This window comes from Bariatricus sp. SGI.161, from assembly GCF_050313695.1.
Classification (GTDB): Bacteria; Bacillota; Clostridia; order Lachnospirales; family Lachnospiraceae; genus JAFBIX01.
The window spans coordinates 1-57,671 of the sequence record NZ_JBNPLX010000004.1; the positions used below are offsets into that span (position 1 = coordinate 1).

At 41.4% G+C, this 57,671-nt stretch carries 56 protein-coding genes and 7 tRNA genes (1 of these 63 running past the window's edge); 52 read left to right on the forward strand and 11 right to left on the reverse strand.

Going from position 1 to position 57,671, the window contains the following annotated elements:
- The first annotated feature begins 101 nt into the window (after positions 1-101).
- The 9 genes from ACQRBH_RS03360 (at position 102) to ACQRBH_RS03400 (ending at position 4,795) form a co-directional block, all read left to right on the forward strand.
- Positions 102-175 (forward strand) — tRNA-Asp (locus ACQRBH_RS03360).
- 35 nt (positions 176-210) lie between these two features.
- Positions 211-283: transfer RNA gene (locus ACQRBH_RS03365), tRNA-Val, on the forward strand.
- A 13-nt stretch (positions 284-296) separates the two neighbouring features.
- A tRNA-Tyr gene (locus ACQRBH_RS03370) sits at positions 297-378 on the forward strand.
- A 100-nt stretch (positions 379-478) separates the two neighbouring features.
- Positions 479-551: transfer RNA gene (locus tag ACQRBH_RS03375), tRNA-Thr, on the forward strand.
- A 29-nt stretch (positions 552-580) separates the two neighbouring features.
- A tRNA-Met gene (locus ACQRBH_RS03380) sits at positions 581-654 on the forward strand.
- Positions 655-675: 21 nt separating this feature from the next.
- A tRNA-Phe gene (locus ACQRBH_RS03385) sits at positions 676-748 on the forward strand.
- Between the two features lie 22 nt (positions 749-770).
- A tRNA-Lys gene (locus ACQRBH_RS03390) sits at positions 771-843 on the forward strand.
- A gap of 247 nt (positions 844-1,090) precedes the next feature.
- Complete coding sequence (locus ACQRBH_RS03395) at positions 1,091-3,622, forward strand: cation-translocating P-type ATPase (RefSeq protein WP_427760957.1); 2,532 nt, start codon at positions 1,091-1,093, stop codon at positions 3,620-3,622.
- 12 nt (positions 3,623-3,634) lie between these two features.
- Positions 3,635-4,795 (forward strand): AI-2E family transporter, encoded by a 1,161-nt coding sequence (locus ACQRBH_RS03400; RefSeq protein ID WP_427760890.1) that lies wholly within the window; start codon positions 3,635-3,637, stop codon positions 4,793-4,795.
- A gap of 55 nt (positions 4,796-4,850) precedes the next feature.
- On the opposite strand, the gene rbr is transcribed toward ACQRBH_RS03400, so the two are convergent.
- The 3 genes from rbr to ACQRBH_RS03415 form a co-directional block, all read right to left on the reverse strand.
- Complete coding sequence (gene rbr / locus ACQRBH_RS03405; protein WP_235234223.1) at positions 4,851-5,387, reverse strand: rubrerythrin; 537 nt, start codon at positions 5,385-5,387, stop codon at positions 4,851-4,853.
- A gap of 120 nt (positions 5,388-5,507) precedes the next feature.
- Positions 5,508-6,050: an NADH peroxidase gene (locus tag ACQRBH_RS03410; RefSeq protein WP_427760891.1), complete on the reverse strand. Its 543-nt coding sequence runs from the start codon at positions 6,048-6,050 to the stop codon at positions 5,508-5,510.
- 97 nt (positions 6,051-6,147) lie between these two features.
- Positions 6,148-6,561, reverse strand: a complete 414-nt coding sequence (locus ACQRBH_RS03415) for a Fur family transcriptional regulator (RefSeq protein WP_235234225.1) — start codon at positions 6,559-6,561, stop codon at positions 6,148-6,150.
- Positions 6,562-6,832: 271 nt separating this feature from the next.
- Between ACQRBH_RS03415 and ACQRBH_RS03420 the strand changes: the two genes are divergently transcribed.
- Together ACQRBH_RS03420 and ACQRBH_RS03425 are read left to right on the forward strand one after the other, a co-directional pair.
- Positions 6,833-7,735, forward strand: a complete 903-nt coding sequence (locus tag ACQRBH_RS03420) for an NlpC/P60 family protein (RefSeq protein WP_427744768.1) — start codon at positions 6,833-6,835, stop codon at positions 7,733-7,735.
- A 422-nt stretch (positions 7,736-8,157) separates the two neighbouring features.
- Entirely contained in the window at positions 8,158-8,373 is a 216-nt protein-coding gene (locus tag ACQRBH_RS03425; RefSeq protein WP_427744769.1) for a DUF1858 domain-containing protein, read from the forward strand.
- A 55-nt stretch (positions 8,374-8,428) separates the two neighbouring features.
- Here the strand turns inward: ACQRBH_RS03425 and ACQRBH_RS03430 are convergent, their stop codons facing one another.
- Positions 8,429-9,175 (reverse strand): adaptor protein MecA, encoded by a 747-nt coding sequence (locus tag ACQRBH_RS03430; RefSeq protein ID WP_427760892.1) that lies wholly within the window; start codon positions 9,173-9,175, stop codon positions 8,429-8,431.
- Between the two features lie 424 nt (positions 9,176-9,599).
- On the opposite strand from ACQRBH_RS03430, the gene ACQRBH_RS03435 reads away from it, so the two are divergent.
- From ACQRBH_RS03435 to ACQRBH_RS03460, 6 genes are all read left to right on the forward strand, one after another.
- Positions 9,600-9,812 carry a hypothetical protein gene (locus ACQRBH_RS03435; RefSeq protein ID WP_235233592.1) on the forward strand — a complete coding sequence of 71 codons (213 nt, stop codon included), beginning with the start codon at positions 9,600-9,602 and terminating at the stop codon, positions 9,810-9,812.
- 101 nt (positions 9,813-9,913) lie between these two features.
- On the forward strand, positions 9,914-11,830 hold the full coding sequence (locus ACQRBH_RS03440; RefSeq protein ID WP_427760893.1) for a glycosyl hydrolase family 18 protein: 1,917 nt from the start codon (positions 9,914-9,916) through the stop codon (positions 11,828-11,830).
- A gap of 63 nt (positions 11,831-11,893) precedes the next feature.
- The gene (locus tag ACQRBH_RS03445) at positions 11,894-12,574 is read left to right on the forward strand and encodes an N-acetylmuramoyl-L-alanine amidase family protein (protein WP_427760894.1); all 681 of its coding nucleotides are present in this window, start codon (positions 11,894-11,896) and stop codon (positions 12,572-12,574) included.
- A 61-nt stretch (positions 12,575-12,635) separates the two neighbouring features.
- Positions 12,636-13,697 (forward strand): L-threonylcarbamoyladenylate synthase, encoded by a 1,062-nt coding sequence (locus tag ACQRBH_RS03450; protein WP_427760895.1) that lies wholly within the window; start codon positions 12,636-12,638, stop codon positions 13,695-13,697.
- A gap of 29 nt (positions 13,698-13,726) precedes the next feature.
- A complete protein-coding gene (upp, locus tag ACQRBH_RS03455) occupies positions 13,727-14,356 on the forward strand; it encodes a uracil phosphoribosyltransferase (RefSeq protein WP_427760896.1) in 630 nt (209 codons plus the stop codon).
- A gap of 22 nt (positions 14,357-14,378) precedes the next feature.
- A complete protein-coding gene (locus ACQRBH_RS03460; protein ID WP_427760897.1) occupies positions 14,379-14,867 on the forward strand; it encodes a deoxycytidylate deaminase in 489 nt (162 codons plus the stop codon).
- Between the two features lie 104 nt (positions 14,868-14,971).
- Here the strand turns inward: ACQRBH_RS03460 and ACQRBH_RS03465 are convergent, their stop codons facing one another.
- Positions 14,972-15,208 carry a YaaL family protein gene (locus tag ACQRBH_RS03465; RefSeq protein ID WP_235233600.1) on the reverse strand — a complete coding sequence of 79 codons (237 nt, stop codon included), beginning with the start codon at positions 15,206-15,208 and terminating at the stop codon, positions 14,972-14,974.
- 117 nt (positions 15,209-15,325) lie between these two features.
- On the opposite strand from ACQRBH_RS03465, the gene ACQRBH_RS03470 reads away from it, so the two are divergent.
- The 12 genes from ACQRBH_RS03470 (at position 15,326) to ACQRBH_RS03525 (ending at position 24,623) form a co-directional block, all read left to right on the forward strand.
- Positions 15,326-15,535, forward strand: coding sequence for a pro-sigmaK processing inhibitor BofA family protein (locus ACQRBH_RS03470; RefSeq protein WP_427760898.1), 210 nt, complete (start codon positions 15,326-15,328; stop codon positions 15,533-15,535).
- Between the two features lie 207 nt (positions 15,536-15,742).
- On the forward strand, positions 15,743-16,666 hold the full coding sequence (locus ACQRBH_RS03475; RefSeq protein WP_427760899.1) for a hypothetical protein: 924 nt from the start codon (positions 15,743-15,745) through the stop codon (positions 16,664-16,666).
- Complete coding sequence (locus ACQRBH_RS03480) at positions 16,667-17,899, forward strand: CpaF family protein (protein WP_427760900.1); 1,233 nt, start codon at positions 16,667-16,669, stop codon at positions 17,897-17,899.
- A complete protein-coding gene (locus ACQRBH_RS03485) occupies positions 17,826-18,581 on the forward strand; it encodes a type II secretion system F family protein (protein WP_427760901.1) in 756 nt (251 codons plus the stop codon). The genes ACQRBH_RS03480 and ACQRBH_RS03485 overlap by 74 nt, the downstream gene beginning before the upstream one ends.
- Complete coding sequence (locus ACQRBH_RS03490; RefSeq protein ID WP_427742713.1) at positions 18,518-19,786, forward strand: type II secretion system F family protein; 1,269 nt, start codon at positions 18,518-18,520, stop codon at positions 19,784-19,786. Before ACQRBH_RS03485 ends, ACQRBH_RS03490 begins: the two co-directional genes overlap by 64 nt.
- Positions 19,787-19,812: 26 nt before the next feature.
- Positions 19,813-19,989 (forward strand): Flp1 family type IVb pilin, encoded by a 177-nt coding sequence (locus ACQRBH_RS03495; protein ID WP_235233607.1) that lies wholly within the window; start codon positions 19,813-19,815, stop codon positions 19,987-19,989.
- 104 nt (positions 19,990-20,093) lie between these two features.
- Entirely contained in the window at positions 20,094-21,386 is a 1,293-nt protein-coding gene (locus ACQRBH_RS03500) for a DUF5702 domain-containing protein (RefSeq protein ID WP_427742809.1), read from the forward strand.
- A 90-nt stretch (positions 21,387-21,476) separates the two neighbouring features.
- The gene (locus ACQRBH_RS03505; protein ID WP_427742715.1) at positions 21,477-22,295 is read left to right on the forward strand and encodes a pilus assembly protein; all 819 of its coding nucleotides are present in this window, start codon (positions 21,477-21,479) and stop codon (positions 22,293-22,295) included.
- Positions 22,283-22,720, forward strand: coding sequence for a prepilin peptidase (locus ACQRBH_RS03510; protein ID WP_427742716.1), 438 nt, complete (start codon positions 22,283-22,285; stop codon positions 22,718-22,720). Before ACQRBH_RS03505 ends, ACQRBH_RS03510 begins: the two co-directional genes overlap by 13 nt.
- Positions 22,717-23,118: a TadE family protein gene (locus ACQRBH_RS03515; protein WP_427742717.1), complete on the forward strand. Its 402-nt coding sequence runs from the start codon at positions 22,717-22,719 to the stop codon at positions 23,116-23,118. The genes ACQRBH_RS03510 and ACQRBH_RS03515 overlap by 4 nt, the downstream gene beginning before the upstream one ends.
- 11 nt (positions 23,119-23,129) lie before the next feature.
- On the forward strand, positions 23,130-23,849 hold the full coding sequence (locus ACQRBH_RS03520) for a DUF6382 domain-containing protein (RefSeq protein WP_427742718.1): 720 nt from the start codon (positions 23,130-23,132) through the stop codon (positions 23,847-23,849).
- Between the two features lie 159 nt (positions 23,850-24,008).
- A complete protein-coding gene (locus tag ACQRBH_RS03525) occupies positions 24,009-24,623 on the forward strand; it encodes a rhomboid family intramembrane serine protease (RefSeq protein WP_427760902.1) in 615 nt (204 codons plus the stop codon).
- On the opposite strand, the gene ACQRBH_RS03530 is transcribed toward ACQRBH_RS03525, so the two are convergent.
- A complete protein-coding gene (locus ACQRBH_RS03530) occupies positions 24,552-25,316 on the reverse strand; it encodes a sensor histidine kinase (RefSeq protein ID WP_427760903.1) in 765 nt (254 codons plus the stop codon). The genes ACQRBH_RS03525 and ACQRBH_RS03530 overlap by 72 nt on opposite strands.
- Positions 25,317-25,402: 86 nt before the next feature.
- Here ACQRBH_RS03530 and ACQRBH_RS03535 point away from each other — a divergent pair, with 86 nt between their 5' ends.
- Together ACQRBH_RS03535 and ACQRBH_RS03540 are read left to right on the forward strand one after the other, a co-directional pair.
- On the forward strand, positions 25,403-25,810 hold the full coding sequence (locus ACQRBH_RS03535) for an HIT family protein (RefSeq protein WP_427742722.1): 408 nt from the start codon (positions 25,403-25,405) through the stop codon (positions 25,808-25,810).
- A gap of 23 nt (positions 25,811-25,833) precedes the next feature.
- Positions 25,834-26,394 carry an RNA polymerase sigma factor gene (locus tag ACQRBH_RS03540; protein ID WP_427760904.1) on the forward strand — a complete coding sequence of 187 codons (561 nt, stop codon included), beginning with the start codon at positions 25,834-25,836 and terminating at the stop codon, positions 26,392-26,394.
- A gap of 53 nt (positions 26,395-26,447) precedes the next feature.
- Here ACQRBH_RS03540 and ACQRBH_RS03545 read toward each other — a convergent pair whose 3' ends face one another.
- Positions 26,448-27,515: an undecaprenyldiphospho-muramoylpentapeptide beta-N-acetylglucosaminyltransferase gene (locus ACQRBH_RS03545; protein WP_427760905.1), complete on the reverse strand. Its 1,068-nt coding sequence runs from the start codon at positions 27,513-27,515 to the stop codon at positions 26,448-26,450.
- A gap of 210 nt (positions 27,516-27,725) precedes the next feature.
- Between ACQRBH_RS03545 and ACQRBH_RS03550 the strand changes: the two genes are divergently transcribed.
- A complete protein-coding gene (locus ACQRBH_RS03550; protein WP_427760906.1) occupies positions 27,726-28,586 on the forward strand; it encodes a DUF4367 domain-containing protein in 861 nt (286 codons plus the stop codon).
- 67 nt (positions 28,587-28,653) lie between these two features.
- Positions 28,654-29,136: a hypothetical protein gene (locus ACQRBH_RS03555; RefSeq protein WP_427760907.1), complete on the forward strand. Its 483-nt coding sequence runs from the start codon at positions 28,654-28,656 to the stop codon at positions 29,134-29,136.
- 358 nt (positions 29,137-29,494) lie between these two features.
- Here ACQRBH_RS03555 and ACQRBH_RS03560 read toward each other — a convergent pair whose 3' ends face one another.
- Entirely contained in the window at positions 29,495-29,743 is a 249-nt protein-coding gene (locus ACQRBH_RS03560) for a TIGR03905 family TSCPD domain-containing protein (RefSeq protein WP_427742728.1), read from the reverse strand.
- A gap of 236 nt (positions 29,744-29,979) precedes the next feature.
- Between ACQRBH_RS03560 and ACQRBH_RS03565 the strand changes: the two genes are divergently transcribed.
- The 15 genes from ACQRBH_RS03565 to glgB all read left to right on the forward strand — a co-directional run bounded on the left by ACQRBH_RS03565 (position 29,980) and on the right by glgB (position 50,687).
- The gene (locus ACQRBH_RS03565) at positions 29,980-30,672 is read left to right on the forward strand and encodes a 5'-methylthioadenosine/adenosylhomocysteine nucleosidase (RefSeq protein WP_427760908.1); all 693 of its coding nucleotides are present in this window, start codon (positions 29,980-29,982) and stop codon (positions 30,670-30,672) included.
- A gap of 129 nt (positions 30,673-30,801) precedes the next feature.
- On the forward strand, positions 30,802-31,689 hold the full coding sequence (locus ACQRBH_RS03570; RefSeq protein ID WP_427760909.1) for a hypothetical protein: 888 nt from the start codon (positions 30,802-30,804) through the stop codon (positions 31,687-31,689).
- 113 nt (positions 31,690-31,802) lie between these two features.
- Positions 31,803-33,233, forward strand: a complete 1,431-nt coding sequence (locus tag ACQRBH_RS03575; protein WP_427760910.1) for an aminotransferase class I/II-fold pyridoxal phosphate-dependent enzyme — start codon at positions 31,803-31,805, stop codon at positions 33,231-33,233.
- Positions 33,226-33,813: a guanylate kinase gene (locus ACQRBH_RS03580; protein WP_235233627.1), complete on the forward strand. Its 588-nt coding sequence runs from the start codon at positions 33,226-33,228 to the stop codon at positions 33,811-33,813. The genes ACQRBH_RS03575 and ACQRBH_RS03580 overlap by 8 nt, the downstream gene beginning before the upstream one ends.
- The gene (gene holB / locus ACQRBH_RS03585; protein ID WP_427742733.1) at positions 33,800-34,789 is read left to right on the forward strand and encodes a DNA polymerase III subunit delta'; all 990 of its coding nucleotides are present in this window, start codon (positions 33,800-33,802) and stop codon (positions 34,787-34,789) included. The genes ACQRBH_RS03580 and holB overlap by 14 nt, the downstream gene beginning before the upstream one ends.
- 4 nt (positions 34,790-34,793) lie before the next feature.
- Positions 34,794-35,705 carry a PSP1 domain-containing protein gene (locus ACQRBH_RS03590; protein ID WP_427760911.1) on the forward strand — a complete coding sequence of 304 codons (912 nt, stop codon included), beginning with the start codon at positions 34,794-34,796 and terminating at the stop codon, positions 35,703-35,705.
- A complete protein-coding gene (locus ACQRBH_RS03595; RefSeq protein WP_235233632.1) occupies positions 35,695-36,435 on the forward strand; it encodes a tRNA1(Val) (adenine(37)-N6)-methyltransferase in 741 nt (246 codons plus the stop codon). Before ACQRBH_RS03590 ends, ACQRBH_RS03595 begins: the two co-directional genes overlap by 11 nt.
- 2 nt (positions 36,436-36,437) lie before the next feature.
- Positions 36,438-37,274, forward strand: coding sequence for a 16S rRNA (cytidine(1402)-2'-O)-methyltransferase (gene rsmI, locus ACQRBH_RS03600; RefSeq protein ID WP_427760912.1), 837 nt, complete (start codon positions 36,438-36,440; stop codon positions 37,272-37,274).
- Positions 37,275-37,457: 183 nt separating this feature from the next.
- Positions 37,458-38,570: an ABC transporter ATP-binding protein gene (locus ACQRBH_RS03605; protein WP_235233636.1), complete on the forward strand. Its 1,113-nt coding sequence runs from the start codon at positions 37,458-37,460 to the stop codon at positions 38,568-38,570.
- A 131-nt stretch (positions 38,571-38,701) separates the two neighbouring features.
- Positions 38,702-39,787, forward strand: a complete 1,086-nt coding sequence (locus ACQRBH_RS03610) for a PucR family transcriptional regulator (RefSeq protein WP_235233638.1) — start codon at positions 38,702-38,704, stop codon at positions 39,785-39,787.
- A gap of 13 nt (positions 39,788-39,800) precedes the next feature.
- The gene (locus ACQRBH_RS03615; protein WP_347376166.1) at positions 39,801-42,080 is read left to right on the forward strand and encodes a hydratase; all 2,280 of its coding nucleotides are present in this window, start codon (positions 39,801-39,803) and stop codon (positions 42,078-42,080) included.
- A gap of 114 nt (positions 42,081-42,194) precedes the next feature.
- On the forward strand, positions 42,195-42,674 hold the full coding sequence (locus ACQRBH_RS03620) for an RNA polymerase sigma factor (protein ID WP_235233647.1): 480 nt from the start codon (positions 42,195-42,197) through the stop codon (positions 42,672-42,674).
- Positions 42,675-42,692: 18 nt separating this feature from the next.
- Positions 42,693-44,573: a beta-propeller domain-containing protein gene (locus tag ACQRBH_RS03625; protein ID WP_427760913.1), complete on the forward strand. Its 1,881-nt coding sequence runs from the start codon at positions 42,693-42,695 to the stop codon at positions 44,571-44,573.
- A 1,079-nt stretch (positions 44,574-45,652) separates the two neighbouring features.
- On the forward strand, positions 45,653-48,664 hold the full coding sequence (locus ACQRBH_RS03630; RefSeq protein WP_427760958.1) for a hypothetical protein: 3,012 nt from the start codon (positions 45,653-45,655) through the stop codon (positions 48,662-48,664).
- A gap of 112 nt (positions 48,665-48,776) precedes the next feature.
- Entirely contained in the window at positions 48,777-50,687 is a 1,911-nt protein-coding gene (gene glgB, locus ACQRBH_RS03635; RefSeq protein ID WP_235232012.1) for a 1,4-alpha-glucan branching protein GlgB, read from the forward strand.
- Between the two features lie 692 nt (positions 50,688-51,379).
- Here glgB and ACQRBH_RS03640 read toward each other — a convergent pair.
- The 3 genes from ACQRBH_RS03640 to trmB all read right to left on the reverse strand — a co-directional run bounded on the left by ACQRBH_RS03640 (position 51,380) and on the right by trmB (position 53,967).
- Positions 51,380-52,684 carry a DUF1002 domain-containing protein gene (locus ACQRBH_RS03640; protein ID WP_427760914.1) on the reverse strand — a complete coding sequence of 435 codons (1,305 nt, stop codon included), beginning with the start codon at positions 52,682-52,684 and terminating at the stop codon, positions 51,380-51,382.
- 64 nt (positions 52,685-52,748) lie between these two features.
- Positions 52,749-53,072: a thioredoxin family protein gene (locus tag ACQRBH_RS03645; protein ID WP_427760915.1), complete on the reverse strand. Its 324-nt coding sequence runs from the start codon at positions 53,070-53,072 to the stop codon at positions 52,749-52,751.
- 238 nt (positions 53,073-53,310) lie between these two features.
- Positions 53,311-53,967, reverse strand: coding sequence for a tRNA (guanosine(46)-N7)-methyltransferase TrmB (gene trmB / locus ACQRBH_RS03650; protein ID WP_427760916.1), 657 nt, complete (start codon positions 53,965-53,967; stop codon positions 53,311-53,313).
- A gap of 195 nt (positions 53,968-54,162) precedes the next feature.
- Here trmB and ACQRBH_RS03655 point away from each other — a divergent pair, with 195 nt between their 5' ends.
- The 4 genes in view from ACQRBH_RS03655 to ACQRBH_RS03670 are tightly spaced (at most 28 nt apart) and all read left to right on the forward strand, a layout consistent with a single transcriptional unit that may run on beyond the window.
- On the forward strand, positions 54,163-54,474 hold the full coding sequence (locus ACQRBH_RS03655) for a hypothetical protein (protein ID WP_235232008.1): 312 nt from the start codon (positions 54,163-54,165) through the stop codon (positions 54,472-54,474).
- 3 nt (positions 54,475-54,477) lie between these two features.
- Positions 54,478-55,524 carry a V0D/AC39 family V-type ATPase subunit gene (locus tag ACQRBH_RS03660; RefSeq protein WP_235232007.1) on the forward strand — a complete coding sequence of 349 codons (1,047 nt, stop codon included), beginning with the start codon at positions 54,478-54,480 and terminating at the stop codon, positions 55,522-55,524.
- Entirely contained in the window at positions 55,521-57,461 is a 1,941-nt protein-coding gene (locus ACQRBH_RS03665; RefSeq protein ID WP_427760917.1) for a V-type ATP synthase subunit I, read from the forward strand. The genes ACQRBH_RS03660 and ACQRBH_RS03665 overlap by 4 nt, the downstream gene beginning before the upstream one ends.
- A gap of 28 nt (positions 57,462-57,489) precedes the next feature.
- Positions 57,490-57,671 carry the 5' end (the start) of an ATP synthase subunit C gene (locus ACQRBH_RS03670; RefSeq protein WP_427760918.1) on the forward strand. The gene runs 253 nt beyond the window's last position, so only the first 182 of its 435 coding nucleotides appear in the window; it begins with the start codon at positions 57,490-57,492; its stop codon lies off the right edge, out of view.

The window sequence follows — 57,671 nt, forward strand, 5'->3', positions numbered from 1 at the left end:
CCTTTTGCGTCGACTTGTAAGTTCGTGAGAAACCTCACTAACTGCGTCGACATGCATCGCACGTAAGCGACCATGATATAGTCGCTAAGTGCTCATAGCGAGGCCCAGTGGCTCAGTTGGTTAGAGCGCCGCCCTGTCACGGCGGAGGTCGAGAGTTCGAGTCTCTTCTGGGTCGTCCGTATCGAATGATACGACATTAGAATTTAATATGGGATCATAGCTCAGCTGGGAGAGCATCTGCCTTACAAGCAGAGGGTCATAGGTTCGAGCCCTATTGGTCCCACTTAAACTAATTTGGATGGATTCCCGAGTGGCCAAAGGGGGCAGACTGTAAATCTGTTGGCGACGCCTTCGAAGGTTCGAATCCTTCTCCATCCACTAGATGTTGAAAGAATCAACTGTTTGCTGAAACCAAAACGGTTCGAATCCTTCTCCATCCATTAGGTGATAATTTTTCATCTATAGCCATCAGGCTTGTGCCGATGTGGCTCAATTGGCAGAGCAGCTGATTTGTAATCAGCAGGTTATCGGTTCGAGTCCGATCATCGGCTTAGTCTTGAAAAAGACATTAATTTCATATCGCGGGGTGGAGCAGTCTGGAAGCTCGTCGGGCTCATAACCCGAAGGTCGTAGGTTCAAATCCTGCCCCCGCAACTCGCACAGCAATGTGCATTCGCCCAGATAGCTCAGTCGGTAGAGCAGAGGACTGAAAATCCTCGTGTCGCTGGTTCGATTCCGGCTCTGGGCATTTTATTTACTAAATATTATAAGGGCGTGTAGCTCAGGTGGTAGAGCACTTGACTTTTAATCAAGTTGTCCGGGGTTCGAATCCCCGCACGCTCAGTTAAACTCTTTAAGGAATGTATCTTTAAAGAGTTTTTTTTACTTGACAATTAGTATATTTTCAAGTATATTGATTCATAATAAAAGGGAGTAACTGGCGTTGATTAATATGTCGGCGTTTGCGATGTCGTCAATACGATGAATAATCATCCGTATCGTAATGAAATGGTGAGACTTTTATTGCATAAGTATTAATTTATGCAATAGGAGTCTTTTTTCTTCTATTGCGAGAAAGTGAGGTTGAATGATGTTAACAAATGAACAGGCAAGACAGAATCAAAAGAAATATGGATTTAATGAATTGGTGGAAGGGAAGAAAAAGAGTGTTTTTCAAATCTTTCTGGAGCAATTCAAAGATTTTCTGGTAATTATTTTAATTATAGCAGCAATTGTGTCAGGATTCCTGGGAGATGCAGAAAGTGCAATCGTTATTTTTGTTGTAATCACAATGAATGCCATTCTTGGAACCGTGCAGACAGTAAAAGCAGAGCAATCTTTAAATAGTCTTAAAAAGCTGTCAGCACCGGAAGCAAAAGTTATCAGAGATGGTGTGTTGATACAGATTCCATCCAGAGAAGTTACTGTGGGGGATGAAGTAATTATTGAAGCCGGAGATTGTATTCCGGCAGATGGGAAGCTTTTAGAATGCGCAAGTCTGAAAGTTGATGAGAGCGCATTGACAGGGGAGAGTCTTTCGGTTGAAAAGTCATTGGATGAAGTTCCAGAAGGAGCAGCACTTGGAGACCAGACGAATAAAGTTTTCTCCGGAAGTTTTGCTACTTATGGAAGAGCGACCTATGTAGTTACAGAGATTGGCATGGAGACGGAAGTAGGTAAGATTGCACGTTTATTAAAAACGACTTCAGAGAAGAGAACGCCACTTCAGATAAATCTGGATGATTTCGGAAGAAAATTATCTATTATTATTCTGGTATTTTGTGCAATATTATTTGGGCTAAATGTCATGAGAGGCGGATCTGTAGTTGACGCATTTCTATTTGCAGTGGCACTTGCGGTAGCAGCGATTCCAGAAGCCTTGAGTTCTATTGTAACGATCGTATTATCTTTTGGAACACAAAAGATGGCAAAAGAGCATGCTATAATCAGAAAACTACAGGCTGTAGAAGGGCTTGGGAGTGTCTCTGTTATTTGTTCAGATAAGACGGGTACTTTGACTCAGAATAAAATGACAGTTGAAGATTATTATATAGATGAAAAGAGAATCTCTGCAGATAAGATTGATTTGAATCATGAGAATCAGGATATGCTTCTTCAATATAGCATTTTATGTAATGATTCTACTAATACAGATGGTCAGGAGATTGGAGATCCAACAGAGACAGCTCTGATTAATCTTGGAAATAATTTGGGAATAGATGCCCTAAAAGTGAGAGAAAGCTATCCGCGTATAGCTGAGATTCCATTTGACAGTGATAGAAAGTTAATGTCTACAGAGCATAGATTTGCTGATAAGCCAGTTATGATTGTAAAAGGTGCGGTGGATGTTTTAGTTGACCGTATGAACCATATTAGAATTGGCGATACTGTAAGAGATATATCTGAAGAAGATAGAATGCGAATTGAATTACAGAATCTGGAGTTTTCCAGAGATGGATTGAGAGTCCTTGCATTTGCCTATAAAGAACTAGATATGGAACAGGAATTGACATTAGAAAGTGAAAATGAGCTGACATTTCTGGGATTAATAGCGATGATGGATCCTCCGAGAGAAGAATCAAAAGCAGCTGTTGAAGAATGTATAAAAGCGGGAATCAAGCCGATTATGATTACTGGTGATCATAAGATCACGGCAGCGGCAATTGCGAAAAGAATCGGAATATTAAAGGATGATGCAGAAGCATGTGAGGGAGCAGTTATCGAAGATATGTCAGATGAGGAGCTTCAGGATTTTGTGGAAGGAATTTCTGTGTATGCCAGAGTATCACCAGAACATAAAATCCGAATTGTTCGGGCATGGCAGGAAAAGGGAAATATTGTTGCCATGACAGGAGATGGCGTAAATGATGCACCGGCATTAAAGCAGGCTAATATTGGTGTTGCAATGGGAATTACAGGAAGTGAAGTTTCAAAAGATGCTGCAGCTATGATATTAACAGATGATAATTTTGCTACGATTGTGAAAGCTGTTGAGAACGGTCGAAATATATATCAGAATATCAAGAATTCCATTCAATTTTTATTGTCTGGAAACTTTGCGGGTATTTTGACAGTATTATATGCATCACTGGCTGGACTTCCAGTGCCATTTGAACCTGTGCATCTTTTGTTCATTAATCTTCTTACAGATAGTTTACCGGCGATCGCATTGGGATTAGAGCCTCATACAGAAGAAGTGATGAAGCAAAAACCAAGACCAATGAACGAATCCATTTTGACAAAAAATTATCTTACCAGTATAGGAACGGAAGGTCTATGTATAGGAATCATGACTATCATTGGATTTTTAATAGGATATAGAACCAGTACCGCGTTAGCATGCACAATGGCATTTGGAACTCTGTGTACCAGTCGGTTAGTGCATGGATTTAACTGTAAGTCAGGAAGACCTGTTATCTTCACAAAACGATTTTTCAATAATATTTATCTGATAGGAGCATTTTTAATTGGGCTGATATTAATTACTGGGGTATTGACGATACCTGGATTACAAGGATTATTCAAAGTGGCAAGTCTGGATATTTATCAACTTCTGATAGTATATGGTTTGGCATTGTTGAATCTTCCTGTTATTCAGTTGTTAAAATGGATTCGAAGATAAAAAGGAGAAAGTATGAATATAAGTGATGAAGCAGTTAAGAAGATCAGAGGGTTGATTATATTTGCGGCAATTATTATGGCATGTTTTTGGAAATATGATGTCGTCATAAGTGTTTTGGCATTTATTTTTCATGTGATTTTTCCATTTGTTCTTGGTGGAGCAATTGCATTTGTACTTAATGTTCCGATGAATTTTATACAAAGGCATCTCTTTCCAGAGGATAAGATTGAAAAGAGAAAGGTTATAAAGAAGCTTGCACGTCCGTTAAGTATGCTGATTGTATTATTTTGTGTGATTGGAATTATTGTGTTGGTTATGTTTGTATTGATTCCTCAATTGGGAAATACTTTTGCCAGTCTGGGAAACAGTATACAGGCGTTTATTCCGAAAATTCAAAAATGGGCAGAGACTTTATTCCATGATAATAAGGAAATTATGAATTGGGTAAATCATCTGGAATTTGATTGGAATAAGATTATGAATGCAGGAATCAATTTTTTGAAAAATGGAGCTGGCAGTGTCCTGGATTCTACGATTATGGCGGCAAAAAGTATAGTAAGCGGAATAGCAACATTCTTTATTGCCTTTGTTTTTGCAATCTATATTTTATTACAGAAGGAAAAATTAAGCATTCAGGCTAAGAAAGTGTTATTTGCCTTTGTGAGAAAAGGAAGAGCAGAAGCAACTTTAGAAGTGCTGTCATTGACTTATAATACATTTTCCAGCTTTCTGACGGGACAATGTGTGGAAGCAATTATTTTGGGATGTATGTTTGTGATTACGATGTCAATCTTACGGTTGCCATATGCTCTGCTTGTAGGAATTGTGATTGCCTTTACTGCATTAATCCCTATTTTTGGAGCGTTTATAGGGTGTATTGTAGGTGCATTTCTTATATTTATGGTAGATCCAATTAAAGCGCTCATATTCATTGTATTGTTTTTGATATTGCAGCAGATCGAAGGTAATCTGATCTATCCTCATGTGGTTGGAAGTTCTGTTGGTCTTCCTTCCATCTGGGTGTTGGCGGCAGTCAGTATTGGCGGCAGTTTTATGGGGGTAGTAGGAATGCTCATATTCATTCCTATTGTTTCAGTTGTATATGCATTATTCCGGGAAGTTGTATACTTAAAACTAAAACAACGCAAGATAAATCCGGCAGATATTATTTAAAATGACAATAAAAAAGGAGATAGCGGAAATGATTTTCCACTATCTCCAGTTTATTTTAGTAATTTTCTACTTTTCTTTCAAAATAAGCCTTTGGATGAGCACATACAGGGCATACTTCCGGAGCTTCTTCTCCAATGTAAATATATCCGCAGTTTCCACATTTCCATCCAAGAGGAGCATCACCTTTGAAGGTTGTGCCTGATTTGTAGCTTTCAAGAAGCTTGTTGTAACGTTTCTCATGTGCAGCTTCTACTTCTGCAACAAGTTCGAATTTGGCAGCCAGTGCATCGAATCCTTCTTCTCTTGCCTCTGCAGCCATACGTTTATACATATCAGTCCATTCATAATTTTCTCCTGCAGCAGCGTCTGCGAGGTTCTCAGCTACATCACCAATTCCATGGAATTCTTTGAACCACATTTTGGCATGTTCTTTTTCCTGATTTGCAGTTTCTTCAAAGATATTTGCCATCTGAACGAATCCAGCTTTCTTAGCAGCAGAAGCATAGAATGTATATTTGTTACGTGCTTCTGATTCACCGGCAAATGCATCCATAAGATTTTTCTCTGTTTTAGTTCCAGCGTACTTAGACATATGATAATCTCCTTTATGTATTAATTATTTTTGGAAAAAGACCCTACGCATAACCGAGTAGACTCTTCGAAGCGTAGGGTTTATTCATTTATAATGAGTTTCTGTAGTAAATGTTATATCTTAGCCAAAGTATCTCTTTAACAGACCTTCGAATGCTTTGCCGTGACGAGCTTCGTCTCTAGCCATCTCGTGTACTGTATCATGGATAGCGTCAAGGTTAGCAGCTTTTGCTCTCTTAGCAAGATCAAATTTACCAGCTGTTGCACCATTCTCAGCGTCAACTCTCATTTCAAGGTTCTTCTTTGTGCTGTCAGTTACAACTTCACCAAGCAACTCTGCGAATTTAGCAGCATGCTCAGCTTCTTCGTAAGCAGCTTTTTCCCAGTAAAGACCGATCTCTGGATATCCTTCTCTGTGAGCAACTCTAGCCATTGCAAGATACATACCAACTTCAGAGCATTCTCCTTCAAAGTTAGCTCTTAAATCAGCAAGGATATCTTCGCTTACGCCTTTAGCTACACCAACAATGTGCTCTGCAGCCCATTCTCTTTCGCCTGTCTGCTCTTTGAACTTCTCAGCTGGAACGCCACATACTGGACATTTCTCTGGAGCTGCTTCTCCTTCGTAAACATAACCACATACTGTACATACAAATTTTTTCATGATAATTATCTCCCTTTCTTATTTAAATTTTATTGTTTTTAATATTAGTAATTATTACTGATATTAATTTACCATAGTTATTGATAAATGTCAATCGTTATTTTAAGTTTTTTTCCTTTTTTCGTTTCTCACATTCCCCGCAAATTCCGTAGAACAGCATTGTATGTGAATCGATTGTGCCAGCAAAATGTTGGTTGGCAAGTTCATTAATGGAATGAATATGTGCTTCATCTAATTCTAGATCAAAAACGTTGCCACAAGATTGGCATACAACATGATAATGAGGTTCGGTCCGCCCATCGAATCGATCGCCTCCGTCAGGAGTGGGGATCTTAATGGCTTCGCCCATATCAGCTAACAGATTTAAATTGCGGTATACAGTGCCAAGGCTAATATTGGGAAATTCTTCCTTTACATGCATGTATACAGTATCAGCAGTTGGATGTTCCATGGTATGTGACAAATATTCTTTGATAGATGCCCGCTGCCGGCTGTATTTTAAGTTTGCCATTTTTACGCTCCTTTCAATAATGATAATTGTTATTATAATCAGTATATATGAATGTATTTCATTTGTCAACGAATAAATTTAAAATGTAACAATTTGTAATAAAATAATTGGTAAAAAATGTATTTTATTAAGAAATCATCGTATAATATGACGAAGAAAATATTGATAAATAGCCTTGACATAACTTTTGTGGATGATATAATTATTGCGTAACATATGTAACAATTCTGTAATATTTACAAAAGATAAGAAAACATAAAGGAGGGAGTTTATGGATTCTATTCTTAAAAAAGGATTGTTCTTAGTTACAATAACGGGAGCTATTACAGCATTTCCTGCTACGGTGCATGCTGAAGATACAGCAACTGATAACGTATTACCGCAAGTGGGAATTGAAGAAGTGCTAAGTAATTGCTATCTGGCAGATAAAGAAATCGAAGTAGATGATTATCTTGTGCCGACAGAGAAGGGTGAGTATTTAGATATGGCGTTTGCCAATGTCCAGTCGTTTCTATATATAAGAAGTGAACCGACAACGGACAGTGAGTGGGTCGGCAAGTTATATCCTGATTATGCAGCTAAGATTATCGGACCGGTCGGAGAGTGGACGAAGGTTCAATCAGGTACGGTAACAGGCTATGTATATTCTGACTACATTATTATAGGAAATAATGCAGAACAAAAGGCTCAGGATATGATACAGAATTCCGGGACAGAGAATCCTGAGGACGTATTTACTTATGCGGAATCCAGAGAAGAGGAGGAAGCAAGACTTGCAAAAGAAGCAGAAGAAGCTGCTGCGAGAGCTCAGGAAGAGGCTGCCGCGAAGGCGGGAATGGGACAGGCAATTGTTGATTATGCATGTCAGTTTATTGGAAATCCTTATGTGTGGGGTGGTACAAGCCTGACGAATGGTGCGGATTGTTCTGGATTTGTCCAGTCAGTATTTGCACATTTTGGAATCAGTCTGCCTCGTACAACATGGGATATGGAACATGTGGGAACTGCTGTCAGTTATGATCAGGCAATTCCCGGCGATATTATATTGTATGACGGACATGTAGGAATCTATATGGGTAACGGTCAGATTGTGAATGCAATCAACAGTGCAAAAGGAATCGGAATTCTGCCGGCCACTTACACAAATATTGTAACAGTCAGAAGATTAATTTAGAATATACAGAATATTAAGAAAAAGCAAAAAATCCTGGGATTATTCCTGGGATTTTTATATATGTAAAATGTTTGTCATGACAGTGTACAAAATAGACAAAAATGTAAAAAAATGTAAAAAAATGGAAAACGGACTTATCCAAGTTTTCCACATCGAAATAGCCAAAAAAGGTGGAAAAAACGATGTTTCTTAAAAATTATCCACATTATCCACATAAAAAGCAAAGAATTTTGGGGATTACTCAGGGTAAATAAAAGAACGGATGTTTTGTGTACTTATAATAAAAATGATGTTTTGTCGAAAAAAAACGAAAAAAATATTGACATCCAAGAAGTCAAATATTAGAAAGAAATTCGTTGAAAATGTTTACACAATGATAAAAACCGACTATAATGGAAACACTGAAGAGAAAAGGAGGTGTCATGATGGCACAGGTTACAAAGGATATGACATTTGCCGAGCTGCTTGAGCAGTACTATGAGAAATGCCCAAAGATCGTTGACGTTCTTGTAGAAGCAGGAATGGGATGTATCGGATGTCCACATTCACAGATGGAATCCATCGAGATGGGTGCTATGGGACATGGAATTGATCCTGATTTATTAGTTGAGAAACTCAACGCAACAATTAATGCATAATATAGTATATGAAAAAAGAAGCTTAGGGATATTCCAAAGCTTCTTTTTATCATGATCAGATTTTTGATAGTTCCTGTATTGCATTGGCAGATACAAGAATCTCGCAATGTTCTTCCAGAAATGCCAAAGTAGCACCGGAGGAAACTTCCAAAGTTCCATATTCTGAAAGCATATTGCAGATGCGGTTGAAATCTCTGGTCGTGTGTTCTGACTGTGACAGGGCAAGAATATATATATTCTCGCCTGGATCTTTATACAGAGTGTTAGAACCAGAGTACATGGTGTCAAGCAGATGAGCTGCTTTCAGGACACCTTCCATTGTTGCAAATGAAAATAACCGCAATTCAGATGTGTGTGTGTCTGCAGTTTCTGACGGTGCCGTACTTTCATCTGTATCTGACGCAGTGGCGCTGCCGAACTTTTCCTTCATTTTACCGAGTAAATCTAACAGGGTATCTGCACCTTCCAGTTTATTTGAAATATCTTTTTTCTTTGCATCCCATTCGCTGATGGATGAAGGTGCAAATTTTGAAAAACGGGTATCGAGTTCTTCAGGATCCTCGACTTTAGTAATTATCAGCACGATAGAATCAGAAGAAGCAGGAATAGCCTCGATCATAAGAGGAATATCATCTGCTTCAAAACCAAATTCATAGGCTGCTTGTTGCATCATATCGCGGAAAAGTGATTTAGCTTTTTCGGTTCCATAGGCCAGTTCGCTTAACTGAAGATGGCGGGCAGCGAGATCGGCACGCGTCAAAGTGCAGCGGATCTGATTGTCGTTGAGTTTTTCAATCTTCATATTATCACTTCCTTTTAATGTAGTATAGCATAGAAAATGTCAGATGTTCAATAAAATAAGTATAAAATCAAAAAGTGCTTGCGTTTAAAAATTGAATCGGATATAATGACGATACTAGAAGATAGTTTTCCCGGATGACTACGTTCTTAGAACAAAGGTGGGAGAATTTCCAAATTTTATTTCTAATTCATTTCTAAACATATGAATCATTGAATCTATAAACATCAGAAATCAATCAGTATCAATCATAAAGCAGCCGTTTCGGCAAATTACCATGGAACAATGAGATATAGACCTATGACCAGAGCTATCTTCTATGTTAAATAGCTGTGACATGTAAAAGAATTGTATCACGGCATCTCCTTTTATATTATATGCAGTCGCAGCCGTAGTTATCATCTGGTATAAAGAAGGAGGGTAGAAATTGGGGGATGAAGTTGACTTACAACGAATGTTTAAAGAATTAACCGGTTATGAAAAAAGGAAAGTCGATCTTAGAATGAATGGGATACCGGCAAGTCCTATGCAGATTGTACAGGCACATATGATACGGGAAGATATTGCTTATATGCGAGATTATGTGCTGAACGATAAAGGCGATATTAAGGAATTGTGGTTCGACAGTATTGAAAAATAATTAATCATGTAAAATGCGAATACCCCGCAAAATAATTGTCGAAATAAATAATGACGTGGGTCACTGATTTTGCTATAATAGAGGCTAATAGGAGGTACAGTATGGAAGATAAAGAAAGAAGAAGCCGTGTAGCATCAGGAGGCCAGGAGCCCAGAAGACGGCAGCCTCAAAGAGACAATGTCAGAAGACGGCGGGTTCAGGAATCCAGAAGACCCCAGTCAGGCAGACCAGGAATTAAAAAATCACCGGCCAGAAGAAAACAGTCAAAGCGGAGAAGAAGAAGGAATCTTATCATCAAGATGTCTTTAGTAATCATATTAGCAGTATTGGCAGTTATAGCAGCATTTGTATGGAAAAGATACAGCCCGACGAAGGAAAAATATGATTTGAATAAATATTATGGGATAGAACAGGAAGGGCAAGTAGCGATTACTGTTGATAATCAGGTGGTAGAACCTCATGGTATGGTATCAGACGGAAAAGTTTATGTCCAGTATGATGTTGTAAGAAATTATATCAACAGCCGGTTTTACTGGGATCCTAATGAAAATGTTCTCTTGTATACACTTCCGAACGATATGGTCACCGTGGAAGTAGGCAGCAAGGATTATAGCGTTTCCAAAGAAAAGAAAAGTGAAGACTACGTCATTCTGAAAACTGAAGGAAGCACAGCTTATATCGCATTAGATTTTGTACAACAATATACGAATATTGAGTATGAGATATATGATGATCCAAGCCGGGTAATGATAATCAGTGACTGGGGAGAGACGACAGTGGCAACTGTGAAACGAGACACCCAGGTCCGTTATCAAGGTGGTGTAAAGAGCCCGGTATTGACAGAACTCAATAAAAAGGATGAAGTTACCATCATTGAAAGTGAAGAGAACTGGAAGAAAGTCCGTACCAAAGATGGATTTATCGGATATGTGAAGAATAATGCCCTGAAGAAAGAGGAGACGAAAACGATTTCCCGAGATTTTGAAGAGCAGGAGTTCAGTAGCATAACCAAGGATTATACGATAAACATGGCATGGCACAACGTGACCAACAGTGATGCGAACAGCACCGTGCTGCAGCGAATTGCAGAGAGTAAGGGTCTGACGACAATTGCGCCGACATGGTTCCATGTATCGGATACGGACGGTAATCTTGATTCCATTGCATCCGCAGATTATGTTAATTATGCACATCAATCCAACATAGAAGTGTGGGCAGCGGTGCGTGATTTTGATGGAGGAATCAGCTCTTATGAAGAGTCGTATGAAGTCCTGAGTTATACTTCTAAGCGTGAGAATCTGATCAATCAGTTAATATCTGAAGCGTTGCGAGTGGGAATTGATGGAATTAATGTGGATTTTGAGAAGATTTCAGAAGAATGCGGAGAACATTATATTCAGTTTATCCGTGAACTATCTGTAAGATGTAGGCAGAATGGAATCGTATTGTCTGTGGATAATTATGTTCCAAAAGGCTATAATATGCAGTATGACCGTAAAGAGCAGGGAATTGTAGCAGATTATGTTGTAATCATGGGTTATGATGAACATTTTTCTGGCTCACCGGAGGCTGGATCTGTATCCTCATATAATTTTGTAAAAGAAGGAATAGAAGAGACATTAAAAGAAGTTCCGGCAGAAAAGATTATCAGTGGAATTCCATTCTTTACAAGATTGTGGGAAGAAACTCCGAAGACAGACGAAGAGTTGAAAGAACAGGAAGGAACAGATCAGGCTGAATATACGATGAATGTCACCAGTCAGGCTCTGGATATGGCCAGCGCTCAGGCAAAGGTAGCAGAAGCTGGTGCAGAGATTACCTGGGACGAAGAGACACAGCAGAATTATGCAACCTGGACAGTAGAAAACACAACTTATGAGATCTGGCTAGAGGATGAACAGTCTATTGAACCAAAATTGAAACTCATGAAAGATAATAAGCTTGCAGGAACAGCTGCATGGGCTTTGGGACAGGAAAGTTCAGAAGTCTGGAATCTGATCTTGAAATATGTCAATTAAATAAGATTAAAATACCTCTTGAAGTCATATAGTTAGATATAGAGACTGTCGGGAGGTATTTTTTTGTATAGAAAAGTTGAATTTGTCTTATTACTGTTGTTGTTGGTTGGATTGATTGCCGCCAGTAGAAGATTGGAGCAATATGTATCCAGTGAAAAGGTTGAACAGCAAGAAGATATTGTGGTAATTGATTCAGGGCATGGCGGAAATGACCCCGGTAAAATTGGCGTAAACGGAGCGAAAGAGAAAGAGATTAATCTTCAGATTGCGAAAAAAGTGAAAACATTACTGGAGGAAAAGAAGATCAAAGTAGTCATGACCAGAGAAGATGATTCCACATTGGCAGAAGCAGGTGCAACAAATCAAAAAGTGCAGGATATGAAAGCGAGGGTTCAGCTGATCAACGATACAGCGCCACGACTCACTGTCAGTATCCATCAGAACAGTTATCAGGACGAGAGTATCCATGGGGCACAAGTATTCTATTATACGCATTCTCAGGAAGGAGAGGAAGCAGCGAAAGTAATGCAGAAAGCATTATTGGAAGTAGATGAAGAGAATCACAGACAGGCAAAGGCTGATTCCACTTATTATCTGTTAAAAAGAACGGAGGTACCGACCATTATTGTGGAATGCGGTTTCCTGAGCAATCCTGAAGAAGCAGAAAAACTTGTAAATGAAGAGTATCAACAACAGCTTGCACAGGCAATTGTACAGGGAATCGAAACTTGTCTTACCGACTAGAGTGTAGTATACTGTTCAGGAAAGCAATAGAAGTATACAGACATAGAAAACGAGGAATATCGTGAAGACAATTATAAAGAAGATTGATAAAACTCAAAAGGATACAGATATTATAGCAGAAGCCGGCCGCATCTTAAAAGAAGGCGGTCTGGTGGCATTTCCAACGGAGACGGTATATGGGCTGGGAGCAGATGCATTGAATGAGGATGCGGCGAAAAAGATCTATGCAGCGAAAGGGCGGCCATCTGATAATCCTTTGATCGTGCATATTGCAAATATGGAAGCTTTGGATAAGATTACGACATCAATTCCGGCTGCGGCGAAAGTGGTTGCGGATGCATATTGGCCGGGACCGTTAACGATGATATTTGATAAAAGTGAGGTGGTTCCTCTTGGAACAACCGGAGGTCTGGATACGGTAGCAGTGCGCATGCCGAGTCATGAGATTGCAAGAGAAGTCATTGAGGCCGGAGGAGGTTATATTGCAGCCCCGAGCGCCAATACTTCCGGGCGGCCAAGTCCTACAACTGCGCAGCATGTGGAAGAGGACATGAACGGAAAGATTGATATGATTGTAGACGGAGGAATGGTAGATATTGGTGTTGAATCTACGATTTTGGATATGACTGTCACACCTCCAATGATTCTTCGTCCAGGAGCGATTACCAGAGAGATGCTGGAAGAATTAATTGGCGAAGTATCTGTGGACAAGACTCTGATCAATCCAGACAGTAAGAAGGCTCCAAAGGCTCCGGGGATGAAGTATCGACATTATGCACCGAAGGCAGAGCTTACCATTGTAGAAGGAGCAATTCAGGAAGTCGTAGAGGAGATTAACCGTCTGACAAAAGAGAAGATGGAAGCCGGATGCAAAGTAGGTATTATTGGCACCGAAGAGACGATAGGACAATATGTGGCCGGAGATGTGAAAAGTATTGGCACCAGAGAGAACGAAGCAACGATTGCCAGTCATTTATATGGAATATTAAGAGAATTTGACAATGACGGAGTAGATTATATCTATAGTGAAGCATTTGCCACAGCAGGAATCGGAAGTGCGATTATGAATCGCCTCCTGAAGGCAGCAGGACATCATGTCATTCACATGGAAAGTGACACGTAACATATAAATCATATGAGGAGGAAAAGAAAATGTCTAAGGTACAGATTATGGATCATCCATTGATTCAGCACAAAATCAGTTACATCCGCAGAGAAGAAGTTGGTTCCAAGGAATTCCGTGAAATCGTAGGGGAGATTGCATCTTTAATGTGTTATGAAGCTACGAGGGATCTGAAATTACAGGATGTAAAGATTAAGACGCCGATCTGTGAGACGGTTGGAAAGGAATTAAGTGGAAAGAAGCTGGCAGTAGTACCAATCTTAAGAGCTGGGCTTGGAATGGTAGATGGCATGCTGAGTATGATACCGGCAGCAAAAGTAGGACACATTGGACTGTATCGTGATCCTGAGACATTTGAACCAGTGGAATACTATTGTAAATTGCCATCAGATTGCGATGAAAGAGAAGTATTTGTAGTAGATCCGATGCTGGCAACAGGTGGTTCCAGTGTTGCGGCGATTCAGATGTTGAAGGATAAGGGTGTAAAATATATCCGCTTTATGTGCATTATCGCAGCACCGGAAGGTGTAAAGAGAATGCAGGAGGAACATCCGGATGTAGATATATATATTGGAGCATTGGATGATCATCTGAACGATCACAAATACATTGTCCCGGGACTTGGAGATGCAGGAGACCGGATTTTCGGAACAAAATAAGATGGCGCAGGAGGAATGTGCTATGGGGAATAAAAGAAAAGATTATATTAGTTGGGACGAATATTTTATGGGGGTTGCCATGCTCTCAGGTATGCGCTCCAAAGATCCCAATACGCAGGTAGGATGTTGTATTGTAAGTCAGGATAATAAGATTCTGTCCATGGGATATAATGGATTGCCAAAGGGATGTTCAGATGATGTATTTCCGTGGGATCGTGAAGGGGAAGATCCTTTGGATACGAAATATGTATATACCGTTCACAGTGAGCTGAATGCGATTCTGAATTATCGCGGAGGAAGCCTGGAAGGAGCCAAGTTATATGTATCGCTGTTCCCATGTAATGAATGTGCGAAAGCGATTATTCAGAGCGGAATCAAGGAAGTTATCTACGACAGCAATAAATATGAGAATTCGACGGCAGTACAGGCATCTATGAGAATGTTCGACGCAGCGGGAGTCAATTATCATCAGTATCACAGAAGTGACAGAGAGATTACGATTCGATTGTAATATTTATCAAAAAAAGGAGTGGAAAATGGAGAAAGGTACCATTTTCCACTCTTTTTGTATACATTGAGAAGAAGATGCTGCCAGATAGAGCTATAGATTAGATGTTAGATGATCTTGGCCTGCCGCAGCAGAAAACGATAGCGCATCCACGCAGCATTTCCGCTATAAATGTAAGCATCGATGAGATCGGGATCGGAAGCATTCTGAAAATGGTTGTAAGCATCTTCCAGTTCCTGGCGTGTCTGTGCGATTTCTTCCATCAAAGTATCGGCCTGTGGGTCAAAGGACAGTCGTTTGTAGATATCCTCTTCTGCAGTATTCTTGCGTTCAAATAAGTGCATAATCAACCTCCGTAATCAGATAAGAAATCCTCTTTTTTCTAGTATAGACAAATAATGAGAATAAAATACGTGTTGGACGAATATATAATATTAGAAAAGTTGTTTGGGAGGAATTGTATGTCAGAACAGCACTCACATTTTTTGATTCCGTTTATTGTTCGGGCGATTGTGGGAAGCGCACTCATATTTTTTGTAAATGAATTTCTGACTTCTCAGGGAATTCCTGCGCAGGTAGGATTAAATCCTGTCACTGTATTGACATCTGGAATCCTTGGTACGCCTGGGGTTGCACTCCTTTATGGAATTACTTTTTATCAAATTCTGTGAACAATGCACAAAGTTTGAGAAGTTCTAAAAACGGGATGGACAAAGCGGAAGGTGTAGGTTATAATCGTCCTACAAGTTACATCCCGTGACTTGTATCTGATGATTTCATTCTATAGATTCATGTTATTCAAGTTATTCTATGCCATTTCGGCAGAAGTTCAAGGAACAATTAGTAAGACAAAAGAACTGTAAGAGGAGGGATATTATGTGAGCAGCAGAAGTCTGGTGATCTGTGACCAGGAAGAGAAGTATGCAGCTGCTTTTGCCGCATTTCTGATGAAGAAAAAGGAACTTGCTTTTCAAGTACAGGTGTGCAACAGTCTTATGCAGGTGTGGGCAATTCAGCAGGATACTTCCATTGATATTATGTTGATCGGCGGAAGATTTCCAAGAGAAGAGCGGAGTAAGATTCGGGCGGGAACGGTCTTTGTTCTTGCAGAATCTGAACAGACAGAAGTTGATCCTAATGAAGTGAAGGTGTACAAGTATCAATCTGGGGAATCGATTTTGGCAGAAGTTATTGGCCGATGCAGTGAAGAAAATGAAACTGGAGAATTCTTTCTTCGAACAGTGAAAACCAGAAGGACAAAAATCATAGGAATCTTTTCGCCGGTTCATCGAATTGGGAAGACCTCTTATTGTCTGGAGCTTGGAAAAGAGATGGCCATATCAGAGAATGTATTGTATCTGAATCTGGAACTCTACGGTGGAATCGGAGGATATTTCCCAGAAGAAGAAAAGACTCTGGCGGATGTGCTTTATTATTCCAGGCAGGAGAGTAAGAATCTTGGGTTTATGCTTACTACACTGGTGCGGCATCTGGGAGCGTTAGATTATCTTCTGCCGGTCAGAGTGTCAGAAGATATCAAAGCAGTCTCTCTGGAAGAATGGTGTGATCTACTTCGGCAGATCACAGAACAAAGTATCTATGATGTGATAATTCTGGATATTGATGAAGGAATAAGAGAAGTCTACGGTCTGTTGAGAATATGTACAGAGATCTACGTCCCGGTTCCGAAGACAGAAGATGTACAGGCAAAAGCAAAGCTACAACAGTTTGAAGAAGAACTTCATCTGCTTGGATATGATGATGTTCGGCGTAAGATGGTGAAGAAGGAGCTGAAGAGATAGATGATACAGGCAGAACAGCTTCACGCCAGAATTCTGGAAGAGATGGATATGACAAGGGAGATGGAAGATGAAGAACTGACGCAGCTAATCTATAGAGTGCTGCAGGAAGTGTCTGCACAAGAGTATCTTTCCCTTGCTGAGAAGACTTTCCTGGGAAGAGAATTATTCAATGCATTCCGCAAATTAAATATTCTTCAGGAATTTCTGGAGGATGAAGATATTACGGAGATCATGATCAATGGAACCCAGAACATCTTTTTTGAAAAAGATGGAAGAATCTATCAGTCGGATAAGCGGTTTGTATCGCGAGAGAAGTTAGAGGATGTTGTGCAGCAGATTGCGGCGGGATCTAACCGGCTGGTTAATGAAGCATCCCCCATTGTGGATGCAAGGCTATTGGATGGCTCCCGGGTGAATATCGTTCTGCCGCCCATTGCGATTGACGGACCGATTGTAACAATTCGTAAGTTTTCTAAAGAAGCGATTACCATGAAGCAACTGATTGCATGGGAATCCATCAGTAGAGAAGTATCGGCATTTCTTGCCACATTAGTGGCTGCCGGATATAACATATTCATAAGTGGAGGAACCGGATCAGGGAAGACCACTTTCTTAAATGCATTATCGCAATCTATTCCAAAAACGGAGAGAATCATAACCATTGAGGACAATGCTGAATTACAGATTCAGGATGTACCTAATCTAGTGAGGCTGGAGGCCAGAAATGCCAATGTGGAAGGATCAGGGGCAGTAACGATCCGGGATCTGATTAAGTCGGCCTTGCGAATGAGGCCGGACAGGTTAATCGTGGGGGAAGTACGCTCGGCAGAAGCCATTGATATGCTGCAGGCTATGAATACAGGTCATGACGGAAGTCTGAGTACCGGACATGCGAACAGTCCCAAAGATATGTTAAGCAGGTTGGAGACCATGGTCCTTATGGGAATGGAATTACCACTTCCGGCTATCCAGCGTCAGATTGCATCTGGTGTGGATGTAATCGTGCATCTGGGCAGGCTTCGTGACAAAAGCAGAAAAGTATTGGAAGTAACCGAGGTACTTGGTTATACAGGAGGAGAGATTCAGCTTCAGACATTATACCAATATGAAGAAACTGGTGAAAAAGAAGGACGGATTCAGGGAGAATGGAGGAAGGTCCATGAGATTACACATACTGAAAAATTGTTGGCAGCAGGATATCACAAAGAGCGAATATACATGGATTACGATTAAATCTATTGCAATTACAGGGATAACCGCATGGCTTTTCTACCGTTCCCTCTGGGCTGTCTTCCTTCTGGCACCGGTGGGTGGATGGAACTTCTGGATGTTGGTACAAGAACAGGCGAATCAGAAAGAAAAGGAATTCCAGCTACAGTTTAAAGAAGCAATACTGGCAGTGTCTTCTGCGATGAATATAGGCTATTCTGTGGAAAATGCATTTCGGGAGGCACAGAAGGAATTAAAGAAGATCTATCCCGAAGAAGCAAGAATATCAAAAGAACTTCAGATGATTGTAAGACAGCTGCGGGTGCACGTTCCTATGGAACAGATATTAGAAGAATTATCGCAGAGGGCACCGACAGAGGATGTCAGAAACTTTGTGACTGTATTTGTGGCGGCAAAGAAAAGTGGTGGTAATATGATTGCTATTATACAAAATACGGCAAATCAGATTGGAGATAAGATGGATGTAAAGAGAGAGATAGATACCATATTAGCTGCAAAAAGATATGAGTTCCGGGTAATGTCGGTGGTGCCTTATGCAATTATCGGATATATGTCGTTAAGTTTTCCTGAATTTATGGAATGCCTGTACGGAAATATATTGGGGATTGGAGTGATGACAATATGTCTGGTCATCTATTTGGCCGCATACTATCTTGGATTAAGGATCATAAGGATCGAAGTCTAAAAATACTGGTGCCAGGAGGCATTCTGCTATTAGGAAGTCTGATTTTTCTTATGGATTACCTCTCTTCGATGACACCGATGGAAGAGCATATTACAAGAAATACTTATGGCAAAGGAAGCAAAATGGAAAGTTTTGATGTGAAGTTGGAAAATGAATCGGAGAAAATCCCGGTAGAGCTTGAGATATCAGAACAAAACTATTCTTCCGAAGAGGTACAGGAACTATTTGCAAGAGTGATCCGCAGAATGGAATCATTGATCCTCGCAGAAAATAAAAGTCTGGATCATGTGGAGAAAGATCTGAACTTGTTGACAGAAGTGCCGGATGAACCGGTGGATATCTCCTGGGAACTGGATCGCTATGATGTTATGAATGTCAAAGGAGAGATACAAAAAGAGGCACTAAAGGAAGAAACATTGGTTAAATTGAGTGCAGTTCTTACCTATCGAGAGGATGAAAAAGAACAGGCGCTGTACCAATGTGTTGTCAAGGTCTGTCCAGAAGCATTGACCAAAGAGGAAGAGAATTCGAAAGAGATGAAAGAAGAATTGCAAAAGCAGGAAGAGAGACAACGAGAAGACAAAATACTATCTCTGCCATCCCGAATAGGAGGACAAGCTGTTACCTATTATAAAAGGATGGATCAGCGAGGAGTCGTGATTATGCTAATGGGGCTGTTGATTGGAGGTCTACTCTGTGTCCTTCAGAGACAGAATCAGGCAAAAGAATCGGAGCAGAGACAACAGCAGATGATGTTGGATTACCCGGAGATTATGAATAAGATTACCTTGTTTCTCGGGGCGGGGATGACAGTAAAAAGAGCATGGAAAAAGGTGGTGGAGGATTATGAGCAACAGAAACCAGTCTGGGGATCGCGTTATGCATACGAAGAAATGAAAAAGACATGTTACGAGATGGAGAGTGGCGTAACAGAAGCAGAAAGCTATGAGAACTTTGGGAGACGCTGCAATGTACAAGCGTACGTAAGATTCGGAGCATTATTGTCTCAGAACCTGAGAAAAGGAATGAAAGGTTTGACACAGATGCTAAAATTAGAATCCATTCAGGCATTTGAAGAGCGGAAAGCGAGAGCAAAAAAACTGGGTGAGGAAGCAGGGACGAAGTTATTGTTCCCTATGTTCTTAATGCTGGCAGTGGTTTTGATCATAGTAATTGTGCCGGCATTTATGTCCTTGCAGATATAGTTTCAGGAGTAGGAAGGAGGATGTATATGTGGAGATTGTGGTATATACGAGAGAAGTTAAGAGAAGAAGATGGAATCGGAGTGGTGGAAGTGATTTTGATATTGGTGGTCTTGATTGGATTGGTCATTATATTCAAATCCCAGTTAACCAGTCTGGTACAGAATATCTTTCAGAAAATTGTCAGCGAAAGTTCAGGTATCTGATCATACGTATGGTGTACAGATATGATTGTAAATTCTGCCGTGCAGAGGTGACTGCGTATTTAAGCCTGATTTTTATTCTTCTGGTCACCTTTGTGTGCAGCATTATGGAAAGTGCATCTATTCAGATGGCAAAAAACTACCAAAGAGCGGATGTAAATCGTGCAATGGAATGTGTGTTTGCGGAATATCAGAAAGAATTATTAGAAGAATACGATATCTTTGCATTAGATGCCAGTTATGAGACAGGACAATATGCGGAACAGAATCTATGGGATCGGATGGATTTCTATGGTGCAGGAAGCATGGAACATCAGATGGAGAGAATACAGTTCCTGACAGACTCTGGATGTAGTTCTTTTTGCGGACAGGTGGCATCCTATATGGAGCAGAAATATGGAATCGATACATGGAAAGACAAGACTGGGTTGTCTTCCGTATGGAAACAGCAAGAGGAAAGAGCCGATACTTATATAGAAGAAGAACAGGAGCAACAACAGTATCTGGAAGGTCTTCTGGCTGACAGTAATGGAGAATTACCAGAAGAAGAGAATCCCATTACTTATGTCGGTCAGCTGAAACAGTCACCAATATTGGAGCTGGTGGTCCCAAAGGAGCAGATCATATCGGAAAAGCAAGTAGATGAAGGCATTATGCTGCCATCACGGGAGCAGAACAGGGGGTATGGGACATTTTCGGATGTGGAAGATGGAGAGGGAACGTTATCAACGCTGCTTTTTGGAGAATACTTGTTAGAACATTTTTCGATGTTTACCAATACAGAGCATACCGGAGTTCTGGATTATGAACTGGAATATATTTTTGCCGGGAAGAACAGTGACCGGGAGAATCTGGAAGCAGTGGTGAAGCGGTTGATGGCATTGCGTTTTGTCCCTAATTATATCTACATTCAGACGGACAGTGAGATGAAGGCGGAAGCAGAGGCAATGGCAGCAACATTGTGTTCCTTATTGGCTGTTCCGGCAATAACGGAAGCTGCAGCACAGGGGATTCTTCTGGCGTGGTCATATGGAGAAACGATTATGGATCTTAGAACATTATTAAGTGGCAATCGAGTGCCTATGACAAAGTCAAAAGAAAGCTGGCAATTGCAGCTTGCAGGTTTACTAAAGCTTGGAACAGAAGAAGACAAAAGCGAAGGACAGGATGTAGCAGATGGTCTGGATTATCGGGAATATCTGCGAATGATACTGTTCCTGAAGAACAAAGAGATCATTGCAGAAAGAGCATTGGGGATCATAGAACAGAACATGCAGAAGATATATGGGCAGACGTATTTCCGTGCAGATCTTTGTGTCAGCAGAATGGAGATAAAGACGACCAGCAGATTACGCAGAGAAATTACTTATCAATATAAGACTTATTATGGTTACCAGTAGAGGCAGATACAGATGCCCTCTCAGTTGTCAAGCAAATTTCCCATGAAAAAGGGTTTTATAAAATATGAAGAAAGGAGAAGGATTCGTACCATGAATAGAACAATACTCCCCTCACAATCTATCTATTCCCATTTTTCTGGGAGGGCATCTGCATCTGCCTCTCAAAGACCTTCTGTTGCCGGAAGCATTACATTAGAGGCAGCAATGGCAGTGCCTCTCTTCTTTTTGGCGGTGGTAAGTCTTCTGTACCTGATGGAGATTATGGTTATTCAGACATCTATTCGATGTGGTCTGCAATATGCAGGGAAGCAGGCAGCAAAAGAGGCGTATCCGATTACCGTGTTGATGCCGTCCCGTCTGGAAAGTAATATTATCCATGCAGTCGGTGCCGAGCGTCTGGAAAGGAGTATTGTAGAAGGAGGAAGCAGTGGAATCGATTGCTCTGAGTCCAGAATGTCTTCCAGAACAGGAATTGGTGAATTGAAAGTTCGTTATAAAGTACGTTTACCGATTCCATTATTCGGTGTAGCCCCTGTCAAGTATCAGGAAAGTATGCGGATCAAGGCGTGGACAGGATATGAAAAAGCAGGATTTGGATCGGAAGATGATGAGACGGTGTATATAACAGAGACCGGGCTTGTCTATCATAAAGATTATCATTGTACACATCTGGATCTATCGATTCATATGGTGCAGACGTCGGACATATCTTCTATGCGAAATGCAGATGGTGGAAAGTATTATGCGTGCGAACATTGTATGAGGAATGGAGGAGATGGTGTGTATATTACGGATACAGGAGACCGGTATCATAGTTCGTTGTCATGCAGTGGACTGAAGAGAACGGTCTATGCGGTTCCGATATCTGAAGCAGTAGGAAAGGGGGCATGTTCTAGATGTGGACATTGAGTCAGATGGTTTGTCAGATGATCCTGGTATGTCTGTCGGTGTCGGATATTTATTTCCGTAAAATACCAGCTGAGATACTGTTGTTGACGAATCTTGCAGCTGTCATCTATCAGATTATGATTGGACAGATGGATCCCTGGCTGATTGCAGGAGGTGCAGCCGTAGGCGGCGTGTTCTTATATATCAGTAAAGTTACCTGTGAAGGTATTGGATATGGCGATAGCTGGGCAATATTGATTCTGGGGATTTTCCTTGGAATATGGAAGCTTATGGAAGTTCTTGCAGGCGCGTTTTTCATACTTTCGCTGGTATCTGTGTTTTTCCTTGCAAGGAAGAAAATGTCCCGGAAGCAATCTATTCCGTTCTTCCCATTTCTGGCGATTGGATATCTGCTGCAGGTGCTGGCAGGAGGTATGAAGGGATGAAGATGAAGAGATTGCAGGGAAGCATGACGGTAGAGATGTCATTTCTCATGCCTATGATTCTGTTCTTGATCATGGTGTGTATTCTGGTGGTGTTCTATTATCATGATAAGAACATCCTGGCAGGGGCGGCGTATGAAACTGCAGTGGCAGGTAGTACAAAGGTAAGAGAAAAGGATGGTATATCGGAGGGAGAGTTAGAATCCCTCTTTTTTCAACGGACAAAGAATAAATGTATTCTGTTTGGAAGCTTTCAGACTACGGTTACGGTGACAGAGGAGGAGATTGTAGTAAGAGCGAATGCTTCCCATAACTATATGAAGATATCCGTAATGGAAAGTGCAAAGGTTACAGAGCCGGAGCGATATATCCGGAAGCTGAGAAGAATGAAGCAAAGATAGGAGTAAGAAAGATGGAACGTAAGATTACCATAGAAGAACCGATACGATATCAGGAAGATTATCAGATGCAGATGTTGAAGGTCAACCATCTAAATGGAATATTGAAGATGGGAGGCAGAGGAGTTAACGGATGTAGTTGCTATGATTATGACGTCAGCGGAAAAATATCCATGAAAGCCATGTTTGAAAGAAGCAAAATAAGAGCAGAAGATATTAAAAACTTTCTCGCAGATCTTAATGCAGTATTAAAAGAAGTTGAGACATATCTTCTGAATATACATTGTATCCTGTTAGATCCAGAATATCTGTTTTACGAAGAAGGAAGCTTCTTTTTCTGCTATTATCCATTGGCAAGGCAGGATCTGTGGGAGGCATTGCACACGTTGACAGAATATTTTGTAAAGCAGGCAGACTATCAGGATGCGGAATGTGTCCGATTAGTATTCTTGTTACACAAAGGAACGATGGAAGAGAATTACAGTCTGGAGAAACTCACGGCAGAGTGTATGCACAGTCCAGAAACAGCAGAAAAATCTGCAGAGGAGAGGGAGAAAGCGATGATAGAGTATGATACAGCAGAGCATGACTGGATTACAGAACAAGAACTTGGCAGCTCCATTATGAGAGAAACGGAGAACTTGTGGACACCGGTGAAACGTTTTCTGAATCGTCATAAAAAACCAAAGTGGGGAGATTGGGATGGATTGCATATCGAAGAAGAGGAATTGTGATTTACGCAGTAAATATATTCTACTATTATTATGACATAATATATACATAATAATAGCATTCGATAAAAGAAATAAAGTGTTACTGGTTACTATCTCAAAAAAATTATGCTATACTTAACAAAAGAAATGGAAGAAGCTACCAGAAAGTGATGCGTGATAATGGGAAAAAATGTGAAGAAAGCTCCGTGTACAATCTTAATAGCAGCAATCAATGTGATTGTATTTTTTGTGCTTTCCTTTCAGGGAATGACAGAAGACGGAGCATTCATGTTGAAGCACGGAGCAATGTATGTCCCACTGATGATCGCACAAGGCGAATATTACCGGCTGTTCACCTGTATGTTTCTTCATTTTGGATTCGATCATCTGCTGAACAATATGGTGACGCTGGTTCTGATCGGGTGGAATCTTGAAATTGAGATTGGAAAGATCAAGTTCCTGCTTATCTATATCCTGAGTGGATTGGGCGGAAATATCCTGTCCGCATGGTGGGATATTCAGACGGGCGAATATGCTGTGTCTGCAGGTGCTTCCGGCGCAATCTTTGGACTGATCGGTGCATTATTATATGTAGCGATTCGCAATCGCGGGAGAATCGGTGATATCTCAGGCAAAGGAATTATATTTATGATTATTCTTAGCCTGTATTATGGATTCACAAGTACAGGTGTAGATAATATGGCACATATTGGCGGGGTGTTATCAGGATTCCTGCTGAGTATCCTGCTGTACTGGAAGCGTAATCGTAAAAGTAGAGCCTATTCCTACCTTTGATGTGGCACATATGCTTCCGTGATGTGCATGAACAATTCGCTGTGCAACGGCAAGACCAAGTCCGGTGCCGGTTCTCTTATGAGTAACAAAAGGTTCGAAGATAGAGTTCATGTCCTCAGAAGAGATTCCGCATCCGGTGTCAGAGACGGAGATAAGAATATGGCTGTCTTCCAATGCAACATCCATAGAAATCGAAGGATGCATATTGTCTGTTCGAGCCAGAACAGCATCTCTGGCATTGCCCAAGAGATTTAGAATGGTCTGCTTGATCTTGGTAGAGTCTAACATTGTCTCAGGAAGTTCAGGAGAGATCCTGGATGTAAATTCAATATCTGTATCCAGAAGCGAAGCGGCAAAGGATAAGGATATTGTCTGGAAGAAGCTCTCAGTATCTACGGATGACAGATGCAGGCGTTCGCCATTGTTATAAGAAGATAACTCTTCTAATAGTTGCTTCATATATTCAATATCCTGATGCATCTCTGTCCAGTGGCGGAAGGATGTTACTTCAGGATGCTGAGTCTCGATTAATTGCAAGGTACTATAGACGAGTGTCAATGGATTACGAATTTCATGACTGATGGTACTGATTTCCATCCGATGAGATTCTAATAGTCTGGTAAGAAGTTCATTTTTCTCTGGACTTTCTTTCATAATCTGTTGTAATTTGTCGTAGTCTGTCGCTGAAAACATAGTAATTACCGCCCTTTCTGAAGTACCAGTTTAGCATCGGCGGATAAAATAATCAATTATTATTTTTAGGAAAGAAGGATGAGAATATGAAAGATGAAAATTGCATATTTTGCAAACTTGCAAATGGAGAGATTCCAACATCTACACTTTATGAGGATGAGGACTTTCGAGTGATTCTGGATGCAAGTCCGGCAGCAAAAGGACACGCTTTGATTCTTCCAAAAGAACATTATGCGAATCTCTATGAGTTGGATGATGAGGTGGCAGCCAAGGTATTGGTTCTTGCGAAAAAGATGATTACCAAGCTCACAGATATCCTTGGATGCGATGGATACAATATTGTACAGAATAATGGAGAGGCAGCAGGTCAGACAGTGTTCCATTTCCATCTGCATATGATTCCAAGATATAAAGATGATAATGTCGGTCTTGGTTGGAAGATGGGAGAACTGACAGACGAAGATAAAGAGGATATCTTATCTAAGATAAAATAATTTTGGAAGCGAAGGATGAACAAGTGGGAGTTGAATCAATAGGAAAGACTGCCTTCGATGTAATTTACAACGATAATTACGATATTGTATATAAGGCAGCCATGAAATACTCTAGAAATCATCATACTGCAGAAGAGATTACACAGAAAGTCTTTCTGAAATTATATATGAATATGGATCATATCAATATAAATGCCGCCAGATCTTGGCTGCTTTTAACAGCGAAATACATGGCATTGAACTACAAAAGAGATATGGCGCGAGAATATCTGGTAGAAGAGATGGATGAAGATGAGGAAAAGATTCTCTCAGAAGCCTGTGACAGCCCGGAAGATGCATTTTTCAGAAAAATGAAAGAACGCGAATTCATGGAGCTGAAAGAAGATATATTTGCGGCATTATATAAAAAGAATCCAAGATGGTATGATGCGATAACGATTACTTATGTATTAGAAAAGCCACAAAAAGAAGTGGCAGATAATATGGGAGTAACATTAGAAGTACTGCACAGTATGTTATATCGTGCTAGACAATGGATTAAAAAGAATTTTAAAGAAGAATATGACCACTTGAATAATGCATAAAAACAGGTGCCGATTAAGACACCTGTTTTCTGTGTATGATATAGGTCTGCAAGTTATTTATTTGCTGCAGCTTCAATCAGATCAATAATGGTATCGATAGAATTCTGCTGAGGTGAATTCTTCATTGCATCTATGTAGGATTCACGATTCTCATATAAGCGAAGAATAGAATCGAGAAGGACTTGTTTATTCAGTTCCTCTTCTTCCAGAACAACACTATATCCCTGGCGTTCAAAAGAACGGGCATTGAGAATCTGGTCACCACGGCTTGCATTTGCAGAAAGCGGAATCAAAAGATTCGGTTTGTGAAGTGCAAGAAGTTCGCAGATTGCATTAGCTCCTGCACGGGATATTACGATATCTGTCAGCGCAAAGAGATCCTTGAGCTCATCTTTGATATATTCAAATTGAGCGTATCCATCCAGATTCTTCAAAGAGTCATCAATCTTTCCTTTGCCGCAGAGGTGTACGACCTGAAAATCCTTCAAAAGCTCTGGAAGGATGCCGCGGACAGCTTCATTGACTGCAACAGAACCAAGACTTCCGCCAACGACCATGATCACCGGCTTGTCAGAAGTGAAGCCTAAGAATTCTCTTGCCTTGAATTTGTCACCGGACAATAATTCCTGACGGATAGGAGAACCTGTCAGTACAGCCTTCCCTTCTGGAAGATGTTCCAGCGTCTCAGGGAAATTGCAGCATACCTTCGTTGCTGAAGGCAGGGATATCTTATTTGCAAGACCCGGAGTCATATCAGACTCATGAATAATGGTCGGTACATGTTGGCTCTTGCCGGCAAGTACGACAGGAACGGAGACAAAACCGCCCTTGGAGAAGATGACATCTGGCTGTAAGATCTTGACCAGCTTCCTGGCTTCTCCCAGACCCTTAATCACACGGAACGGATCGGTAAAATTCTGAACACTGAAATAACGGCGCAGTTTTCCAGAAGAGATTCCATGATATGGAATTCCGAACTGCTCGATCAGTTCTTTTTCGATGCCGTTGTAAGAACCGATATAGTGGATATCATATTGTAATTCTTTCAGCCGTGGCAAGAGGGCAATGTTCGGTGTGACATGTCCTGCAGTGCCACCGCCAGTTAAGATAATGCGTTTCATAATGACCTCCCAATCTCAATATTACGTAATATTCATACGATATATGCTATAATTATATTATACGTTTACGTGGGAATTGGTCAAGAGAAAGAAAAAGATTTCGAACACGTATCGTGACAGTTCTGATGCGCTTTTCAGATGCGCGGGGTGGACTGTTCACATTGAAACTCACTGTAATCATTCAAAGAAAACCTGACAAGGAGTATTACAATGAAGGAAAGTAAGGATCAACTGGAACAAATCATAAAAAATGAATACGACAGGCTTGCCAAAGAAGAAGAAAACGACATCCAGGCGGATGATACGATAGAAGTACCCGAAGGAACGAAAGAGTCTCTGCGTGCGAAGATTGATCAGCAGATCGAAGAGATGAAAAAAGAAAAAGTATATGCTCAATTATCAGAAGAAGACCGGAAAGCACTGGAACTGGGACGTAAGATCATGGCAGAAGAAGAACAGGAGAAGACAGAAGCCAAAGTGGTGCACAAGAAAAAGCGGTTTAAGATGTACTTTGGCCTGGCAGCAGTGCTGGTTTTGGTAATGGCTGTGGGAATCACCAGTATTGGTGGACCGGAGAGAATAGTGCGGATGCTGAAACAGGCGGTTGGCGATAGGGAAGTTGAACAGGTGGATTCTAGTGATGAGAATCTCGTTATTGTGGAAGAAAATGAAGAAGAGGCGTATCAAAAGATAGGAGATGCGTTTGGGGTAGAGCCTGTGAAAATAATGGGAGGACCTGCAGAATTAAAATTTGAAGGTTCAGAATTTGATAAAGAGCTTCAGATTGCAGAACTAATGTATAGTTATAAGAAAGAAAATGTAGTTTATTTTATTAATGCATCATATTCAGATACATCGTGGGGAATAGATGTTGAAGACAAAATAACAAATCAATATGAAGTCAAAAATAATAATTGTAAGATAACGATTAAAGAATATGAAACTCCAGATACTTTAACAAAAAGATATTCTGCAAATTTTAGCTATTGCGGATTAGAATATTTTTTGATTGGAACAATGAACGAAGAAGAGTTCACAGAAATAATAAATAAATTACATTTTACTAAATAAGACGTCAGTTTTTGTCAAGATTTGTGTTTATATATATGAGGGTAAAATTGAATAAAGGAGGTGGAAGATGAAAAGAAGAATTATGTCTGTTTGCTTCGCATTGTTGTTGATGACAAACATGCTATTAATTTCAACAGCTAATGTTGAAGCTAGTTCGGATGATCCAATTTTGGATGGCTCATATTTGACTGATGATGAAGAATCTATCGGTTATGATACGAAGATTACCAGAGGAGAAGACTTACTTACTGGATATTCAAAATGTGTTCGGCTAGGCCCTGGAGAGTTATATGCAGGGGGGACTACAATAGCAGCACATACTGTTGCAAATGTACAGGTGTCTGTCATTGTGGAAAGAGCGCAAGAAGGTGATACTGCTTGGTCTTTATATGATAGCTGGCATAAAGAGAACGAAAATATGGATCGTGTTGCATCAAATCGTTCATTACAAGTTGAAGGTGGATATTATTATCGAGTAAGATGTACACATTCTGCGAATAGTGATATGAGCAGTTCTTTTACTAACGGTGTCTATATTGAAGAACCTTAGGAACTTTTCAGATGGGGATCTGAACAAGAGGGAAAAAATTTATTAACTGACAGAAAAACAAAAAACAAAGAAACAAACAAAAACAAAAGCCAATTAAAAAAATTATGTTGCGCCAGTCGGGGAGATTGTGGGAAGCGGCGTTTGCGGTGCGATTTAAAGGAATGAAAACTATTAATTTAATTTCAACCTTACATTGAGAAACCGTAAGACCCACGAGACGGGTTAAAGTCGTCGCAGACGGTGCTTCCCACAATCTCTCCGGCCAAAAAAAGAACGAAAAACAAAAAAGAAAGGATACGAGGCTACATGCTAGGCTTCGTATCCTTTTCTTGTTATGATAGGAAATCTCGTTTCCAGCCTAATTATTATTCGCGAGTGCCATGCGAAGAGCCTTGGAGAGCTGGTCAGGGCAGGATGTTGCCTTACTTCCGCAGGTAATACCTTCCATACGAGAGATGGCATCGTGAACATTCATGCCTTTTACCAGGCTGGAGATTCCGGTAGTATTTCCGTCACATCCACCAACAAATTCTACATTCTTAATGATGTCTCCGTCCAGTTCCACTCGGATCAGCTGTGAACAGACACCATGTGGTCTATAATCCATGTGTAATTGCCTCCTTTGTGTCTCGATATATCGGATTATAACAAAGAATCTGGGCAAATTCTATAATTTTTCCGTATCTTTTATAAAAAGATCATGGATCAGTCTTAAGTTGAAATCCCATTTTTCATCCGTTATAATAAAGCATAGCACAGATATAAGATTGTGATGTAGAGAACATCTTGGGCACATACTGAGATGAATCAATGGATAAGTTTATTAAGGAGGATATCGGATATATGATAGGAATTATCGGAGCAATGGAAGAAGAAGTCGCAGCATTGAAGGATGATATGGAGGTGCAAGAGACGATCGAGCAGGCATCTATGGTGTTCTGTAAGGGAACATTATGCGGCAAAGAGGTAGTGGTAGTAAGAAGTGGAATCGGCAAGGTTAATGCAGGAATCTGTGCGCAGATTCTGGTGGACAGATTCCAGGTGGATACACTGATCAATACTGGAATTGCGGGATCTCTGGATGCGAAGATTGATATTGGAGATATGGTCATCTCTACAGATGCCTTGTATCATGATATGGATGCCACAGTATTTGGTGATCCTGTGGGACAGGTTCCGCGCATGGATACACTGGCATTTCCGGCAGATGAGACGTTGGTTCAAAAAGCAGTCCAGGCCAATGAAAAGGCGAATCCGGATATCCATACATTTACCGGAAGAATCGCAAGCGGAGATCAGTTCATCTCGTTTCAGGAAGTGAAAGAAAGAATCGTGGAGAATTTTCATCCGCTGTGCGTGGAGATGGAAGGAGCAGGAATCGCACATGCCGCTTACCTGAACAAAGTTTCGTGTGTCATAATCCGTGCCATTTCGGACAAAGCCGACAACAGTGCGACCATGGATTATCCAGCATTTGAACGCAAGGCAATTGCCCACAGCGTAAGGCTTATGAAGGAATTGCTGCCAATGTTGTAGAATGGGTTCAGAACAAGAATCCTGTGAATCTGACAGATTCTCCCTCGGGGAGGTGCGGAATCTGTAGAACGGTTTTTGAGCTCTCCTTTGGAAATTCAGCTATAATGCTAGACAAAGGAGGGCTTTTTTATGTTAGAAATCATATTGGACAGGCACGTATTATTCGTGCTTATGGGAATCCTGACAGTCTTAGGGATCGTGAGCAAATGTATCGCCAATGTCACTTTGAAACGTCTGGTGCGCGCAGCAGGGAATATGAACAAAAGCACCCATCCGCTCATGCGCCTGGTGCGCGCTAAGTTTGAACACGCGTGTATGGTCAGCGACAAAGTGGAGAATGTCAGGGTGTTTGTGGACAAGTATCTGTACGAGTATCGGGTGCTGGGGATGAAGCTCCATGGATGGAGAAGGATGGAGAATATAACTGCCGGGCTGTGTCTGGTGCTCGGGGCCGGCGGAGCGTTGCTGGAATATCTTGTGAACGGAATGGGAGATATGGTGCTGAGAACAGGAGCAACAGGAGCGGGTCTTGCAATTCTGATTTATCTGGTGCATCTGATAACGGATGAAAGATATCAGTTGGAAGCAGTGCAGAATTATATGGTAGATTATCTGGAAAATGTATGTCTTCACCGATATGAGAAGACGTATCAGAAGGAGATCAAGGTCATGGCACAGGAGGGGCCTATGGAATTTGGTGTAATGCCGGAAGAGAAAAATGAGACGCCAGATTCAGGGGCAGGCCAAGAGATAGCAAGTCCTTCCGCTCCTAGAGTTGTAACCCCAAGACCAGAAGAGATGCCGCAGCCATCACCTCAGGCAACGCCACAGAAAGTTTCGCAGATCACACCGCAGGAAACACCACAGACAATGGCGCAGACACCTCCACAGAGCATTCCGCAGGCAGCACCACAGATGCAGGCAGTTTCCAGAGACAAGGAATCAAGGAAAGGCAAGTTGGATGAAGTGGAGAAGGATGTCCTGATACGCCAGATTCTGGAGGAGTTTATGGCTTGATTAAACCTTTCTGATTTGATAGAATGATAACATATACTTTTAAGAGATGAAAGTTTGACAGCTCTGAGATACATTTACGATATGGAAGGATGCTGTTGGAGACAGAGATTATAATGCGTACAATATATGACAGATTGAGAGAATATAGTCATTCGGATTATTATGGTTTCCATATGCCGGGACACAAGAGGCAGATGGATTTGTTGGGAGATACTTCTCCTTATTCGATTGACATCACCGAGATTGACGGATTCGATGATCTGCACCACGCAGATGGAATCCTGAAGGATGCACAGGAGCGTGCGGCAAGAATCTATCATGCGGATGAGACGCATTTCCTTATCAATGGAAGTACGGTGGGAATCCTGAGTGCTATATTCGGTGTGACTCAGAAGGGAGATACCATACTTGTGGCAAGAAATTGCCACAAGTCTGTGTATCATGCGATAGATATGAATGAATTGAATCCGGTATATCTATATCCGGCTTTTGATTCAGAGGCTCAGTTGAATACAGAGATTTCCGCAGAAGATGTCCGGACAGCTTTGGAGAAGAATCCCAAGATACGTGCGGTGGTCATAGTATCGCCGACGTATGATGGAGTGGTATCGGATGTGGAAGCAATAGCAGAAGCGGTCCATGAAAAAGGCATTCCGATCATTGTTGATGAAGCCCATGGAGCGCATTTTGGCTTTCATCCTTATTTCCCAGAGAACTCCAATACTAAGGGGGCAGATCTGGTCATTCACAGCCTTCATAAGACGCTTCCGTCATTGACACAGACGGCGCTCTTACATGTGAACGGAGATCTTGTGGATCGAAGAAAGGTGAAGAAGTATCTGGATATGCTGCAGACCAGCAGTCCGTCTTATGTGTTGATGGCAAGCATAGACGCTTGTGTTGAGATGTTGGAGCATAAGGCAGAAGAATGTTTTGCACCTTATGCGGAGAGGTTAGAGTATATGCGGGTGCGATTATCGGGACTTCGAAGACTGAAGCTGATTCAGACAGAACATTTTGACCGGTCGAAGCTGATCATATCTGTGAAGGATACGGACCTTACCAGCAGGCTGCTTTCGCATATTCTGCTGGAAGAATATCATCTGCAGATGGAGATGGCAGCAGGCACTTATATCTTGGCGATGACATCCATTGGAGATACGGAAGAAGGGATGAATCGCCTGATTGCGGCGCTGGAAGAGATAGATGAGAAGGTGGACCGGCGAATGAGAGAACATGGAATCTCAGAAGTGTTCCAGATTCCGGTACAGTCCAGTCTTCCAAGGGCCCAGATTATCTGTTCAGGCGCTGAGGTAGAGCTTTTTTCGGAAGAAGGGATGATCAGATCATTGCCATGGCAGGAAAGCGTTGGTCATGTGGCAATGGAGTATGCATATCTCTATCCGCCGGGATGTCCGTTGGTAGTACCGGGAGAAAAGATATCACAAGAGGCGGCAGATATGTTACAATGGTATCAGGATCTGGATTTTACCATAGAAGGATTGAAAAAAGAGCAGTACATAGAGGTATGGATGCATGGGTAAGATATATTATATGATGGGAAAGAGTTCCTCCGGCAAGGACACGCTGTTTAAGGAAGTGAAGCAGGCAATGCCGGAACTGAAGACCATAACGCTCTACACAACACGGCCGATTCGTGAAGGAGAGCACAATGGTGTAGAATACTTTTTCGTGTCAGAGGATACGTTAAATGCATATGAGAGCCAGGGCAAGATTATCGAGATGCGGGCATATCATACCGTGCATGGAATCTGGAAGTATGCGACGATCGATGACGGACAGGTGGATCTGGATCACGAGAATTATCTGGTGATCGGCACATTGGAATCATACGATAAGATGAGAACATATTATGGAGCGTCGAATCTGGTGCCTATATATATAGAAGTAGAAGACGGGGAGCGTCTGATGCGTGCCCTGAAGCGTGAGAGGGAGCAGGAAGTTCCCAGATACGCGGAATTGTGTAGGAGATTCCTTGCGGATACCAAAGATTTTTCAGAAGAGAACCTTGCGAACCTTGGAATTACCAGAAGGTTCGTCAATCAAGACAGAACACAATGCTTAGAAGAGATTATAGGGGAAATACGATATGGGAAGCTTTAAAGATGTGGTTGGCCACAAAGATATTATCAAATATATAGGGAATGCAATAAGAGAAGATCAGGTGTCTCATGCATATATTATGAATGGAGCACGAGGCTCAGGGAAGAAGCTGCTGGCGAATCTTTTTGCGACAACACTTTTGTGTGAGAAGGGTGGACCTGATCCCTGTAATGAGTGCCATTCCTGCAGGCAGGCAGAGAGCGGCAATCATCCGGATATTATCAGAGTGACACATGAAAAGCCGAATTCTATCAGTGTCGATGATATCCGGGAACAAGTCAATAACACGATTATGATAAAGCCTTATCAGGGGCCTTACAAAATATATATTATCGATCATGCAGATATAATGACGCCACAGGCGCAAAATGCACTTCTGAAGACGATTGAGGAGCCGCCGAAGTATGCCGTGATCATGCTGTTGACGGAGAATGCAGAGACTTTGCTTCCGACCATTACCTCCAGATGCGTCATGCTGAAACTTCGCTATATCAAAGATACGTTAATTAAGAAGTATTTGATGGAGACCATGGAGATTCCAGATTATAAAGCAGAGATCTGTACTGCATTTGCCCAGGGCAATATGGGACGTGCAATCATGCTGGCGAACTCAGAACATTTTAATGAGATTCGTGATGAGGCAATTCAACTGCTGAAATACATTCACGAGATGGAATTGAGTGAGATCGTACAGGCAGTCAGCCAGATTACGAAGTATAAGTTAGAAATTACAGATTATCTGGATATCATTATGATATGGTACCGGGATATCTTGCTGTATAAAGCGACCAAAGATATCGACAAGGTCGTATTTAAAGATCAGATAAATTATATCAAAGAACAGGCCAAAAAGAGCTCTTATGAGGGTATCCAGTTAATTCTGGAGAGCCTTGAGAAGGCCAAAGCCAGATTGAAGGCGAATGTAAACTTCGATCTGGTAATGGAGCTTTTGTTCCTGACGATAAAGGAGAATTAATAATATGACAAGAGTGATTGGAGTAAGATTCCGTCCGGCAGGAAAGATCTATTTCTTTGCGCCGGGGAAATATGAGATCAAGACGGGTGATAAAGTAATCGTAGAGACGGCGCGCGGTGTGGAGTTTGGATCTGTTGTGAGTGGCCCGAAGGATGTAGAAGATGACAGGGTTACACAGCCACTGAAACCGGTGATCCGCATAGCGACCAAAGACGATATCCGTAAGGAAGAAAAGAATCGTGAAAAAGAAAAAGAGGCTTTTGAGATCTGTCTGGAGAAGATCCGTAAGCATGGATTGGAAATGAAGCTGATTGATGCGGAATATACATTTGACAATAACAAAGTGCTCTTCTACTTTACTGCGGACGGAAGAATTGATTTCCGTGAATTGGTAAAGGATCTGGCGAGCGTATTCCGGACCAGAATCGAATTACGGCAGATTGGTGTGAGGGATGAGACAAAGATTCGTGGAGGAATCGGAATTTGTGGCCGTCCACTGTGCTGTCACACGTATCTGACGGAATTTGCGCCGGTATCCATCAAGATGGCAAAGGAACAGAATCTGTCATTGAATCCAAGTAAGATATCTGGTGTATGTGGAAGACTGATGTGCTGCCTGACCAATGAGGAAGAGACATACGAAGAGCTGAACAGCCATCTCCCGAACAATGGTGATCATGTGACAACACCGGAAGGGTTAAAAGGTGACGTACAGTCTGTCAATGTGCTGCGTCAGCTGGTCAAGGTGATCGTAACACTGGATAATGATGAGAAAGAGATCCGTGAATATAAAGCATCGGAACTGAGGTTCAAGCCAAAACGTAAGAAGAAGGACGTGAAGCTGACCAAGGAAGAGATGGCGGAACTGAAGGCACTGGAAGAAAAGAATGGAGTGTCCAAATTAGATGATGAATAATTTAAAGCCCGAAGAGCGTCTGGACGATCTTCAGATCAAAGGATATGAGATCATCCAGAGTCCCGGACGATTCTGCTTCGGGATGGATGCGGTGTTGCTGTCGTCTTATGCAAAGGTCAGGAAGAGAGAACTTGCACTTGACCTGGGAACAGGCACAGGGATTCTGCCGATTCTTCTGGAAGCCAAGAATGAGGGAGAACATTATACGGGACTGGAAATTCAAGAAGAAAGTGCAGACATGGCGCGTCGGAGTGTGAGCCATAATGGGCTGGAAGATAAGATTGATATTGTAACGGGAGATATTAAGGAAGCGTCCGGAATCTTTGGGGCAGCTTCCTTTCATGTCATTACGACCAACCCTCCTTATATGATCGGAGAGCACGGTCTGAAAAATGAAAATGAAGCATTGTACATTGCACGGCATGAGGCATTGTGCACGCTGGATGATATTTTGAGGGAAAGCGCAAGATTGTTAAAGCCGAAAGGGCGGTTTTATATGGTGCACCGGCCATTTCGGCTGCCGGAGATACTTGCCAAGATGTCAGCATATGGAATTGAGCCAAAGCGGATGCGGCTGGTCTATCCCCACATTGATAAAGAGCCGAACATGGTGCTTCTGGAAGGACTGCGGGGCGGAAGACCACGAATGCAGGTGGAGCCGCCACTTATCGTGTATCGGAAAGATGGAGAATATACGGAAGAACTTCTGGAGATATATAGGAGGAAATAACAATGCCAGGAACATTATACTTGTGTGCCACCCCCATCGGCAATCTGGAGGATATGACATTTCGATGCATCCGGATTCTGAAAGAGGTGGACTTGATCGCAGCAGAGGATACCCGCAACAGTATCAAGCTTTTGAATCATTTTGAGATCAAAACGCCGATGACCAGCTATCATGAGTACAATAAGATAGAAAAGGGACATAAGCTGGTAGAACATCTGCTGAACGGAGAAGATATTGCATTGATCACGGATGCTGGAACTCCGGGAATCTCAGATCCGGGAGAAGAACTGGTGAAGATGTGCCAGGAGGCGGGAATTGTGGTGACTGCAATTCCTGGGGCAGCAGCTTGTATTACAGCACTTACGATATCTGGATTGTCTACAAGAAGATTTGCATTCGAGGCATTTCTTCCGGCTGATAAAAAGGAACGTCAGGCAGTGCTGGATGAGCTGAAGGAAGAGACGCGGACGATTGTCTTATATGAAGCGCCGCATCGTCTGCTGAAAACGTTACAGCTTCTGTATGATACGATTGGCAATCGTAAGATCAGTATCTGCCGGGAGCTTACCAAGAAGCATGAGACGGTATTCGCTGCAACGATGGAAGAAGCACTTGCATATTATAATAATCATGAGCCAAAAGGCGAATGTGTGATGGTGATAGAAGGAAAGAGCCGCGACGAGATCCGGGCAGAAGAACAGGCACACTGGGAAGAGATGACTATCGAAGAACACATGGAGTATTATGAGAGCCAGGGGATCGATCGAAAAGAGGCCATGAAACGCGTTGCAAAAGACCGGGGAATCGGGAAGCGGGACGTCTACAAAGCACTGTTATAATGCGCTGTTGTAAAGTGATAATCAAGTAATAAGAAGCATTCGTCAACTTGTATAGAAAACCCTGAAAAAATTGTTCAACTTGGGCATAGCCGAAGTTGAACTTTTTTTATATACTTTGAACAGAGCAAAAAAAGCGTAAGAAATAATGTCGGTATGGCAGAATGATTTAGGAGGAAGATTAAAATGGCAAGTTTATCATTAAAACACATTAACAAAACATATCCAAACGGATTTGAAGCAGTAAAAGATTTCAATCTTGAAATTGAAGATAAAGAATTTATCATCTTCGTAGGACCTTCAGGATGTGGTAAATCAACAACACTTCGTATGATCGCTGGTCTGGAAGAGATCTCTTCCGGAGAATTAAAGATTGGGGACAAGATCGTTAACGATGTAGAGCCTAAGGACAGAGATATCGCAATGGTATTCCAGAACTACGCTCTGTATCCACATATGACAGTATATGATAACATGGCATTTGGTCTGAAGTTAAGAAAAGTACCAAAGGATGAGATTGATAAGATGGTTCGTGAAGCTGCTAAGATTCTTGACCTGGAAGCATTGTTGGATCGTAAGCCAAAGGCTTTGTCAGGTGGACAGAGACAGCGTGTTGCTATGGGACGTGCTATCGTACGTAATCCTAAGGTATTCCTTATGGATGAGCCTCTTTCTAACTTGGATGCAAAACTTCGTGGACAGATGCGTATCGAGATCTCTAAATTACATCAGAGATTAGGTACAACAATCATCTACGTAACACATGACCAGACAGAAGCTATGACACTTGGTACAAGAATCGTAGTTATGAACGCTGGTATCGTTCAGCAGGTAGATACACCACAGACCCTGTATGATCGTCCGTGCAACCTGTTCGTAGCAGGATTCATCGGATCTCCACAGATGAACTTCGTAGATGCTGTATGTAAAGTAAATGGCAGCGAAGTATCTCTGATCGCAGGACCTTCTGAGATTAAATTGCCAGCAGCAAAAGCTAAAAAACTTATCGATGGCGGATACGATGGAAAGACAGTTGTTCTTGGTATTCGTCCAGAAGATGTACATGATGAGCCAGAATTCCTTGCAAAATCTCCAGATACAGTTATCGAAGCTAAGATTCGTGTATACGAGATGCTTGGTGCTGAAGTATTCTTGTACTTCGATTATGAAGGATCTAGCATGACAGCAAGAGTTGAGCCTAAGACAACAGCAAGAACAGGTGATGTTGTTAAATTTGCTCTTGATGCTGACAAGATCCACGTATTCGACAAAGAGACAGAGCAGACAATTACAAACTAGGAATAATAACAATGAGGTCAGACACTTTCGGGTGCCTGGCCTCTTCTTTGCTGTATTGAAGTAAAGTATTAGACATGATTTCTATCCTATGGTAAAATAAACATGTATGCTACAGAATAGGAGGATATCCATTGTTATCAAATCAAATATTACATAAAACCGTACAGGATGTGAAGCGGATTACCGGATTAGAATGCGCTGTGTGGGACATGAAGGGAATCTGCCTTGTAATGACAAATGAAAAAATGATAAGTCTTGATGCAGATGTCTCAGAGTTTTGTAAGTCGGCACAGGAGAACGAGAAGAAAGTCAGCGAAGATGTAGGAATGTTCCTGGCATATGAAGATGAAGATCCTTGTTATGTATTCGTTTTAAAAGGAGATTCTCCACAGCTGGAAATGGCAGGCAGAATGGGAGTCAGCCAACTGGAGAATCTGCTGTTTGCTTACAAAGAACGAATGGATAAGAATCGTTTTATCCAGAATCTGATTCTGGATAATCTGTTGTTGGTCGATGTGTATAATCAGGCGAAAAAGATGAAGATCCCGGTAGAACTGCGAAGGACCGTGTTCCTGATAGAGGCAAAGAATGAAGGGGAGAACCTGATTCTTGAGACGTTAAAAGGATTATACGCTACGGGCACAAAGGACTTTGTAACGGCAGTGGATGAAAAGCATGTAATTCTTGTAAGAGCATTGGAGAAGACGGATGATTACCAGAAGCTTGCGCAGATTGCCAGAGAGCTGGTAGATACGCTGAATATGGAAGCAATGGTAAGCGTAAGAGTTTCTTATGGAACGATCATCGAAGAGCTGAAAGACGTGTCCAAGTCATACAAAGAGGCGGATATGGCATTGGAAGTTGGAAGAGTATTCTATTCCGATAAGAATATTCTGGCATATAATGAACTTGGAATTGGACGGCTGATTCATCAGCTTCCATCATCTCTGTGCGAGATGTTTCTGGAGGAAGTATTCCAGGGAAATGTCGCAGATCAATTTGAAGAAGAAGAACTGACGACGGTCTACACATTTTTTGATAACAATCTGAACATATCAGAGACTGCCAGACAGTTATATGTACATCGCAATACGCTGGTGTACCGTCTGGAGAAGATCCAGAAGAAAACAGGGTTAGATGTCAGGGTATTTGACGATGCTTTGACGTTTAAGATAGCCATGATGGTAGCAGACCACATGAAATACATAAATAATTAGGAGGAGATAGTACATGGTGAAATTATACGAAAATGGAGTCTATCTGTTAAACGGCACTGAGATTGTGGAACATGCAGAAGAAGTAAAGGCAAAGACAGGACAGGAATTGTCACCGGCTGAGGCTGCGAAGAATACGATGGCATACCATATCCTTGAGGAGCATAATACTTCTGGCAATATGGAAAGATTACAGATTAAATTTGATAAATTAACCTCTCATGATATTACATTTGTTGGAATCATTCAGACGGCAAGAGCATCCGGCCTGGAAAAATTCCCGATTCCTTATGTCCTGACGAACTGCCATAATTCTCTCTGCGCAGTGGGCGGAACGATCAATGAAGATGATCATATGTTTGGACTTACTTGTGCAAAGAAATACGGTGGAATCTATGTACCACCTCATCAGGCAGTTATCCATCAGTTCGCACGAGAGATGCTGGCTGGCGGCGGTAAGATGATACTGGGATCTGACAGTCATACGCGTTATGGTGCACTTGGTACGATGGCAATGGGTGAAGGTGGACCGGAACTGGTAAAACAGCTGCTGAATAAGACTTATGATATTAAGATGCCACAGGTCGTAGGAATCTATCTGGATGGAGAACCGATGAAGGGCGTTGGTCCGCAGGATGTCGCACTGGCAATCATTGGTGCAACATTTGCAAATGGATATGTGAATAACAAAGTTATGGAGTTCGTAGGTCCTGGAGTTGAGAAGCTGAGTGCTGACTTCCGTATTGGAATTGATGTTATGACTACAGAGACAACCTGTCTGTCTTCTATCTGGAAGACGGATGAGAAGATTAAGGAATTCTACGATATTCATGGAAGAGTAGAAGAATATAAGGAACTGAATCCGGGAGCAGTGACCTACTACGATGGTATGGTCTATGTGAACTTGAGTGAGATCAAGCCAATGATCGCTATGCCGTTCCATCCGTCAAACGTATATACAATTGATGAAGTCAATGCGAACCTGAAGGATATCCTTCATGATGTAGAGCAGAAAGCACTGGTAAGTCTGGACGGAGCAGTTGATTATAGTTTACAGAATAAGATTGTTGATGGAAAATTATATGTAGATCAGGGAATCATCGCAGGATGTGCAGGTGGTGGATTTGAAAATATCTGTGCGGCAGCAGACATCATTAAGGGACATTATATCGGATCGGATGAATTTACCTTCAGTGTATATCCGGCAAGTACCCCCATCTATATGGAATTAGTGAAGAATGGTGCAGTTGCGGATCTTATGGAGGCAGGAACGATCGTGAAGACAGCATTCTGCGGACCTTGCTTCGGCGCAGGAGATACACCGGCTAATAACGCATTCTCTATCCGCCACTCTACAAGAAACTTCCCGAATCGTGAAGGCTCTAAGCTGCAGAGTGGACAGATTGCATCTGTTGCACTTATGGATGCACGTTCTATTGCAGCAACGGCAGCAAACAAAGGATTCCTGACTCCTGCTACGGCGATGGATGTGGAATACAAAGGTCGTACCTATCATTTTGATAAGAATATCTATGCAAATCGTGTATTTGACAGTAAGGGAGTTGCAGATCCTTCCGTTGAGATTAAGTTTGGTCCAAACATCAAAGACTGGCCGGCAATGGCACCACTTCCGGAGAATCTGTTGTTAAAAGTTGTATCTGAGATTCATGATCCGGTTACCACAACCGATGAGTTGATTCCTTCTGGTGAGACTTCCTCTTATCGTTCTAATCCGTTGGGACTGGCAGAATTCGCACTCTCCAGAAAAGATCCGGCATATGTTGGACGTGCAAAGGAAGTGCAGAAAGCTGAAAAGGCAATCGAAGCCGGACAGTGTCCTCTGGAAGTACTGGATGAATTAAAACCAGTCATGGCAAAAGTGCAGGAAACTTACCCGGAAGCCGGAAAGGGTAATCTTGGAATCGGAAGTACCATATTTGCAGTAAAACCAGGAGATGGTTCCGCAAGAGAACAGGCGGCATCCTGCCAGAAAGTGCTTGGCGGCTGGGCCAATATTGCAAATGAATACGCAACTAAGAGATATCGCTCGAACCTGATCAACTGGGGTATGCTTCCATTCATTACAGAAGAAAATCATGAGAACTTAAGCTTCAAAAACGGCGATTACATATTCGTTCCAGAGATCAAAAAAGCAATCGAAGAAAAAGCAACCGACATCAAAGCATACGTGGTCGGCGAAGGATTGAAAGAAATTGATCTTAAGCTCGGAGATATGACAGACAACGAAAGAGAAATTATCTTAAAAGGATGCCTGATCAACTACTACAAAGGTTAAATAAAAGAAAACATACACGGGGACGCAGTTTTTTTCTGCGTCCCCGCAACAGTTACCCCCATTTTTGACTCTAATATGTACCAGTACCCATATATCTTGCAGGGAGGAAAAGATATGAAGTGTGATGCGAATACATTTGCGCAGATGTATGAGACAGTCTATAAGGATCTGTATCGATTTGCTTTGTGTATCATGAAGAACCAGCATGAAGCGGAAGATGCAGTCAGTGAGGCAGTGATTGCTGCCTACGAGAATGTCCGAAAACTACGGAATGCCGATGCGTTTAAAAGTTGGATGTTCACGATTCTGTCCAATATCTGCAAGAAGAAATTGAAAAATGCAACAAAAGAGGCGCTGTGTTCATGGGAAGATACATATGAATCTTTCTCCGTTGAGGAAAAAGACATAGGTCTGTCGGTAGATATCAGGCGGGCATTTTTCGTATTGGAAGAAGAAGAGCAGATTGTTATAGGTTTATCGGTCTTTGGTGGATATAACAGTAAAGAGATTGGGAAAATGCTGAGCTTAAATTCTAATACTGTGCGGTCGAAGAGACGACGTGCACTGCAGAAGATGGAATGTGTATTAAGATGAGTCAAGGGAGGCAGCTGTATGGATAGAAGAGAAAAGGAGATATTAGATAAGATTCAGAAGCAGACGGAGAATATCGAGATTCCAGAGAATCTTGGGCCGGATCGGATTCATCGGATGCTGGAAGAAAAGGAACCGAAGAAAAGAATACGAGTGTATCGGATGGGTGCCCTGGCGGCTGCGTGTGTGGTGATTGTGGCAGGAATTGCGGTATGGCAATTGGCAGGTTCCCGGCAGGAACAACAGACGGTGACAACGCCATCGGATAATGTTATCAATGACAGTAAGACCATTGCCACTGCAGAAGATTATGAACAGGTATATCGTTATATTGAAGCGTACCAGGAAGAATCCACAATGGAGAGCGGCGGCATTACGGAAGAGTATGCCTTAGATGGGGGCAATTTTCTGACAAATGGATCGAATGGATCCGTGGCCGATTCGAAAAGTGCAGTTTCTGACTATGCTGCGTCAACTGGAGATTATTCTCAGACGAATGTAAGACAAGAAGGTGTTGATGAAGGAGATGTAGTAAAAACGGACGGAAGATACCTGTATATCCTGGAAGATAATGAACAAGAGATAGCAATTGTTGACACTGCCAGCGGAAATATGGAAAAAGTATCTTCTATATCAGTGGAAGAGGATTATATCTACGAATTCTATCTGGCGTCGGAACAGAAGAAATTAGTGGTAGTGTGTAGTCACAGTGGTCTCAATATGGATGCTGTCAAAGTCATTACCTATGATATCCAGAATCCGCAAAAGCCACAGATACAAGGTACAGTTACCCAAAGCGGCAGCTATCACTCATCTCGTATGTCGGATGGATATCTATATCTGTTCAGTGATTACTATCTGCAGGATCAGGCGAGGAAAGAAGAACCGGAGACTTATATACCGATGGTAAATGGTGAACTCATAGAGGAAAAGGATATCTATCTGCCACAAATCTCTCAGGCATATATGTATGAAGTGATTACAGCGGTCAATCTTGAACATCCTTCTGAGATCACAGACAGTAAAGCACTATTTTCCAAGGGTGGAGATGTATATGTCAGCAATGAAAATATTTATTTCTATGAGACCGAATGGAGGTATTCAAGTAATGATGTGACAACCGTCCGAAAGGTGTCTTATAAGAACGGAATGCTGACAGCAGAAGCACAGGGACAGTTTGAGGGATATCTCAATGATTCGTTTTCGATCGATGAATATAAAGGCTATCTGCGAGTGGTAACTACCGAAGGTGAGACGAATTCCGTATATATTCTGAATCAAGAACTGGAAATTGTCGGTTCCATCACAGGAATGGCTGAAGATGAGAGGGTATATTCCGCCAGATTTCTGGGAGATACCGGTTACTTCGTAACGTTCCGTGAGACAGATCCTCTGTTCAGTGTTGATCTGTCAGACCCGGAGCATCCAGAGATTATTGGTTCGCTGAAGATTCCGGGGTTTTCCGATTATCTGCATTTTTACGGAGAAGATCAGCTACTTGGAATTGGTATGAACGTAGATGAAGAGACTATGACGACCGATGGTGTCAAGCTGTCCATGTTTGATATTTCAGATCCTGCAGATGTCAAAGAGAAAGATACGTATGTCCTGGAAAATGTATATAGTACAGACGTTTCTTATGATTATAAGGCAGTACTCATCGATTATGGACGTAATATCATTGGATTCTCCGGTGATGCACAGGGAGGAGAAAAATACTATCTCTTTGCGTACGATGAAGAGAGTGGCTTTGTCTGCAATATGGAAGAAGAAATCAACGGGAATGGACTGCGAAGCGTCAGAGGCGTCTACATAGACGATACATTGTACGTTGTACAGGGCAATATTATAGAAGCCTATAGTTTGAAGGACTACCAGAAAACAGACGACTTAATTTTGTAAATATAACGAAAAAATAATAAAAATCTGAAAATTAGCACAAAAGAATCAAATTATAAATTAATAGAAAGAAAATATAAAAATAGTGTTGACAAATACAACCTCAAGTGCTATTATATAATCAATCCAAAGGAAATCCAAATAAACCAAAAGAATTCCTGACGAGAAAGGGAATCAAAAGTGAAGGATGTCCCATATAAATAATTCTATATGAGATGTTTTTAGAAGGGAAATGGATGAAGATAGTTATAGTTCATATGTCGGTGAGGTATAACAAAATTGGAAATATAAGTTAAAGGAGGCTTAATCCATTGGACAATTTCGAATTTACAAGTCAATATGTTAGTGGTATGGCAAATGAAAGTTCCCAGAGAATAAGCCTTAACCATAGAGGATAGAGAATAGCCGGTAATTATAATAATAAAAAGAGTCGGAGAAGAGAAACCGGAAATAATATAGATTATATTTGCAGACATATTGAGGATAATACCACATAATAGTTCAAAGATATTAGAAGATGTGTAAAGAAACATTACCTAATATATCAGATGTATTCGTAAACTATATAAACTGGAATGTTATAGAAGAAATAACTTAATATGATTATAGACAAATGATAAGGGCACTGGCTATAATAGGAACGGTTATAGGTATTAATAGCTAAGGAATCTGGTTATATAGATTTGAGGGATATAAATAATGGTATCGAAGATTAGGATATAATCGTTAATCAAAAGAGTATAGTAATCTTGGACTTTGAGTTATAAGTATAAAATAAAAAAGGCAAAAGGGAACATCGAATCAAAAGATAACCCTCCGATTAATATAAAAGTATATGATAAAATTTAATATAAAATAGCCATTATAATCAAAAGGTTCTAATGGCTATTTTTTTATGGAAATATAAGGTTATAAAGTTGTAACTTTTGTAATATATCTTTAACAATTTTCTTTGTACATTTTGACATTATTATAACCATATGATAAACTTATATAAATATAAGTAAGTAAATATACTATTTTGACAATTATTTGAGGTGAGAAATTTGGATAAATATGAATATCGGGTAAAGACAGAGCAGATGCTCGAATACATGGATAATAAACAATATAAGAAAGCTATGGAGATTGCAGATACTATTGACTGGCGTAGAGTTAAGAATGTGTCTATGCTGAATATGGTAAGTGAGATCTATGAATATAACGGAGAATTCCAGAAGAGCCGAGATATATTATTTGTTGCTTTTGATCGCGCTCCGGGAAGCAGAAAGATCGTATACCGGCTCGGTAATCTGGCGTTAAAGATAGAAGATTTTGAAGAGGCATCAGATTGTTATGAAGAATTTGTCAAACTTGCACCAAAAGATCCAAATCAGTATATTTTGAAATACAAGATCCTGAGAGCACAGGGAGCACCATTAGAAGAACAGATTCATGCTATGGAAGATTTTAAAAAGGCGGAGTATGTTGAAAAATGGGCGTACGAGTTGGCAAAATTATATCATGAAGCAGGAATGACCGCAGAATGTCTGGAAGAATGTGATGATCTGATTCTGTGGTTCAGTGAAGGCAAGTATGTCTATCAGGCAATGGAATTGAAGATGAAGTATAAGCCATTGACCCCGCTTCAGAAGGAAAAATACGATGCTCGTCCAGGCGCACCAAAGAAAGAAGAGCCTGAAAAGACAGAAGAAAAGAAGCCGGCACGGGCAAAAACGCCAATGGCAGAAATTATTCGTGAAGCAGAGGCGGCGGAAGAGGAAAAAGTTCAGGACGTTGCAAGAGAATTGAAGCAGAATGGAATAGATGTCGCAGAAGAATTGCCGGAAGTAATGGAAGAAGAGGTCCCAGAAGAAAAGCCAGAAAAGCATTCTGCAATTACGAGAGTTGTAAAGGGTGCAACTTTGCAAGAAGCACTTGCAACTGGAGTGGCAATCGCCAGTGGAATTAATATAGAAGAGAAAGCAATGAAGGAAAAAGATGAAGCATTAAGAGTTACGGGACAGATGCGCATTGAAGAAATCCTTCAGGAGTGGGAAGCGAAGCAGAAGGCGAATGCTGAAGTAATTGAAAAGAAGAAGCAGGAAGACCGCGAGAGAATTAGAAAAGAGCGGGAAGCGGCAGAACGTCGTAAAGAAGCAGAACGCTTAGAAGTAGAGAAAAGGGCAGCCGAGGCGGCCCGAAAAGCAGCGGAAGAAGAAGCAGCCAGAAAAGCAGCGGAAGAAGCGGCCCGAAAAGCGGCGGAAGAAGAAGCAGCCAGAAAGGCAGCCGAGGAGGCGGCCCGAAAAGCGGCGGAGGAAGAAGCAGCCAGAAAAGCAGCGGAAGAAGCGGCCCGAAAAGCGGCGGAAGAAGAAGCAGCCAGAAAAGCAGCGGAAGAAGCGGCCCGAAAAGCGGCGGAAGAAGAAGCAGCCCGAAAAGCAGCGGAAGAAGCGGCTCGAAAAGCGGCGGAAGAAGAAGCAGCCCGGAAAGCGGCGGAAGAAGAAGCAGCCAGAAAAGCAGCCGAGGAGGCAGCCCGGAAAGCGGCGGAAGAAGAAGCAGCCAGAAAAGCAGCCGAGGAGGCAGCCCGGAAAGCGGCGGAAGAAGAAGCAGCCAGAAAAGCAGCCGAGGAGGCAGCCCGAAAAGCGGCGGAGGAAGAAGCAGCTAGAAAAGCGGCGGAAGAAGAAGCGGCCAGAAAAGCAGCTGAGGAAGCAGATACGATCATTCAGGGAAAGACACAGAGAATTCCAGATGATATTGTAAAATTGATGGAAGAAATGGAGAATGATGTAGAAGAAGATAATTTCGAGGCCGATGCGCTGGAAGATACCTTTGAAACAGAGGAAGTAGAAGATCAGGAAGAAGACTTTGATATAGAAGATTTTATCGGCGATTTCGAAGAAGACTTTGCAGAGGAGTTTGAAGAAGACTTTGAGGAAGAAGACTTCGGAGAAGAAGACTTTGAGGAGGAAGACTTCGGAGAAGAAGACTTTGGAGAAGAAGACTTCGGAGAGAAAGATTTCGAGGAAGAAGACTTCGGAGAGGAAGATTTCGAGGAAGAAGACTTTGAGGAGGAGGACTTCGGAGAAGAAGACTTCGAGGAGGAAGACTTTGAAGAAGCAGATTTTGAAGAAGAACTTGAGGAAGAAGACTTTGCAGAGGAAGATTTCGAAGAGGAGGAACTTGAAAAGGCAGAACCTGAACCGATAACGGAGACTCTTGAAATTGAGGAGCCATCTGAAGAAGAGATTCAGAAAAGAATTAAAAAGTCAAAAGGCGGTGGAGTTCCGTTTGATACAGGATTTGTTGTGACCGGACGTTATGATCTGAGTGCAACCAGCGAGATTGGTCTGAAAGCAGGACTTACCGAAGAGCAGAAAAAATTGTTCTCTTATTTTGTTCCGGTAAGAGGAATGAGTGAACAGATCGTGGAAGTTCTTGATAATGACAGGAGAGCACAGAGAGAAGGAACCTCAAAGACAGGAAACCTTCTGGTAATCGGACGTAAAGGTTCTGGTAAGACGGTACTTGCAGTAGATATTGTAAAGGCAATTCAGAAGCAGAGGAACCTGAAGCAAGGAAAGGTAGCGATTGTAACAGGAGAATCATTGAATAAGAAGGAATTGACGAATATTATTCAGAAGCTTCGCGGCGGTGCAATTATTATCGAAAAGGCAGGCAAATTGAATTCCAGAACAATTAAAGAGTTAAATTATCTGATGGAAAAGAAGACAGGAGAACTTCTTTTTGTACTGGAAGATCAGAGAAAACCACTGGAGCGTCTGATGACCGCCAATCCAGATTTTAAGAAGAAGTTTACTTCAAGACTGGAACTTCCGGTATTTATAAATGATGAATTGGTAACGTTCGGACAGACATATGCGAAGGAAAATGGTTATAAACTGGATGAAATGGGAATTCTTGCATTATACAGCAGAATTGATGTGATGCAGAGAGAAGATCATGCGGTATCTGTTGCAGAGGTTAAGGAAATTATGGATGAGGCGATTGAACATTCTCAGAAGGCAAATGTAAAGCATTTGGCAAGGAGGGTGTTTGGAAGAAGCACAGATGAGTCTGACAGAATTATTTTGAAAGAGGAAGATTTCAAAATATAAGGGATGAATAAAAGTAGGGTTTTGGTGAGTAAGATTCACCAAAACTCTTTCTTTTTATGATGGTCTAAAGTATAATAATAGTATATCGCAACAGAATGTGAGGGATAGTTATATGGCAGAGAAAAAGAAAAAACCATATGAAATCGGCGAACTGGACCAGTACCTTTTTGGACAGGGAACACACTATGAGATTTACAAAAAAATGGGAGCTCATAGAGTGAAAAAAGGGAAAAAAGAGGGCGTATATTTTGCAGTATGGGCACCGCATGCGCGTTCTGTGTCTGTAGTGGGCGATTTCAATGAGTGGAGCATGGAAGCTAATCCAATGGAGAGAGAAGAACCATTGGGAATATACACATGTTTTATTCCGGGTGTTGAAGAGGGAGCTTTATATAAGTACTGTGTGGAGACATATACAGGAGAATATGTTTTTAAGTCTGATCCATATGCGAATTATGCAGAGCTAAGACCGGGTACAGCATCAAGAGTGACGGATATTTCCCAACTTAAGTGGACAGATTCTGTCTGGATGGAGAAGCGTGAACAGTGGAATCATATGAAAGAACCAATGTCTATCTATGAAGTACATATTGGTTCCTGGAAACGGCATCTTGGAACGGAAGGTACGGGATTCTATAATTATCGTGAGTTTGCAAAGGAAATTGTAAAGTACGTAAAAGATATGGGATATACTCACGTTGAATTGATGGGAATTGCGGAACATCCGTTTGACGGTTCCTGGGGATATCAGGTGACGGGATACTTTGCACCGACTTCTCGTTATGGAACACCAGAAGATTTCGCGTGGATGATTAATTATCTTCATAAGAATAAAATCGGAGTTATCCTGGACTGGGTACCGGCTCATTTCCCGAGAGATATACACGGATTGGCTAATTTTGATGGAACCCCTACATATGAATATGCAGATCCGAAAAAGGGAGAACATCCAGATTGGGGAACCAAGATTTTTGATTATGGAAAAAATGAAGTGCGTAACTTTTTGATTTCTAATGCTTTGTTCTGGATTGAATATTTCCATGTAGATGGTCTGCGAGTAGATGCGGTTGCATCCATGCTTTATCTTGACTATGGAAAACAGACTGGTCAGTGGATTTCTAATAAATATGGCGGAAATCAGAATCTTGAAGCAATTGATTTCTTTAAACATCTGAATTCCATTGTAAAAAAACGTAATCCAGGTGCATTAATGATTGCAGAGGAATCTACAGCTTGGCCGAAGGTTACCGGAGATGTTGAAGACGATGGCCTTGGTTTCAGCCTGAAATGGAATATGGGATGGATGCATGATTTTATAGAATATATGAAACTGGATCCATACTTCAGAAAATATAATCACAATCAGATGACATTTGCTATGAGTTATGCACATAGCGAGAACTTTATTCTGGTATTATCACATGATGAAGTTGTTCACTTGAAGTGTTCTATGCTGAACAAGATGCCGGGCCTTGGTTTCGACAAATATGCGAATCTAAAAGTCGGATATGCCTTTATGATGGGACATGCAGGAAAGAAGCTTCTGTTCATGGGACAGGAATTTGCCCAGCTTCGTGAGTGGAGTGAAGAACGAGAGTTAGACTGGTATCTTCTGGCAGAAGAGGAACATCTGCAGATGCAAAACTGGGTAAGAGATCTGCTCCATCTGTATAAGAAGAATAAAGCAATGTATGAGCAGGATGACAGCTGGGATGGTTTCGAGTGGGTCAACGCAGACGATGCTGACAGAAGTATCTTCAGCTTTATCAGACATTCCAAAGGAAATAAAAAGAACCTCCTGTTCGTATGTAACTTTACACCAGTAGAGAGAGAAGATTATCGTGTCGGTGTACCGAGAAAGAAACAGTATAAGCTGATCATGAATAGTGATGATCCGAAATATGGTGGAAAAGGAGAAGAAAGACCACTTGTTTATAAGGCTAAGAAGGAAGAATGCGATGGAAGACCATATTCCTTCGAATATAAATTGCCAGCATATGGAGTTGCTATATTTGAGTTTTAAGTGGGAATTTAGATGAGTGAGTTGGTAATTGAGAGTGTACGGCGCAAGGATGAATGGGATGGTTGGCATTGCGGAGTCCTTCGCTGAGAAGCCATAACAGGAAAAGGAGCAGATATTTTGTGACCAGGCTGATTCACCCCGAAATCTTGATGATTTCGAGGCTCAGCAGCCTTCTTAGATCTGGCTTGAGGCCAGATCTTCGCGCAAAATGTCTGCTCCTTTTTCTGTAACGGCTTCTAACGCTTGTCCAACGAATGTCAACCATCTCATTCATCCTCTCGCCTGTCATTCCCAAGTCCGAAACTTCCTCATCTGCGAGGATTCCTGCGTATGACAAAAAGGGAAAGATATTGGCAATAGTTTGACAGAATAACTAACCAATATTTCCATCAAAATAATAATGAATAGTATAAGAATATCGTACCTCATTGCGCTTCACGCTAGGAATTCCCCCAGATGAGTTCGTTCCGTGATTGAGAATGTCAGGCGCAAGGGAGTTGGATCGGTTGGTCTGTATCCGTTTATCCAAGCACTAGAATCCGTTACAGAAAAAAGAACTGCAAGTCCGGTCACGAAATTGCAGTTCTTTTTTCTGTTATGGATTCTCAGCGAAGGATACCGGATACAGACCAACCGATCCAACTCCCTTGCGTCGTGCACTCCTCAATCACAAAACTTACCTATCAAAATTCCTACTGAACACTCTCGCTGGAATCGGTTGTGCCATCATCGATGACCAATCCGGTGTCACCGGAGGTGTCTGTATCGGTTCCGTCTGCGGTGGAATCGTTGATTGCAGCATCATCTGTGGAATCACTTCCATCGAGATCGGAATCGTCTGTGATATCTGTATCATCGGTATTGTCTTCTTCTTCATCGGTGTCAGCGTCTTCGTCTACTTCTTCTGTATCTTCGTTGGTATCTTCATCCTCTCCGCTGAAGAGATCTTTGAAGAATCCAACTATTTTATCCCAGAAGCTTTCTTTTTCTTCGCCGACGACTGCATCCAATGTGCTGTCAATGATGGCATCTGCTCCGAGGATATCGTCCTGAGTATCGTTGATGATTCCGCCGTCGTTAGAATCACCGGTAAAGAATCCCTTGACAGAACTCCAGAGGTTGGAGAAGAATCCGTCGCTTTCTCCGTTCAAGTTGTCCAGTGTCTTCTTCAATGCTTTTGTGTCATAATCGTATTGAGAGATTGTCTGCATCAGAGATACAATCTGAGCCATCTGTCCTTCGGAAAGGGTGATGTTATATTTATCTGCGGCTTCGTTGACTGCATCCTGAATCTCACCTTCATCTGTTAAGTTGTTATCAATGACGTCTTCTTTTACTTCGTTCATCAGGTCGCTTGCCTGTTCCTGACCGATGGTATCGGCAAGTTCTCCGGTAGTTATCAGTTCCTGAGTGGCAGCTTCCTTCTGTCCTTCGTCCAGAGTTTCACCGCTTGCCTGTTCATAAGCCATCATGATTCCGGTCAATGCTCCGGTACCGGATACTTCGATTGGAGAGGCAGCAACAACATTGCAGTTCTCAACACCGGAAGTTAATAATGTACTTGCAATCATAGAACTGGTTACATAAGTCAGGTTTGCAACTTTTACCTGTACACCGCCACTGCTGGTCGGTTCCACATAGGAACAGCTATATGTACGAGTTCCAATCTGTTCCTCAGAAGCGATTCCTTCCATGTATTTTCTTTCATCTGCATTGGTTACTTCGATGGTATCCACTTCATCAGCAGAAGTTCCGAAATATTCGTACATGGAAGTTTTCTGTTCCTCTGTAAGATTGGCGCCAAGAGTTACAACCTTTGAGCTGTCAGCCTGAGCTACCAGAGGCAGGCTGGAGCAGGTAAGCACTGCAGCCATGATTAATGGTAATGTTCGTTTTATCTTTTTCATAATGTCTGGTGTAAACACCATACCTCCTTTTTGTTCTTTTGCGGCGACAGCCGACGCAAGCAAAATGGCTATAGCTTCGTCGACTGCCACACGGAGACTTCATGATTCTACCCTAATATACCATATTCCGCTATTTTTGCAAATAAAATATGCATTAACTATTTCTGAAGATTTTCTGTAGACGTTGATCAAATAGCTCTTCGTCTATGACACCTTGCATACTTCCAAGTAATTCGCCTTTTCGAAAGAATACGAATGTCGGAACGATATTTGCTTCGTAGTTGGCGGCAAGTACAGCCGATTCGTCAACTTCTACTTCGCAGAATTTAATCTGGCCTTCATATTTTTTCTCGATTTCCTCTACAACCGGCTTCATCATAGCGCATTTGCCGCACCATATTGCATAGAACATGACAACAACCGGGAGTGGGCCGTGTTTCGCCTCAGCCGTAAAATTTTTGGCTGTTAAGTGTAACATATTATTCAACCTTTCTTTTTCTCATCTTCTAGCATCTGGGATTCAATATGCGATATACTTCATCCATAGAGTGCCTTAGACAGATTAATTTGTTGTGTAATCCTTTTTGGCGGTAAGTAAATTCACAGATCTTTTGTTTGATTCCTTTTTTTTGTCTGCGTCCCATATGCTTACATCCAGATATAAATTCTTCTATATTAATATATGCAGATGTACAAGACTTTGGCACAGAGAGATATTATGAAGATTTCCTGTGAGCGATTAATTTGCAGATAGGGTTACCCATGGAAGAGAACTTTTCTTCATACTCTGTCATAATATTGCCCTGGTTCATATCTGGTGTGTTATGTAAGTCGTAGGTACAGGCGGCAAGTTCAAATGTGGAAGATTCTTTTAGCTGTTCTACGGAAAAATCAAAGAGGGGCCTGTTATCTGTCTTGAATTCAACAGTCCCGTCCTGAGTGAGTATCCGGTCATATTGTGCAAAGAATTCAGCAGAAGTCAAGCGTCTGCGGGCATGACGAGCCTTCGGCCATGGATCTGAGAAATTCAGATATATACGGGAGACTTCATCAGGAGCAAATACCTCTGCGATATCAGCAGCATCCATACAGATGAAGCGAATGTTAGATGGAGCAGTTTCCATTTCCTGGAATTTTTCCACTGCACGAAGAAGGACACTGGAATATCTCTCGATGCCAATGTAATTGATATCTGGATTACACTGAGCAAGGGAGAGGAGGAACTTTCCTTTTCCCATTCCGATTTCTATATGTATGGGGTTGGTATTATTAAATATATTTTGCCAATTTCCTTTAAAATCAGTTTCATTTTTAACAACTTCTTTACAGTCGTTCAATACACCTTCTGCACGTGGTATATTTCTAAGACGCATACGCGATTCCTCCCTATTTTCAAGCATTATAGCATATCTCCTAGTTTATCGCCTGAGAGGACAAAAGTCAATTCTGCATAAGCGTATTAAGTAAGTAACAAGGTTGTAATTTTTTGGTAATATTGACTATGGAAATTTGAAAAAATAAGAGTATTATTATAACATGAGTGTAATTATAGGAAAATGGAGGCGCCTATGGAATCTGTTGTTGAAAAATTAGCGGATATAGAGATGACTGCGGAAGCAATTGTGGAGCATGCCGAGGCTCAGAAAAAAGAGATTGAGAAAGAGATTCAGAGGAAGCGGGACCAGTTTGATGAGAATCTGGAAAGTGAGACGCAGGTACAACTGGATCAGATTAAAGCAGAAGCCGACAGGGAGATGGAACGGATCCTGGCGGATCAGAGAGAGAAGAATCAGTCGACGATTGATAATCTGAGAAAAGAATTTGAAAAAAATCACAGCGCATATGCCCAGGAGATTTTGAAGCATATAATAGAGGTGTAAAACATGGGAAATGTTATGTCATACAGCGGAATTGTTACAAAGGTCCGTGCGATGCAGGCAAAGCTCCTTACAGAAAAAGATTTTGAGAATATTGCGAATCTGAAAAGCGTACCGGAAGCTATAGATTATCTGAAAGAAAAGCCGGCTTATGCAGATTATGTTAATCGGATGGATGTCTCGTTGTATCACCGCGGCAATGTGGAAAAAGTGCTGTATCAGTCGTTGTTTGATGATTACACAAGAATTTTCCGGTTTGCGGGAATGGAACAGAAGAAGTTCCTGAAGATATACTGGAAGAGGTATGAGATTGATCTGATTAATTATTGTCTGCGTATCATATTTAATCATTACGATAAACCGTTTGATCTAGAATATAAAAAAGAATTCTTTGATAAGTATTCCCAGATATCCATTGATAAGTTGATCACATCAAGAAATATTGTAGAATTGGTAGATAACCTGCGGGGAACGGAGTATTATGCTCCTCTCCAGAAGCTAAGAGATGCAGAGGATGCGAATCTCTTTGATTATGATCTGGCATTGGATCTGTATTATTTTTCCAGTATGTGGAAAAAGAATAAGCGGCTTCTGAAAGGGAAGGAACTGGAACTTTATACCAGGGACTGTGGAACGAAGATCGATCTTCTGAATATCCAGTGGATCTATCGTGCTAAGAAGTATTATCATATGCTTCCACCAGATATCTATTCCCTTACTATTCCGATTCATTATCGAATCAGTGTTGAGGAATTTAAAATGCTGGTCGAGGCACCTACACTGGAAGAATTCGAACGGCAGCTTGGGACGACTTATTATGCAAAGAAACTTGTTGGTTTTGAGGGAAAGAAACTGGAACATATCTATAAAGAATGTCTGAAGCGATTATATTTGAGTGACCGAAGAAAGAATCCATATTCTATAGCAACGGTCAATACGTATTTATTTTTAAAAGAAGAAGAAATATATAAACTAACTACAGCCCTTGAATGTATCCGTTACGGCTTATCTTCAAGAGAAACGTTAGGATACCTAGGAGGTGTGATTGAATGATTGTAAAAATGAAGTTTTTGAGCATTAGCGGACCAAGAACAGATATTGACCGTGTATGTGATGTATATCTGTCAAAATATGAGATGCAGCTTGAGAACGCCCTTACTGAATTAAAGACGACAGACAATCTCATGCCTTTTGTAGAGGTGAATCCGTATAAGGAACCATTAGCAAAGGCAGAACAGTTTGCGGCTTTGATACCGGATGGAAATGTTCATGTGGACGCTTCCATGACGGAAGACGAGATGATTACATTGATTCGGAATATTAATCATAATTATCTGGAACTGGTAGAAAAGAAAGAACTTTTAAAGAAGAAAGCAGATGGCATAAAGGATAACCTGAATGTACTGGAGCCGTTCAGACCACTGGAGCTGGATCTCTACAAAGTCATGAGATATAAGTATATGAAGGTTCGTTTCGGGAGAATTGAAGTCGATTATTATAAGAGACTGGAGAGATATCTGTTTAGTGATCTGAATGCAATATTCCTGGAAGGTGTCCGGAATGAGAATTATGTCTATGGCTGCTATTTTGTCTCGAATGCCGAGGCAAGTAAAGTGGACTCGGTATTCAATTCTCTTCATTTTGAAAGAATCTCGCTATCCAGAGATTATGTCGGGACACCGGAACTGGCATGCCAGGATATCCAGAAAGAAATTAATGATTCTGCAGAACAGATGAAGGAAATTGATACTAAAATCGAAGAACTCATGACAAAGCATGCGTCACAGCTTCTTGGTGCAAGAAGAAGGCTGGAAGAGTTATCGAATAACTTCGATGTACGAAAGATGGCGGCAAGGACAGATGTAGGAGATAATAAAGAAGATTATTATATCCTCTGCGGCTGGATGGGCGAAAAAGATGTTGAGGCCTTTGTAAAAGAAGCAGAGCACGATGATAAGGTGTTCATCGTGGTAGAAGAGGATAAGGAAAAGTTCTTTGGAGATCCACCGACGAAGTTGAAAAACCCTCGGTTCTTCAAGCCGTTTGAGATGTTTATCCGTATGTATGGGCTTCCGGCTCACGACGAGATGGATCCGACGATGTTCGTGGCACTGACGTATACATTTATTTTTGGTGCCATGTTTGGAGATATGGGGCAGGGACTGTGCCTGTTTGTTATCGGCGGTCTGCTCTATCTGATCAAGAAGATCGATCTGGCGGGAATCATATCCATCGCCGGTCTTTTCTCGACATTTTTTGGATATATGTTCGGCAGTATATTTGGATTTGAGAATATTATTGAAGCACATTGGTTAAGGCCGGTGGAAGCAATGACGAATCTTCCGTTTATCGGTCAGCTGAATACCGTATTTGTTGTGGCAATTGCATTTGGTATGGCGCTGAATCTGCTGGTGATGATCTTCAATGTGGTTAACGCTATAAAGTCACATGATCTGGAAAACGGGCTGTTTTCGAATAACGGAGTGGCAGGACTTGTGTTCTATGGCTTTCTCGTTCTTACGATCGTCTTGTATATGACAGGACATAAAGTTCCGGGAAATATTATGATGGTTATCTTCCTGGGAGTTCCGATTTTGATGTTCGTGTTCAAAGAACCTCTTGCCAATCTGGTCCAGAAGCGACATAAGAAGATGGAAGAAGGAAAAGTCATGTTCTTTGTGCAGGCATTTTTTGAATTGTTCGAGACAATGCTGAGTTACTTTTCCAATACCATATCTTATGTGCGAATCGGCGCATTTGCAGTCAGTCATGCGGCAATGATGGAAGTTGTACTTATGCTGTCCGGTGCATCTGAGGGAAGTACGAACTGGATCGTATTTGTACTGGGCAATATTCTGGTATGTGGACTGGAGGGACTGGTCGTTGGAATCCAGGTACTTCGTCTGGAATACTACGAGATGTTCAGCCGGTTTTATAAAGGAAACGGACGAGAATTCAAACCGTTTAATAATCATAGTAAAGAACATTAATAATCCAAACATAAGGAGGATATCAATCATGACATTAACAGTAAAATTATTACTCATTGCAACTTTGGTACTTAGTATTATTATTCCATTTGGCTATTATCTGCTCGGAGAAAAATCCAGAAAAAGATATAAACGAGCAATTGGAACCAATGTATTCTTTTATTTTGGAGTATTTGTAATTGCAGCAATCATGATGTTTGGCGGGGATCC

What these genes read in the sequence shown, in the direction of transcription:
- ACQRBH_RS03395 (WP_427760957.1), top strand. Translation starts at nt 1,091, where the DNA reads ATGTTAACAAATGAACAGGCAAGACAGAATCAAAAGAAATATGGATTT.
- ACQRBH_RS03400 (WP_427760890.1), top strand. Translation starts at nt 3,635, where the DNA reads ATGAATATAAGTGATGAAGCAGTTAAGAAGATCAGAGGGTTGATTATA.
- rbr (WP_235234223.1), bottom strand. Translation starts at nt 5,387, where the DNA reads ATGTCTAAGTACGCTGGAACTAAAACAGAGAAAAATCTTATGGATGCA.
- ACQRBH_RS03410 (WP_427760891.1), bottom strand. Translation starts at nt 6,050, where the DNA reads ATGAAAAAATTTGTATGTACAGTATGTGGTTATGTTTACGAAGGAGAA.
- ACQRBH_RS03415 (WP_235234225.1), bottom strand. Translation starts at nt 6,561, where the DNA reads ATGGCAAACTTAAAATACAGCCGGCAGCGGGCATCTATCAAAGAATAT.
- ACQRBH_RS03420 (WP_427744768.1), top strand. Translation starts at nt 6,833, where the DNA reads ATGGATTCTATTCTTAAAAAAGGATTGTTCTTAGTTACAATAACGGGA.
- ACQRBH_RS03425 (WP_427744769.1), top strand. Translation starts at nt 8,158, where the DNA reads ATGATGGCACAGGTTACAAAGGATATGACATTTGCCGAGCTGCTTGAG.
- ACQRBH_RS03430 (WP_427760892.1), bottom strand. Translation starts at nt 9,175, where the DNA reads ATGAAGATTGAAAAACTCAACGACAATCAGATCCGCTGCACTTTGACG.
- ACQRBH_RS03440 (WP_427760893.1), top strand. Translation starts at nt 9,914, where the DNA reads ATGGAAGATAAAGAAAGAAGAAGCCGTGTAGCATCAGGAGGCCAGGAG.
- upp (WP_427760896.1), top strand. Translation starts at nt 13,727, where the DNA reads ATGTCTAAGGTACAGATTATGGATCATCCATTGATTCAGCACAAAATC.
- ACQRBH_RS03460 (WP_427760897.1), top strand. Translation starts at nt 14,379, where the DNA reads ATGGGGAATAAAAGAAAAGATTATATTAGTTGGGACGAATATTTTATG.
- ACQRBH_RS03465 (WP_235233600.1), bottom strand. Translation starts at nt 15,208, where the DNA reads ATGCACTTATTTGAACGCAAGAATACTGCAGAAGAGGATATCTACAAA.
- ACQRBH_RS03470 (WP_427760898.1), top strand. Translation starts at nt 15,326, where the DNA reads ATGTCAGAACAGCACTCACATTTTTTGATTCCGTTTATTGTTCGGGCG.
- ACQRBH_RS03480 (WP_427760900.1), top strand. Translation starts at nt 16,667, where the DNA reads ATGATACAGGCAGAACAGCTTCACGCCAGAATTCTGGAAGAGATGGAT.
- ACQRBH_RS03485 (WP_427760901.1), top strand. Translation starts at nt 17,826, where the DNA reads ATGAGATTACACATACTGAAAAATTGTTGGCAGCAGGATATCACAAAG.
- ACQRBH_RS03490 (WP_427742713.1), top strand. Translation starts at nt 18,518, where the DNA reads ATGTCTGGTCATCTATTTGGCCGCATACTATCTTGGATTAAGGATCAT.
- ACQRBH_RS03495 (WP_235233607.1), top strand. Translation starts at nt 19,813, where the DNA reads ATGTGGAGATTGTGGTATATACGAGAGAAGTTAAGAGAAGAAGATGGA.
- ACQRBH_RS03500 (WP_427742809.1), top strand. Translation starts at nt 20,094, where the DNA reads ATGGAAAGTGCATCTATTCAGATGGCAAAAAACTACCAAAGAGCGGAT.
- ACQRBH_RS03505 (WP_427742715.1), top strand. Translation starts at nt 21,477, where the DNA reads ATGAATAGAACAATACTCCCCTCACAATCTATCTATTCCCATTTTTCT.
- ACQRBH_RS03510 (WP_427742716.1), top strand. Translation starts at nt 22,283, where the DNA reads ATGTGGACATTGAGTCAGATGGTTTGTCAGATGATCCTGGTATGTCTG.
- ACQRBH_RS03515 (WP_427742717.1), top strand. Translation starts at nt 22,717, where the DNA reads ATGAAGATGAAGAGATTGCAGGGAAGCATGACGGTAGAGATGTCATTT.
- ACQRBH_RS03520 (WP_427742718.1), top strand. Translation starts at nt 23,130, where the DNA reads ATGGAACGTAAGATTACCATAGAAGAACCGATACGATATCAGGAAGAT.
- ACQRBH_RS03525 (WP_427760902.1), top strand. Translation starts at nt 24,009, where the DNA reads ATGGGAAAAAATGTGAAGAAAGCTCCGTGTACAATCTTAATAGCAGCA.
- ACQRBH_RS03530 (WP_427760903.1), bottom strand. Translation starts at nt 25,316, where the DNA reads ATGTTTTCAGCGACAGACTACGACAAATTACAACAGATTATGAAAGAA.
- ACQRBH_RS03535 (WP_427742722.1), top strand. Translation starts at nt 25,403, where the DNA reads ATGAAAGATGAAAATTGCATATTTTGCAAACTTGCAAATGGAGAGATT.
- ACQRBH_RS03545 (WP_427760905.1), bottom strand. Translation starts at nt 27,515, where the DNA reads ATGAAACGCATTATCTTAACTGGCGGTGGCACTGCAGGACATGTCACA.
- ACQRBH_RS03550 (WP_427760906.1), top strand. Translation starts at nt 27,726, where the DNA reads ATGAAGGAAAGTAAGGATCAACTGGAACAAATCATAAAAAATGAATAC.
- ACQRBH_RS03555 (WP_427760907.1), top strand. Translation starts at nt 28,654, where the DNA reads ATGAAAAGAAGAATTATGTCTGTTTGCTTCGCATTGTTGTTGATGACA.
- ACQRBH_RS03560 (WP_427742728.1), bottom strand. Translation starts at nt 29,743, where the DNA reads ATGGATTATAGACCACATGGTGTCTGTTCACAGCTGATCCGAGTGGAA.
- ACQRBH_RS03565 (WP_427760908.1), top strand. Translation starts at nt 29,980, where the DNA reads ATGATAGGAATTATCGGAGCAATGGAAGAAGAAGTCGCAGCATTGAAG.
- ACQRBH_RS03570 (WP_427760909.1), top strand. Translation starts at nt 30,802, where the DNA reads ATGTTAGAAATCATATTGGACAGGCACGTATTATTCGTGCTTATGGGA.
- ACQRBH_RS03575 (WP_427760910.1), top strand. Translation starts at nt 31,803, where the DNA reads ATGCGTACAATATATGACAGATTGAGAGAATATAGTCATTCGGATTAT.
- ACQRBH_RS03580 (WP_235233627.1), top strand. Translation starts at nt 33,226, where the DNA reads ATGGGTAAGATATATTATATGATGGGAAAGAGTTCCTCCGGCAAGGAC.
- holB (WP_427742733.1), top strand. Translation starts at nt 33,800, where the DNA reads ATGGGAAGCTTTAAAGATGTGGTTGGCCACAAAGATATTATCAAATAT.
- ACQRBH_RS03590 (WP_427760911.1), top strand. Translation starts at nt 34,794, where the DNA reads ATGACAAGAGTGATTGGAGTAAGATTCCGTCCGGCAGGAAAGATCTAT.
- ACQRBH_RS03595 (WP_235233632.1), top strand. Translation starts at nt 35,695, where the DNA reads ATGATGAATAATTTAAAGCCCGAAGAGCGTCTGGACGATCTTCAGATC.
- rsmI (WP_427760912.1), top strand. Translation starts at nt 36,438, where the DNA reads ATGCCAGGAACATTATACTTGTGTGCCACCCCCATCGGCAATCTGGAG.
- ACQRBH_RS03605 (WP_235233636.1), top strand. Translation starts at nt 37,458, where the DNA reads ATGGCAAGTTTATCATTAAAACACATTAACAAAACATATCCAAACGGA.
- ACQRBH_RS03615 (WP_347376166.1), top strand. Translation starts at nt 39,801, where the DNA reads ATGGTGAAATTATACGAAAATGGAGTCTATCTGTTAAACGGCACTGAG.
- ACQRBH_RS03620 (WP_235233647.1), top strand. Translation starts at nt 42,195, where the DNA reads ATGAAGTGTGATGCGAATACATTTGCGCAGATGTATGAGACAGTCTAT.
- ACQRBH_RS03625 (WP_427760913.1), top strand. Translation starts at nt 42,693, where the DNA reads ATGGATAGAAGAGAAAAGGAGATATTAGATAAGATTCAGAAGCAGACG.
- ACQRBH_RS03630 (WP_427760958.1), top strand. Translation starts at nt 45,653, where the DNA reads ATGCTCGAATACATGGATAATAAACAATATAAGAAAGCTATGGAGATT.
- glgB (WP_235232012.1), top strand. Translation starts at nt 48,777, where the DNA reads ATGGCAGAGAAAAAGAAAAAACCATATGAAATCGGCGAACTGGACCAG.
- ACQRBH_RS03645 (WP_427760915.1), bottom strand. Translation starts at nt 53,072, where the DNA reads ATGTTACACTTAACAGCCAAAAATTTTACGGCTGAGGCGAAACACGGC.
- trmB (WP_427760916.1), bottom strand. Translation starts at nt 53,967, where the DNA reads ATGCGTCTTAGAAATATACCACGTGCAGAAGGTGTATTGAACGACTGT.
- ACQRBH_RS03655 (WP_235232008.1), top strand. Translation starts at nt 54,163, where the DNA reads ATGGAATCTGTTGTTGAAAAATTAGCGGATATAGAGATGACTGCGGAA.
- ACQRBH_RS03660 (WP_235232007.1), top strand. Translation starts at nt 54,478, where the DNA reads ATGGGAAATGTTATGTCATACAGCGGAATTGTTACAAAGGTCCGTGCG.
- ACQRBH_RS03665 (WP_427760917.1), top strand. Translation starts at nt 55,521, where the DNA reads ATGATTGTAAAAATGAAGTTTTTGAGCATTAGCGGACCAAGAACAGAT.